The organism is Halorubrum sp., assembly GCF_046498025.1.
GTDB lineage: Archaea > Halobacteriota > Halobacteria > Halobacteriales > Haloferacaceae > Halorubrum.
Genome location: NZ_JAWOBM010000062.1, coordinates 1 through 41244, shown reverse-complemented (window position 1 = coordinate 41244; position 41244 = coordinate 1). Strand labels below are relative to the sequence as shown.

The following is a 41244-nucleotide window of genomic DNA, read 5'->3' as shown; positions in this document are numbered from 1 at the left end:
AGGGCGAAGACGCCGGGATGGACCTCCCGTACGCCTGCCGGCAGGGTCAGTGTGTCTCCTGTGCAGGCCACATCACGAGCGGCGGCAACTCCGAGGACTACGTCCGCCACGACAACCAACAGATGCTCGACGACGGCGAACTCGACGAGGGCTACACGCTCACCTGTGTGGCCTACCCAATTTCCGACTTCACGATCGAGACCGGCGAAGCACCGTAACGCGGCGTTTCTCTTCGTAGCTGCCTGATTTTTGTGGGTTCGTGTGGTGTTTGAGGGTGCGTTTCAGAACGCTTAACAGCGATCGATCGGTACACATCCGCAAGGGCGCGTAGCTCAGTGGACAGAGTCCTTGGTTCCGGACCAAGATGTCGCGGGTTCAAATCCCGTCGCGCCCGTATCGTTCTAATCGCATGACTGCGTCGGGGTAGACGCCGTAATAGTGCGAGGCGCGTGCTTTCGTTCGATAGGTGATCGTCCGCTGGTCCATCGGTGGGGTTCGCGTACATCCAAACTGACGCAGGGAGAGAAAATCAATCGCCGATTGGCTCTTCCTCTTGGGTGATCCGAGAGAATACCCGAATTCTATCAAGATTCGACTATTGAATAGAGAGGGTGATTCTGTTATAATTTTCTTCTTCAGACAGGCTCTGTTGAAATACTCAATTTATGATATGTTCTTTGAGACGTGCTGAATATAGAGTACGTATCTGTTAGCCAGAGTTATTGGATGTCATTGAAACTACTAGATATGAGTGATGTGAATGCTGAAACTGACACAGAAACTGAACTCAGTCGCTGGGACTGGGTCAGTATTCTCATTGGCCTTGCTCTCCTCGTGTTGGGGCCGGCATCGTTCTTCGTCGAAGGAAGTCTGCTCGGGATACTGTTCACCTTTGGGGGTATGATCATCCTGTTTCGGTACGGTCGCTGGCTGGCAGTAGTCAAAAAGTGAGCTCTCTTCTGCAGACACAATACCATACGAAATAGCTGGTCACTGATACTGCGAATTGACCGTCGAGTATTCTGTTAATCTAAAATATTTTGAGTGAAAAATATTCAAATCACGAAGACAACGAGGTTAAATCGACACGACAGACATGCTTTGACTCGATCTTCTCGAATATCGCTCACTGGCATGGAAGAGCACAGGCCGTCTCAGCAACTACTATTCAGGTGGGGAGTCCTCTTCCACTTTCGGCAAATCACGGCGATTAGCGAGATAATAAAACAATACGATGAAGCCGGCGGTCGGCACGATGATCCCAAGTTCGTATTTAACAGGCTGTTTGAGACCGAGACGCTTCGCGTCGTATCGCACAAGTAGCGAGGCGGGTAGCTGTAGGAAGATAACGAGGACCAACAAAAAGACGACGAGGTCAGTCATTCGGCTTTATCTCCCCCGTCGCAAGACCGTGTGTTGAGACCTGGGAGCTTCATGACTGATCCACTTCTCGCCCCATATTAAATCAGGCACCAGTCTCCGGTCATAACAGAACATCTGACCTGCTAGGCACGTCCACTGTATCTCACACGGCATTTTAAACACTGTTAATCGATAACTGAGGGCCCATACTGAAGCACGAGACCGGGAAGAATTACGCCAACGAAGACGAGGACCCCAACCAACACGGGAAACGGGAGCGTAGTGAACGTGCTCAATCCGAAGAAGAGCGCCATAGCGGTGAACACGAAAACCGAAATCACCGCGTTCTCTTGGGAGAAGAGCGGCTCACTCCGTATGATGATGACCATTGAAACAGCGAGTAACACGAAAATCGCCGCCGCTGCAGCGTTGAACACCCGCATCGAATCGACTGCGAGCCCGTAATACAGCCCCACACCAGCGATCACGAATGCGATACCGAGAGCTGAAAGGCCAGCTAATACGATCGGTGACCGGCCGGTCTCGTCGTCGTTAGAGTTGGAGGGCATACACATCGGTTGTCGTCCGAGCGAATATACGCTTTGACCGCTGTGGCAGTTGTGTGGAGATATTCACCGCGTACCATGGCCTTCGGCTCTGTTGAGGTCTCATTCTTCAGATATACTCACCTGAAACGGCTGGCCGCTGAAGAGTGCGTACGTATACCCTTATACGAACTAACGTAGAGGGTTACGGTATGACGAACAATGGCCCAGAGACAGCACTACTGACGGGCCTTGGTCTTCTCTTGCTCATATATGGTGTAGCCCAATGGACGAATGTTTTCACGTACACTCCTCCTGCTATCGTTTACTTCATCGCAGGTGTTGTTCTCCTGCTGTGGGGTGTATCACTTAATCGACGCTCGTGACAGAACTCAGCTGTATTGAGCGATTCGGTCCTGTTGAAACCCCATTCTTCAGACATATTCTCGGTAGAAACAGCCGTTCGATGAGACCTGCCTATCGCTTACGGGCTTAGAAATCTAATACACGGAACTTCTTTCTCGTCACACAGCGACGATTCAGATATGGCCCCCCGTGAAACGGCGGTGAATAGTCGATGAGTTTGCTAACAGTATACAGCGGACTGCTCATCCGCATGGGTCTGTACCTGCTCATCTTCTGGCCTACTGTCGGGTACTATGTATACTCTAATTCTGAGAGGAAGGAATTATCGAATCCACGACTTCGAGGCCTTGTCTTGGGATTCTTGGGAATACTCGGGTTACTCATTCATTTGGGTCTTGTACAGCGGCGAACCTGACACTCACCAATCCTCGAAACCCCCGCTGCTGGTAATTCGCTATCTGCTTCACTGTACTGATCAGAATAGTAGGTGAATGTACCACCTGATCGGGATTTCGGTAGAGCCGGTCACCGATTACGGGCTCTCAAACGTACTCACTCTTTCGGGAGGAACAGCCGGTCGATGGCTAGCATACAGATGAAGAAGGCCATTACAAATACGATGATGACCCCGATCACTCCGGGAAGGCCTCTGAGTCCCACTGTGGGAACGAGTGACGCAGCAGCGCTCGCAAGTGCGAACGATACTACCAAGAAGCCGAGATTCTCGTTCCAAGTCGGTTCTCTGTTCATCATATTTTCGGCTTTGTTGGATCAACAGATTCCTCGGAGTACTCGGCGTGTTCCCCGCAGGTAGTCGCTATTCGCCAACGCTGTTGAGCGCGCTGTTCAGCTCGAAGAGCTCGCGGACGACATCACTGTCCGCGACCCGGTACCGACGCGGTGACGTGTCCGGAACCTCCTCGATGAGTTCGACCTCACACAAGAGGTCGGTGTAGTTCCCGACGGTCTGACGCGTTACGCCAGCGTGTTCTGCGAGTTCGGTTTTGTTGAACCCGCGGTTCGGCGGCAGATCGAGCAACGCGTCTACGAGAATCGGGACCGCGTCGTGTTGCGTGAGGTAGAGCCACCCGCTCGGGTGCTCTTTCCGGAGTTCCTTCTTTGCTCCGCGGTCGTCCGCTTGTTCCATACTACTTGTGTAGACAGAGTCCGCTTGTGTGTATAACTACTCCCACTAGCGTTAACAGCCAGTAACGGTGTTATTCGTCTTCGAGAGCGTCGTAGACGTTCCGATTCGAATTCCGGTCGTCCGCCGCGACCTGTCGAACCAGCTCCCGGCGGATGTCTTCCATCACGTCGTCGAGCGGTGAGGTCGTTTCTACACCTTCTTCGGTAGTCATGCCCGAACAAACGCTTCGAGCGCCGTTATTCGTTTGGGTCCGAAGAATCGCCGGTCGATAGACGATTGTCGGTATTCGGAGTCGCCGAGGGCATCTGCCGAAAGAATATAACCGAAGGTACCGTATCGGCTTGCATGGCTATCGTCAGCGACGACGACGTTCTCGGCGGCGAACCCCGAATTGGCGGGACGAGAGTCGGTGTTCGCCACGTCGCTGCCCGGGTGATCGACGGCGGTCAGTCACCCGCCCACGTCGCAGACCAGTTCGATCTCCCGCTTTCCGACGTGTACGAGGCACTTTCGTACTACTACGCGCACATCGAGGAGATGCGCGATCTCGAACGAGAGAACGAAGCGGCGTTCGATCGCGTTCGAGAGTCGTCGCTGAAGCCGAAAGAGACGGTTCAGTGACGACCGCTCGAATCCTTCTCGACGAACACGTCGGTCGCGTCTTCGAGCGACTGCTCCGGGAGCGCGGACACGAAGTCGAGCAGGCGAAAGATCGGTTCGGCGAGTACACGACTGACGACGCGCTGCTGCAGTGGTGTGCGGACAACAGTGTCGTGCTCGTGACGAACAACGCCAGCGACTTCGAATCACTGCACCGGGAACACGACCACGCAGGGATACTCCTCTACTACGAGCAGGCGCTTCCGGACACTGATCCCGAGGGGCTGGCCAGAACTGTTGACGAGGTCTTCAACCAGTACGGAACGGACGGCGTCGAGAACGAACTGGTCGATCTCGGCGAGTGGTACGAGTGGCTTCACGGGTAGCGCTTACTCCCGCCGCCGAGCGCCGATCTCAGACCCCCTAATTCGGCCGTCTCACGCCTGAAAGGTCAAGTCGTTCGACAGTCGAAGTAGCGCCCGTCGCGCCCGTATCGTTCTAATCGCATGACAGCGTCGGGGTAAATACCGGAATATCCCAAGACGCGTGCTTCCGCAGGCGGGACAGTCCATACAGCGAGTAACCCCTCTAGTAATAAGGGGACTGTGATACGCCGGCATCTCACACGCTCAGCGCACCAATTATATCAGCGTGTGATCAGCCCGTCGCACGGGACGTTACGTGCGCTCTACCGAGCGATTCGATCATCCACCGTGACCCGCCGAACCAATTCCTGTCGGGTGTCTTCTATCACGTCGTCAAGCGGAGAGCCCGTTTCCGCCCTTCGGTGACCATGTGGTCTTGTGCCAGTGTTCGTGATAGACGATCGTACCGCACCCAAAAAACAAACGTGATTGTTTTACAAACACTCTATTTTACAAATTCGCCCCGAAACCGGTCGATAGCGCAAGTAATCGATGAAATAGACAATAACACTTTATTTGTGGCGTCTGAACGTTCGGTAATGGTCGACGCAGCGGACGGCGGATCGCCGGACGTCCTCGAGAACAAGCGGAGCGCGACGCGCTATCAGGTGCTCGTCGAGATCGCCGACCGACAGCCGGCCGTGAGCCAGGGCGAGATCGCGGACACGATCGGCGTGACCTCGCAGGCGGTCAGCGACTACGTCCGCGATCTGGTCGAGTCGGGCTATGTCGAGAAAGGCGGTCGCGGCCGGTACGAGGTGACGAAGGAGGGCGTCGACTGGCTCATCTCCCGGACGGACGACCTCGAGACGTACCTCGAACGGGTGAACTCAGACGTGCTGGGGAGCGTCGAGGTCGACGCCGCGATCGCGCTCGCCGACGTGGCGGAGGGAAGGGAGGTCGGGTTGGTGATGCGAGACGGCGTCCTCCACGCCAACCCCGCGGGCGGGACCGCGACCGCAGTCACCGTCACGAGCGGCAAAAAGGGCGCGGCCGTCGGCGTCGCCGACTTCGAGGGCGTCGTCGACTACGACACCGGGACCGTCTCGGTGCTGCCCGTCCCGACCGTCACCGACGGCGACCCGCCGGACCCGACCGTGGTCACGAGTCACGTCCCGGACGACGGCCTCGTTGCGGTGGCCGGGACGGAGGCGTACGCGGTCGTCTCTCAGAGCGACGTGGCCCCGGACCTCCGGTTCGGCACCGCCGAGGGCGTCGCCGAGGCGGGGACGCTCGGCCTCGACGTGCTCTTGGTCGCGGTGACCGATCTGATTCCCCGACACACCTCCAAACTCCGCGATAAGAACGTGCCCCACCGGGTGCTCGACTCGGACGCGTTCTAGCGGGTCCCGCGGAAGGCACCCGCGAAGGCGGGCCGCTCCGACAGCGAAGACCTGTACTCACGCGGCCTCTCCGGGGATGTATCAATCCCCTATTACAATACACCGTCTGAAAATCGATCTCCGGTGTTAGCACGGAAGACTCTTGTCTCTGTGCAAATGGTTCGCACCCGCGATGTCGAACGACGACCGCACGACGACCGAGGAACCGCCGATCGGAACGTCCACCCGGGTCCCACCGGCCGAGGCGGCCGAAGAACCGGACGCGGCGCCGATCGCGACCGAAACGCGGGCGCCGTGACGGCGGCCTCCCCGCGCGACGCGAGCGCCGTCTCGATTTTTCGTCGACCGAGGACCGCCTCGGAGCGCGCCGATCACTCTTCGACGTCGACGCCGGTGACCTCGAAGCGAGCGCCGCCGTCGGCGCTCTCGGTGACGCTCACCTCCCAGCCGTGAGCGGCGGCCACCTCGCGGACGATGTTGAGCCCGAAGCCGGTGCCCGCGCTGGCGGTTGTATAGCCCACCTCGAAGACGCGGTCGCGTGCCGCCTCGGGGATCCCCGGCCCGTCGTCGGCCACGTAGAATCCGGTCGGGAAGACCTCGGCGCGCGTCGCGGTGTACATCGGACTGCTGACGCCGATCGTGACGGTGACGTCGTCGCCGCCGTGGGCGACCGCGTTGCCGATCAGGTTCTCGAGGAGCTGTTTCAGCCGGCTCGGGTCGGCCAGTACGCGCCCGTCGCCCTCCACGAGCAGCGTCGCGTCGCCGGTCGCGACGGTCGTCCAGCACTCCTCGGCGGTCTCGCGGAGGCCGACGAGCGTTAGCTCGCGCGGCTTCTCCCCCTGCTTGGCGAGGGTGAGCAGGTCCGCGATGAGTTCGAGGGTGCGGTCCACCGCGGTGGCCGCCACGTCGAGGTGCCCGCCCCCGGGGTCGTCCCGGGCCATGTCCAACCGCCCCTGCGCGACGTTGAGCGGACTTCGGAGGTCGTGTGACACCCCGCTCACGAACCGGTCGACCCGGTCGTGCTGGCGGTCCGCCTCGGCCGCGGCCCGCCTGGCGGCGACCGCGTTTCCGATCCGGTTCGCGAGGAGTCGCGACGCGAGTTCGTCCTCGCGACACCGGACGACGTCGGTGACGCCAGCCGCGAGCGCATCCGCGGCGAGCGCGGATGGGTCCGCGACGCGGTCCGCATCGATCGCGAGCAGACGGGGGATCGCGTCTCGGCCGTCTGCGGCGTCGACGCCGAAGCACCCGTCGACGCCGTCTGCCGTGTCCGACGCGTCAGCGGCGTCTCCGGCGCCGGTGCCATCGACGAGCACGTCGATCGCGTCGCCGTCTGCGAACGCTGCCGTGACGACGACGCAGTCGAACCGGTCGGTCGAGAGCAGCGCCGTCGCGGCGTCGCGATCCGTGGCGGGCTCGACCGCGAACCGGTCGTCCCGGCGTTCGAGCGACGTCGCCGTGGGCACCGACGAGGTCGCGTCGGCGGCGTCCGCCGCGAGGAGGACGCGGATCGGATCTGTCGATGGGTCCATGAGGACGCGTTGCCGAACGGAGAGCCGCACCGATGATAAAGATTCGTGCGGGGGACGGACGCGAGAGCGGCGCCCGCCGCGAGGACGACGGGGAGTAATGACGCCGGCGCCCGAGGGGGGACACGAATGTCGTTCGACCCCGAACGCGTCCAGACGGTGACGTTCGACTCGTACAGCACCCTCGTCGACGTCGAGGCGGCCGAGGCCGCGTTGGCCGACCGCGTGGCGGACCCCGAGCCGGTGTCGCGGCTCTGGCGGTCGCGGTCGCTGGCCTACACGTTCGTCGCGAACGCGATCGACGCCTACCAGCCGTTCTACGAGATGAACCGTGACGCGCTGACCTACGCCTTGGCGGCGCACGGCGTCGATCTGTCGGCGGCGGAGCGCGACGAGATCCTCACGGTGTACCACGAGCTGGAGGTGTTCGACGACGTCCGGTCCGGAATCGAGCGCCTTCAGGAGGGCGGGTACGAGACGTACGTGCTCTCGAACGGGAACCCCGAGATGCTCGAGTCGATGGTGACGCACGCCGACATCGGCGACCTCGTCGCCGACGCGATAAGCGCCGACGAGGTGGAGACGTTCAAGCCGGCCGCGGCGCTGTACCGCCACGGCGCCGCCCGGACGGGGACGCCGATCGACGAGATCGTCCACGTCACCGCCGGCTGGTTCGACGTGATGGGGGCCGCACACGCGGGGATGCAGGCGGTCCGCGTCGACCGGAAGGGGACCCCCTGGGAGCCGTTCGACGGCGAACCGGACCGCACGGTCGAGTCGATCCACGAGCTGGCGGACGCGCTGGGCGTCTGAGCCGCTCGCCCGAGGGTGCGAGCGCTCGCGACGCGTCGAGGCGCACGTCGGTGCCGAGCCTCACGCCGGCGACGACCGGTCGTCGACCGCGACGTCGAGCGGGTCCTCGATCTCGCCGACGACGGCTTCGAGCGCGTCCGTCGCCGTGATCAGTCCCGCGGCGCGACCGTCGTCGACGACGAGCGCGAGCTCCTGGTTGTCGTCCTGAAACCGGTCGACGGCCTCGCTGACGTGCACGTCGGCCCCGAGCGTCATCGGCGGGGCGGCCAGGTCCTCGAACGTGGCCGTTCCGTCCTGGAGCGCGTCGATCCTGTCGACGACGGACGGGACGTAGACGATCCCGAGGAAGTCGTCCGGGTCCGCCAGATCGTCGGCGACCAGCGGGAACCGCGTGTGCGGGCTGCCCCCGATCCGGTCGAGGTTCTCCGCGACGCTCTCGGTCGTCGTGAGGGAGACGATCTCCTCGCGGGGCGTCATGGCCTCGTCGACCGTGATCTCGCCGATCGTGAGGGCGTTGAGGACCTCCTCGCGGCGCTCGTCGGAGAGGTCGCTGCGGGAGAGGAGCGAGCCGAGCCGGTTCCGCAGGTCCGCGCGCGACTCGACGCGGTCGGTCTCGGCCTCGAGCCAGGCCCCGGTCATCTCGATCCCGAAGCGGCGGAGCGTCCACTTGGCGACCGCGTCGCCGATGACGATGACGGGATACAGCAGCTTCGCGAACCAGTAGAGCGGGGTCGCGCCGTACCGAGCGACGAACTTCGTGCGCTCGACGCCGAGGTACGTCGGCGTCTGCTCGCCGTGGGTCAGGTGGAGCAGGTTGATGATCACGAACCCGAGGATCGCGCCGGCCCCGATCGACGCGAGCACCGTGTTCGCGAACACCGGCTCGATGAGGGACGCGAGCGCCGGCTCGGCGACGATTCCGACCGCGATGCTCGTCGCCGAGATCCCCACCTGACAGCTCGTGAGGTAGATCTCCAGGTCCTGCGTCATCTTCCACGCCCGCCGGAGCCCCGGCGCGTCGAACTCCGACTCCGGGTACTGCCGGACGCGAGTCAGGGCGAACTCGATCGCGACGAAGAACCCGTTCGCCAGGATGAGCAGTATCCCGGCGGTCAGGCGGAGGGCGACTTCGATGCCGTTCATGCGAGAGCGTTGGCCCCGTGGGACTCAAATAGGTGGCCACGATGCCCGGACGGTCGGAGCGGGGTGGCGTCGTTTTTAAACGGATCGCGACGGCGAGAAATGGGCTCGGGAATTGCTCGCCGCAGGAGATGGGCTCGGGCGGGTTCGAACTCGATGGCGAGACTCGCTACGCTCGTCTCGCGTAGTTCGAACCGCCCCTCAAACACGCACGTCGCTGTCGCTCGCGAACTGCTCGCCGCAGGAGATGGGCTCGGGCGGGTTCGAACCGAAATCGGACGTGCTCGCTCACTGCGTTCGCTGCGCGCGACCGATAGGGCCCGAACCCGCGTCCACGCCTGCGGCTCGCGAACTGCTCGCCGCAGGAGATGGGCTCGGGCGGGTTCGAACCGCCGATCTCAGCCTTGTAAAGGCCGCGTCATAACCAGCTAGACCACGAGCCCTCACCCGTTCGAACCCGCCGGGAGCGGAAAACGGTTTCTTTCTCCGGCGCGAGGAACGACCGTGAACCGCCGTCTCCTCGGGGTCGCCGCGGGTCTCGCGCTGCTGGGTCTCGTCGCCGTCGCCGCCGTCGCAACGAATCCCGCCCTCCTGATCACCGGCTACGAGACGACGACCGTCAAGGCCGTCGACGGCGAGACCGGCGAGTCGCTCGCGACCGTCGAGGTCCGCGTCGCAGACGGATTTATAAAGCGATACGTCGGGCTCTCGGCGACGGACGAGCTCGACGAGGGCGAGGGGATGCTGTTCGTCCACGAGGACGCGGAGGAGCGCGCCTACGTGATGCGGGACATGGCGTTCGGGCTGGACATCGTGTTCGTCGCCCCGGACGGGACGGTCACCGCGATCCACGAGGCGGAGACGGAGTCGGAGCCCCTCACGCGGTACCGCGGCACCGGCCGGTACGTCCTCGAAGTTCCCCGGGGGTGGAGCGAGCGAAACGGCCTCGAGCCGGGCGACCGCATCGTCGTCGACCGCGAGTGAGCGGCGTCCGGGCGCCCTGCGTCCGGCCGGGCGCACGTGACCCCGACGCGCCGTTCTCCTCCGCGACCGACGAAACCGATATCCGCCTCGCAGTCGTCGGCTCGGGTATGACCGGGCTCCCCGCACGGGTCGCGTGGAATCTCCGCCACCGCTGGCGGCGAGTGTTCGCCCTCCTCGTCGTGGGCGGGAGCGTCGTCGCCCCGCTCGTCACCGGGATCTGGTGGACCCTCCCGCTGGTCTTGTTCTTCGGACTGTTCGTCGTCCTCCCCGTGCTCCACACACTGACGCGACCGGTCCCCGAACCGGACGACGGAGACGAAGAGCGCGAGGCAGACCCCGCGCTCCACGCCCTCCGGGAGCGCTACGCGCGCGACGAGATCGACGAGCGGGAGTTCGAGCGGAAGCTCGACCGCCTGCTGGAGACCGAAGACGCCGAGACCGTCGATCGGGCGGGCGACGACGTCGGCGACCGGGTCCGCGAGGGGATCCGGCGCGAGATCGAACGGATCCGGGAGTGATCGGAGTGACCCACGAAGTGGAGCTCGGGGCGGTCTCCGGGTGATCCCGAGCGTCCTGACGTATCCGGTCCGAGGGTCGCCGCGCCTCGACGCGCTCGTTGTGGGCGGCGCGCTCCACCTGCTCGCCGTCTGGCTCCCCATCGCTCCGCTCGTCGCGGTCGCGGGCTATCTCGCCCGAGTGCTCGTCGCGACCGCGACCGCGGAGCCGCACGAGACCGCCGAGCGACCCGGCTGGCGACCGCTCGGCCCCCTGCTCCGGGACGGACTCAGACTGTCCGCGACGACCGTCGGGTACCTGGCGGTCCCGGTCGTCCTCCTGACGGTGACGCTCGGCGGACCGCTGGAGGAGATCGATCCGACCGGCGCGACCGGCGGGCTGTTTTTCATCGTCGGCACGACCGTCTCGACGCTGCTGGCGTTCGCGCTCTGTTACCCGCTCCCTGCCGCGCTCGTCGCCGTCGCCCGCGAGCGCTCGCTCCGCGCGGCGGTCGACGCGACGCTGGTCGGCGCGGCGACCCGCGACGCCGGCTACCTCGTCGCGGTGCTCCTCGCGGCCGGCGGGCTCGGGGTGACGTTCGCGGCGTACGACGCGCTCAACGCCGTCGCTCTGGGGTTCTTCGTCGGCTTCTACGCGGAGGTCGTCGCCGCGGCCGCGGTGGGGACCGCGACCGGCCGAGCGTGGGAGCGGCGGGGGCTCTGAGGAGCGCTACACTCGCGTCTCGTTCAGCTTGGCGGCGTCGAGCGAGCGGCTGTGGAGCGCGTCTCCGGACTCCCCGTCGAACACGTGGATCGCGTTCTCCGGGACGCGGACGACCACGTCAGCGCCGCTCTCGATCTGTCGGAGTCCGTCGACCGTCGCCACCAGCTCCGGTCCGTCCGCCAGCGTGAGGTGGACGACGTTCTCGTCGCCCATCGGCTCGACGACGTCGACCGTGGCGGCGTAGGCGTGCTCGCCCGCAGCCTCCGGGCCGCCGTCTCCGTCGCCGACGCTCGCCTCGACGACGATGTCCTCGGGCCGGATCCCGAGCGTCGCGGTCGCGCTGTCGGCGACCGCGGACGCGCCCTCGTCGGCGAGCGGGTAGCGGAACGCGCCGTCGACGAGCGCGTCGCCGTCGACCGTGCATTCGACGAAGTTCATCGACGGGTCTCCGATGAAGCCGGCGACGAACCGGTTCGCCGGGCGGTGGTACGCCTCCAGCGGGGTCGCCACCTGCTGGAGCTCCCCGGCGTCGAGGATGGCGATCCGGTCGCCCATCGTCATCGCCTCCGTCTGGTCGTGGGTGACGTAGACGGTGGTGGTGTCCAGGTCGGCCTGGAGCTGCTGGAGCTCCGTGCGCATCTGCGAGCGGAGCTTGGCGTCGAGGTTACTGAGCGGCTCGTCCATTAAGAACGCCTTCGGCTCGCGCACGATGGCGCGGCCGAGCGCGACGCGCTGTCGCTGCCCGCCCGAGAGCGCCCCGGGCTTGCGGTCGAGTAACTCGGTGATGTCGAGCAGTGCGGCCGTTTTCTCGACGCGTTCGTCCATCACGTCCTCGTCGAGGTCGGTCGACTCCTCCAGTCCGAACCGCATGTTCTGCCGGACGGTCATGTGCGGGTAGAGCGCGTAGCTCTGGAACACCATCGCGATGTCCCGCTCGGCGGGCGCCTGCTCGTTCATCCGCTCGCCCGCGAGCCTGATCTCCCCGTCAGTGATCGATTCGAGCCCGGCGATCATCCGGAGGGTCGTGGACTTTCCGCAGCCGGAGGGGCCGACGAGGACGAGGAATTCCCCGTCCGCGATGTCGACGTTCACGTCGTCTACGGCGAGGATGGAGCCGTCCCCCTCGCCGAACCGTTTCGTCACCGAGTCGAGTTCGAGTTGTGCCATTATGAGTCACCTGCGACGCCTTTCGCGAACTGTTCTCCGAAGAGGACGTACACGACGAGCGTCGGTAACGCCGCGACGAACGCCCCCGCCATCTGGAGGTTGAACTGCTGGACGAACGACCCTTTGAGCTGGTTCAACGCGACCGTCACGACCTGGTTGGACGGGTCGCTGACAAGGACGATGGCGAACAGGAGGTCGTTCCAGATCTGCGTGAACTGGTAGATGAGCGTCACCGCGAAGATCGGCACCGACAGCGGCAGCACGATGCGGCGGTAGATCGTCGCCGCCGAGGCGCCGTCCAGTCGCGCCGCCTCCAGCATCTCGCCGTCGATCGTCGCGTAGTACGACCGGAAGAGGACGGTGCAGATTGGGATCCCGTACGCGACGTGCGTGATGCTCAGGTTGATCAGCCCCTCGTAGTCGTCGACGCCGCCGAGCGGGATCCGGCCGGCGAGGTCGACGAACGACCAGAACTGCGTCAGCGGCACCAGCACCGCCTGGTACGGGATGAACACGCCGGCGACGAAAAGCATCAGGACGCCGACCTGCCCGCGCCAGCTGAGGTTCGTCAGACCGTAGGCCGCGAGCGACCCGAACAGGGCCGACAGCACCGTCGCCGGCACCGCCATCATCGCGCTGTTCAACAGCCCGGTCGAGAGCCGCTCGAACGCCAGCCCCCACGCGGAGAGGGTGAACTCCCCGATCGGCGGGAGCGCGAACGGCGTCGTCGTCCGGAACCCCTGCGGCGTCTTGAACGCCGTCGTCAGGCCGGACTCGAGCGGCGCGAGGTAGAACGCGACCATCGCCAGCAGCACCGCGTACAACGCGACCCGGGAGCGGCCGAACCCCGCGGCCCTCCCGCGGAGCCGGTCGGCGGCGCTCACAGCTCACCCCGGCGGTACTGGACGAAGAGGTACGGACCGATCACGCCGAGCGCCATGGCGAACAGCACCATCGCGACGGCGGAGCCGTACGCCCACTGGATCCTGTCGAAGGCGACCCGGTACATCATCACCGAGAGGATGTCCGCGGACCGGCCGGGGTTGACGCCGAACAGCACGAACAGGAAGTCGAACGCCTTCAGCGCGAACACGACGAGGACGACCGCCGCCGACATCGTCGAGGCCCGGAGCTGCGGGATGATCACGCGCCAGTAGAGCCGGAGCGTCGAGGCGCCGTCGATGCGTGCCGCCTCGTACTGTGCGTTCGGGATCGCGCGGAGCCCGGCGAGGTAGACGACCATGCAGTAGCCGGAGAACTGCCACATCAGCGCGAAGATGATCGCCGCCAGTTTGAACCGCGGGTCCGAGATCCACGCCTGTGTGAACGCGTCGAGGCCGACACCCCGGAGCGCCACGTTGATCAGCCCGGTGCTCGGGTTGTACACCCACGACCAGAAGATCGCGGTGACGACGAACGAGAGGCTCATCGGCAGCAGGTAGATCGTCCGGAACGTGTTCTCGGCCCGGATGTCCTGGTCGACGAGGATCGCGAGGAGCAGCCCGACGATCAGAGAGAGGATCGTGAACACGAACAGCAGCACGAGGGTGTTCCGGAACGCGGCGTGGAACGACCCGTCCGTGAGCAGTTGGACGTACATGTCGACCGACAGCGACGAGTAGTCGGGGGAGCCGAGCCCCTCCCATCCCGTCAGCGAGATAACAAAGTTCCACCCGATAGCGCCGTACACGAAGAACAACACGAGCAGTCCCGGCGGTCCCCAGAACGGGATCGACTCGAGGAACCGGTTCCGTCGGAGGCGGGTGAGAAGGGACGCGTCTGTCGCGCTCGCCGACGACGCGGCGTCGCCGTCGGCCTCGACGACGGCCCCTCCGTCGGTCCGCACCTGCGGCTCGCGGTCCGTCGCGTCCGTCGTGGCCGTCTCGTCGGAACCCGTCGTCGCTTCCCCGTCGGTGGTCCGCGTCAGCGCGTCGAAAATCCGCGAAGTCATCGCGGTCAGAAGGCGTCGCGGATGCTCTCGTACGCCGCGTCGACGTCGAGGTCGCCGTTGAAGTTGGAGAACGCCTCGTCGAGCGAGGAGTGGATACCCGGCGCGACCGCCGTGCCGTGGGCGATGGTTGGCGGCTGCTCGTCAGACTCCTGGAAGTCCTCGAACTGTCGGGTGAGGAAGTCGCCGAACTCGTCCATCGGCACGTCTGTCCGCGGCGGGATCGACCCCTTGATCGGGTTGAACCGCTCCTGTGCGTCGACGGTGCCCGCGTAGTTGAGGAACTGCTCGGTCGCCTCGGGCGAGGGGTTGTTCGTCGGGTAGACGAACGAGTCGATGACCGAGTGGTACACCCCTTCGGTCCCCGGGAACGGCACCATGTCCCAGTCGTCACCGAACTCGAAGTCGTCGGCTCCGCCGTACTGTCCGGCCGCCCAATCGCCCTGGTGGAGGAACGCGGCGTCGCCGGCGATCAGGTCGTCGTTCCCCTGGTCCCAGCTGATCGAGCCGGCGTCCTCGGGGATGTACTCCAGGTAGTCGGCGAGCAGTTCCAGGGCGGAGCGGATCTCGTCTTCCAGTCCGGAGGCGTCGCCGCCGATGAGGGTCTGGTAGTCGTCGACGCCCTGCTGACCGATGAAGACGTTCTCCCACAGCTGGAGGGACGACCACGGCGTCTGCGTCTGGTGGACGAGCGGCGTCGCGTCCGTCTCCGCGTCGACCGTCTCCAAGGCGTCAAGCAGCCCCGCCGGGTCCTCGATGTCGCTCGGGTCGATTCCCGCCTCCTCGACGACGGAGACGTTGTAAAACAGGTTGTTCAGCCGGTGGATGTTGATCGGGACCGCCACGAGGTTTCCGCCGGGCTGGGCGAGCTCGCGGATGCCGTCCTGGTAGGCGTCGCTCATCTCGTCGTCCCACACGGAGTCGCCGATGTCCTCTAAGAGGCCCTCGTCCGTGTACGGCGTAAGCGCCTGTCCGGGCCAGATCTGGAAGGTACTCGGCGGGTCCCCGTCGATCACGCGGTTCTGGATCACGGTGTCGATCGCGGACCCCGCACCCCCCGGGGCGGGGTTGTCGGTGATCTCGACGTCCGGATGCTCCTCGCGGAAGCCGTCGAGGAGCGCGTTGTACGCCTCCTCTTCGCCGCCCGCGGTCCACCAGTGGACGATCTCGAGCTCGCTCCCGCCGTCAGAACCGTCGTCGCCGTCGCTCCCGTCGTCACCGTCGCTCCCGTCGTCACCGTCGCTCCCGTCGTCACCGTCGCCGCCGCCGGAACAGCCGGCGATTCCCACGGTCGCGAGGGTCCCGGCTCCGGCCACGTAGTGGCGACGGGTGAGTCGGTCGTCGTCGTCGGATCGACTGTCGTGTGACATGTACATTAGTGATGTTCGCTCCCCAGTACTTAATCATTGATGTTCATTTACTCAAAACATTATAAAAAAACAGGCGACGAAGCACGGCAGCGCAGACTCTCTCTCCGCCGGAGAATACGTTGAGATAACGGAAAAGGATATAACATGATCTCGGACGAACGGCGGTGGGAGATGTGGTACATAATCGATACTTCGGGCGCCGTAGCGGATCCGCTCGCGGACGTCCCGCAGGGGTGTCCACGGCGGATCGGTCGAGCACCCGGGGTCCGCTCCCGCTCTCGATGTCGAAGCGAGCTCGTCGGCTCGGCGCACCGACCGACCGATTCTTGAGCGCTCGTCCCGGACGGACACGACATGGACGGACCGCTGTGGATCGACGCGCACGCTCCCGCGCTCGACGAGATCCGACAGGACGAGGCCCGCGAGCGGCTGGAGCGCGCGGTCGACGAACCGATGAACCTCGTCGTGCAGGGGCCGCCGGGGGTCGGAAAGACGGCGGCGACGCGGGCGCTGACTCGGGCCGCCCACGAGAACCCCGAGAGCGACCTGATCGAGATCAACGTCGCCGACTTCTTCGGCCGGACGAAAAAGGAGATCCGGACCGACCCCCGCTTCGAGGGGTTCCTGCAGGGGCGGAGCCGGATGGCGAAACGCGACATGATCAACCGCGTGCTGAAGGAGTCGGCGTCGTACGCGCCGATGTCGGGCGAGTACAAGACGGTCCTGCTCGACAACGCCGAGGCGATCCGCGAGGACTTCCAGCAGGCGCTCCGACGGGTGATGGAACAGCACCACCGCACCACCCAGTTCGTGATCGCCACCCGACAGCCGTCGAAGCTCATCGCGCCGATCCGGTCGCGCTGCTTCCCGGTGCGGGTGCGCGCCCCGACGACCGACGAGACGATCGACGTGCTGGAGACGATCTGTGACCGCGAGGGCGTCGACTACGACGACGACGGCCTGGAGTTCGTCGCCAGCGCGGCCGGCGGCGACCTCCGCGAGGCGATCCTCTCCGCGCAGGCGACCGCGGTCGAGAGCGGCGTGATCACCATGTCGACCGCCTACGAGACGCTCGGCGAGGTGGGCGACGACGACGCGATCCGCGAGGCGCTCGCCGACGCCCGAGCCGGCGACCTGAAGGACGCGCGGTCGACGCTCGACGACCTCCTCGACGAGGGCGGGTACGACGGCGAGGAGCTCCTCCGTGAGGTCCTCCGAGTCGCCCGCGCCGGCTCCGAGTACGGCGGCGACGACCTCGCGCGGCTCCATGTGCTCGCCGGCGAGGCCGACCTCGACCTCACCGACGGCCTGGACGACCGGATCCACCTCACACATCTGCTCGCGGCGTGGGCGGCCGGCCGCACCGAGCTCCGACCCGCCCTCCGCGATCCGGTGGAGGCGTAACGATGGCCCGGAATCCGCCGCTCGCGCGCGTCCTTCCGTTTCCCGTCGTCGACGAGGCGTGGCGCCTCGCGCTCGTCCCCGCTCTCGTCGGCGCCGCGGCGCTGCCGCTCCTCCCGCCGGTCGGCGGGGCCCTGCTCGCGACCGCCCTCGGCGTCCTCTGGTTCCACCGCGATCCGGACCGGGAGCCTCCGGACGCCGACGGGATCGTCGTCGCGCCCGCCGACGGCACCGTGTCGGTCGTGCGCGAGGAGGGGAGTCGGCTGCGGGTGGGCGTGTTCATGAACGTCACCGACGTACACGTGAACCGCGCGCCGATCGCGGGCGAGGTCCGCGAGGTCCGACACCGGCCCGGCGCGAACCGGCCCGCGTTCAGCAAGGAGTCCGACCGCAACGAGCAGGTCGCGATCGACTTCGGCGAGTACGAGCTGCTGATCATCGCCGGCTGGTTCGCCCGACGGATCCACCCGGCGGTGGAGCCCGGCGACGCCGTCGACCGCGGCGAGCGCGTCGGCCACGTCTCGTTCGGCTCCCGCGCAGACGTGATCCTCCCGCCCGACGTCGACGAGGACGACCTCCGCGTGCGCGAGGGCGACGCCGTCCGCGCGGGCGAGACGGTCGTCGCAGAACGGGCGGACGACGACGCCGAGCGGGAGTGAACGTGGCCCTCGGCGACGGCGACTATTATAGATAAACGGCTCCCGGCGACGGCGACGCCGTCGGCCATAGCGTTTTGTGTGGTGCCTGCGAGACGGGACGTGCATGGACGAAGAGACGATTCACGAGTCGAGGGAGTCACGGAGTCGACAGGCACTGGCGACGTACTTCCGTCGCATCGCGCGGGCGCTCGGCCGCGGCGAACCGATCCCGGTCGACGACGCCGGAACGGTGACGATCGACCCCGCCGCCGAGTCGCAGGTCGAGATCGAACTCGAGCGCGCGGACGGGACCGTCCACTTCGAGGTGGAGGTGGAGTTCGACGAGACGGAGGGCGCGGTCGACGCCGACGCCGCCGCGAGCAAGGCGACGTTCGAGCTGTACGCCGACAGCGCCGACCAGTGGCGCTGGCGGCTCGTCCACGACAACGGGAACATCATCGCCGACGGCGGCGAGGGATACGTCGACAAGCGGGACGCGAGGTCGGGGATCGAGAGCGTCCAGCGGAACGCGCCGGGCGCGCACGTGATCGACGCCGGTCGCGACGAGGAGCCGCCGGCGGAGGGCGGGAGCGAGGCCGTCTTCGAGCTGTTTCGAGACAAGGCCGACGCGTACCGCTGGCGGCTCCGCCACGAGAACGGCAACGTCATCGCCGACGGGGGGCAGGGGTACGCCTCGAAACAGAAGGCGAAGCAGGGGCTCAACAGCGTGAAATCGAACGCGCCGGGCGCCCCGGTCGACGAGCTCGACGGCGACGGGGCCGCCGAAGACGACGAGGAGTGACGGCGCGATGGTCCCCGACGACTCCTCCTCCAGCGGCGACACGCGGATCGACGACGCCGGCGACACGCGGATCGACGACGCCGGCGACGCGCGGAACCGACGCGATACGGACGACGGTGCCGCCGCCGACCCGAACGCCGACTCTGACGGGTTCCTCGCCCCCGGAGACGATTCGCCGGCGGACCTGTTCGATGTCCTCGTCTACGGCCTGGTGGGCGGGGTCGTCGGCTCGGTGCTGTCGTTCGTTCCGTTCGCCACCGTCCTCGGCGGCGCGGTCGCCGGCTACCTCTGCGGCGGCACGTCGGCCGACGGGCTCAAGACGGGCACCGTCGCCGGCGCCGTGATGACCCTGCCGTTCCTCGCGTTCGTCGTCTTCCTCCTCTTTTTCCTGGGGGTCGCCGGCGCGCCGGCGGAGTTCGGGCTCTTCGCGCTCTTCGTCGTCGGCCTCGGCGCGGTCTACACCCTCGGGTCGGGCGTGATCGGGGGGTATCTCGGTCACTACCTCCGCGGGGAACTGTAGCCGCGGACCGCACCGCTTATTCGACGCCCGTCGCTACCTCGGGTCGGACATGGACGCGCTCGACGCAAAGTACCCCTTCTTCGCGGCCGCCCGCGAGGCCGTCGCCGACGCCGCGGTGTCGCTCCCGGAGCTCGTCGCGGCCGACGCGCCCGCCGTCGAGCGCGGGCGCGAACGCGTCGAGCGCGCCCTGATGGACGGGACGGTCGCGTCCGAGAGCGGGGCGTTCCCCGGCGAGTCTGCGTACGACGTACAGGCGGAGCTGCTCTCGTATCCCATCGCGCGGATCCTCGTCTCGCTGCTCGACTCCGAGCCCGCCATCGAGAAGTACGCCGCCGCGGAGGCCGCGACGGCGGTCGACCGGATCCGCGAGGACCTCGCGACCGAAGACGAGCTGCGGTCGGTGTCGGTCCCGACCGTCGCCCTCGACGACGTGCTCGCCGAGTTCGGCCTCGGCGACGCGGTGCGCCCGGAATCGCCGGGAGCCGGATCGGCGGCGGCCGGAGCGGGAAACTCCGGATCGGGGACGCCCGACACCGGGTCCCCCGGCCGCGCTCCCGCCCACTACTGGATCGACGTCGGGCCGTACCTCCGGCTCACGTCGCCGTCGTGGGGCGAGTCGTGGCGGCTCGTCAACCGCGCGCTGGCCGGCGGCGCGGTGCGCGTCTCCCGCGAGGAGCTGCTGGACGCGCTGGAGGCCGCGGTGGAGGACCGGGTGCGCGAGGGGCTCCCGTTCGAGCTGGCGGTCGGCGAGGGGGTCGCGGCGGAGCTGGAGGAGGGCGTCGCCGACCTCAAGCGGCTCCTCTCCGAGCGGAGCTACGCGGGCCCGGCTGACGTCGTCGCCCCCGAGCTGTTTCCGCCGTGCATGACGAACCTGATCGAGAAGGCCGAGCGCGACGCCGACCTCACGCCGCCGGAGTCGTTCGCCCTGATGGCGTTCCTCGTCGGGATCGGGATGACGCCGGACGAGGTGGTGGCGTTCTGCGCCGACACGAGCCTCGACGCGGAGGGCATCCGGTACCAGACGGAGTATTTGAAAGACGACCGCGGGACGCAGTACCCGCCGCCGACCTGCGAGACGCTCGCGAACTACGGGATCTGTCACAACGAGGCGGACCACATGCAGGTGGCCGCCGACCCCCTCGCGTACTACGAGAAGCGGGTCGCGGCCGCCGACGAGATCACCGACTGGCGGGACCGCGAGGACGGGGGAGACGAGCGCGGAGCGGACGCGGGCACAAGAGAGGTCGCGGGGGCCGACGACGCCGCGGATTCGGGCGGGACGGAGTAGTCGACTCGCCGAGTCACTCGTCGTCGTTCGCGTGGATGAGGTACGCGCCGACGAGCGCCATCAGCAGGACGAACCCGGTCAACAGCCCGACGAGCGCGATCGCGCCGGACTCCGGGAGCCCGGACGATCCGCCGAACGCGATCCCGATCCCGACCAGCCCGGCGACGAAGACGGCGGCCGCCAGAAGCGAGACCGTGATCTGCCGACGGAGCTCCGCGTCGATTTCCATGCCCGCGAGTTTCCGTCGCCGCATAAAAAGGACTTCGATGAGGGCGGCCGCATCTCGACGGGCGCCGCGGTCACGGTCCGACGTCTCCGGGGATCGAATCCGGAATATCGGTGATGCAGGCCATTTCGTCGGCGAATTTAACTGTTCACGGTGCCTACTTCGACCCCACGCGAGGACTTCCCTCGCGCTCACCCATGACGCATCCCCGAAACTCACCCGCGTCAACAGCCCCGGAACCGGACGCCGGCCGAGCCGCGCCGCCGGCGGAGCGAACCCCGAAACGACGCGTCCCGGACGCGGTCGACGAGGTCGAGAGCGACGGCGGCACCGAGAGCGACGGCGGCACCGAGAGCGACGACGCCGACGACCGGTCGACGCGCGCCGCCACCGAGGAGATGACGGTGCGGCCGCTCCGCGACCGGCGATACGTCGTCGAGACCGACGGCGGCACCTACGTCGTCGCGCTCGACGCCGGTACCTGCACGTGTCCCGACCACGCGATCCGGGGCTTCCGGTGTAAGCACCTCCGGCGCGTGGCCATGGAGGTGACCGCGGGGTCGGTTCCCGCCCCGGACGAGCGCGTGGGCGTCTGCGCGGTCTGCGGGGCGGAGACGTTCGTGCCGCTCGACGCCGGCGGGTCGCACCTCTGTGCGCGCCACGAGTTCGCGCCGGGGGACGTCGTCCGCGACCGCGAGACCGACGAGCGCGTCGTCGTCGTCGCGGTCACGACAGAACGGGCCGACACCTACCGGACCGAGGAGGACCGGCGGGTCGACGAGTACGCCACGAACGCGGCGTACGGCGCCCACGAGCCCGTCGTGGAGGCCGTGTACGTCGACGCCGTCCGCCCGGGACGCAGCGTGTCTGACTGCCGGCGGTACGCCTTCCCCGCCTCGCGGCTCGTCCGCCCGCGTCGGGGGTGAAGCGGTCGCGGCGACTCGCTCGTTCGGGACGGCGCGTCCGGCAGCGTCGGGGCGGGCGAACCCGAACGCGACTCACCGCGCGAGGTGACTGATGTCGCGCCGGAGCGTGTATCCCTTCGGGACGCCGACGGCACCGAGACACGCCTCGCACAGCGCCCGCTCGTAGTCGCGGTTCGTCTCCTTTTCAAGCAGCGAGACGTCCCCGATTGGGAACACCGACTCGCACCGATCGCACTCGACCATGTCGCCGTCGACGATCTTTATGAGACACCGCCAGTTCCGCCGATCGGTATGAAAAGACGCGCCCGGCGTTATCACTCCGGATAGCGACGTCGATAAAGTATCGGCGCGGTCGAAGCGGTGAGCGTCCGAGGTCAGCCGAAGAGCTCGCCGAGGCCCTCGCCGCCGTCCCCGTCGTCGTCCTCTTCCTCTTCATCGTCCGCTTCCTCTTCCTCTTCGTCGTCCGCTTCCTCGGCCTCGTCGCCCTCGCCCGCGGCGGCCGCGGATCCACCGGCGGCGGCGGCGGGCGCCGCAGCGGCCGTGTCGATGGCCTCCTCGATGTCGACGTCCTCCAGCGCGGCGACGAGCGCCTTGACGCGGGATTCCTCGACGTCGACGCCGGCGGCTTCCAGCACGCCGGTGATGTTGTCCTCGTTGATCTCTTCGCCAGTCTCGTTCAGGATGAGCGCAGCGTAAACGTATTCCATTGGTGTGTCCTCGTAGTGTTAGCCGAACATCGCGCCGAGACCCTCGCCGCCGTCGTCGTCGTCGGCGTCATCGTCGGTCGTCTCAGCGTCGTCCGCGTCGTCGTCTTCCTCCGCCTGTTCCTCCTCGTCGGCGTCGTCCGTCGCCGGAGCCGGGGCCGCCTCGACCCCCTGCAGCTCCTCCGGAAGCGCCTCGTCGTCGTCGATCAGGGCCGCGAGCGCGCGGAGCTGGCCGTCGGCCTTCCCGATGAGGTCGGGCACGACGTCCGGGCTCTCGATCTCCGCGAACAGCCCGACCGACTTCGCCTCGCCGGACGCCTTCGCGAGAAGGCTGCCGACCGTGGCGGCCGTCGGGTACTCGGCGTTGATCGAGAGGTTGCGCGCGGCGGCGGCGGCGGACCGGACGTCCGCCGTGTACTCGTCGACATCGATCGCGAGCTCGTCCGGCTCGAACAGGACGCCCTCGGAGTAGACGCCCTTGAGGTCGAGCCCGACTTCCTTCGGCTCGATGCCGAGTTCGACCAGGACGTTCGCGAGGTCCTCGTCAACGACCTCGCCCTCCTCGAGGACGGTAGAGTCCTCGGTGACCATGATCGAGCCGTCCTGGATGCGCGCGGCCGCGCCGATCGTCTGGAGCTCGCCGACGAACGGCCCCGGGTCGACGCCGGTGTCACCCTCGGGGATGACGACGTCGTTGGGGGCGACCTCGCCCGCGTTGATCGGGGCGGGGGTCTTCGAGGCTTCCAGCTGCTTGAAGAGGCCGAACGGGTTGTCGTTCGTGCCGATGAGCGCGACCTGACCCGAGACGTACTGGGTCAGCTCCTCGACGCCGTCGTCGACCTCTTCGAGGGCGCGGACGGTGAGCGTGTTCCGGCTCACGCGGACGTCGGCCGAGCCGTGCAGCTCGCGGCGCATGGCCTGGAGCTGCCGGCTCGGAATGCCGCCGACGCCGACGATCCCGACTGAGTTGAACGAGTCGATGAACTCGACGAGCTCGTCGACTTCGTCCTGCTTCCACTGCGGGATCGTCTCGGTCTTGCGGACCGAGCTCATACGGGCACCTCCCTGGCGGGACCCATCGTGGTCTTCACGTAGATCCCGTCGATGTTGAGCGGGCCCTTCTCGAGGTTCGCTTCGAGTCGCCGGATGATGACGTCGATGTTGTCCGAGATCGCCTCGGCGCCCATGTCTTCGGCGCCGACGCGGGTGTGGAACGTGCGCCGGTCGCGGGACCGGAGCTGCACCGTGTTCTTCATCCGGTTGACGGTCTCGACGACGTCGTCGTCCGGCTGTAGTGGGGTAGGCATCTTCCCGCGCGGACCGAGGACGGTACCGAGGTACCGACCGATGTCCTGCATCAGGTTGGCCTCTGCGACGAAGAAGTCGGTCTCGTCGGCCAGGTCCTTTGCGCGGTCGTCGTCGTCTCCGAGGTCCTCGAGGTCGCCGCTGTCAAGTACTTGATCAGCAACTTCCTGAGCGCGGACGGCGGTTTCGCCCTCCGCGAAGACGACGATCTGTGTCTCCTGCCCCGTTCCAGCCGGCAGCACGACGGACTCGTCGATGCGGTTCGACGGATCGTTGAGGTCGAGGTCTCGCAGGTTGATCGCGATGTCCACGGTCTCGCGGAAGTTCCGCTCGGGCGCATCGTCGAGTGCGAGGGTTACGGCCTCTTGTATTGTGTCTGCCATTTTCACCTCCGTAGTACGCAGGTCGCTCCTACGGGTCAGTGAAACAGGCGAAGCCTGTCTCACCGGAGAGTGGTCCATCGGAGGTTTAAAAGCGTCGAACCGTCCGTCGCCGTGTGAACCGCCGACAGGGCTCGTGCGGGTGGTCGCGAGTGACTCCCGGAGGCGAACGGTCGACAGTCGAGCGGTCTCCGAACCCGGACGGTCGACGGTCGAGCGGCCTCCGCGTTCGACGTGCATCGAAGCCGAAAACGTCGGATAGGGGAACCCTTTTGACGCCGCTCACCGACCCACGAGGTAATGACTCAGGGTGGTCCGGCGTGACGATGGACGACCGTATCGAGGACCTCCGGGAGCGCCGCGAACGGGCGGCGTTGGGAGGCGGCGAGGACCGGATCGAGTCCCAGCACGAGAAGGGGAAGATGACCGCGCGCGAGCGGGTCGAGTACTTCCTCGACGACGGGACGTTTCACGAGTTCGACCGCTTCCGCAGCCACCGGAACCACAAGTTCGGGATGGAGGAACAGCAGATCCCGGGCGACGGCGTCGTCACCGGGTACGGCGAGGTGAACGGCCGGAAGACGTTCGTCTTCGCGCACGACTTCACCGTCTTCGGCGGCTCGCTCGGCGAGGTGTTCGCCGAGAAGGTGTGTAAGGTGATGGACAAGGCGATGGACGTGGGCGCGCCCGTCGTCGGCCTCAACGACTCCGCGGGCGCTCGGATTCAGGAGGGGGTCGCTTCGCTCGGCGGCTTCGCCGAGATATTCCGACGCAACACGGAGGCGTCGGGCGTGATCCCGCAGATCTCGGCGATCATGGGCCCGTGCGCCGGCGGAGCGGTGTACTCGCCCGCCATCACGGACTTCACGTTCATGGTGAAAGACACCTCGCACATGTTCATCACCGGCCCGGACGTCATCGAGACGGTGACGGGCGAGGAGGTGAGCTTCGAGGAGCTCGGCGGCGCCGTCACCCACTCGTCGACCTCGGGCGTCGCCCACTTCGCCGCGGAGAGCGAGGAGGACGCCCTCGACGACATCGCGCGACTGCTCTCGTATCTCCCCGCCAACAACGTGGAGGACCCGCCGCGCGTCGAGCCGTGGGACGATCCCGAGCGCGCCGACGAGGCGCTGGGTAACATCGTTCCGGACGCGCCGCGGAAGCCCTACGACATGAAAGACGTGATCGGCAGCGTCGTCGACGAGGGCTCCTTCTTCGAAGTGCAGGAGAACTTCGCGAAGAACATCGTCGTCGGGTTCGGCCGGCTGGACGGCCGCTCGATCGGGATCGTCGCCAACAACCCCCGCGTGAACGCGGGCACCCTCGACATCGAGTCGAGCCAGAAGGGGGCGCGCTTCGTCCGCTTCTGTGACGCCTTCAATATCCCCATCCTCACCTTCGAGGACGTGCCCGGGTTCATGCCCGGCACCGACCAGGAGCACAACGGGATCATCCGCCACGGCGCGAAGCTGCTGTACGCCTTCTCGGAGGCGACCGTCCCCCTCCTCACCGTGATCACCCGGAAGGCGTACGGCGGCGCCTACTGCGTGATGTCCTCGAAGCACATCGGCGGCGACGTCAACTACGCCTGGCCCACCGCCGAGATCGCGGTGATGGGGCCGAAGGGCGCCGTCAACGTCCTCTACCGCGAGGAGCTGGCCGACGCCGACGACCCGGCCGCCCGCAGGCAGGAGCTCATCGACGAGTACCGCGAGGAGTTCGCCAACCCGTACAGCGCCGCCGACCACGGGTTCGTCGACGACGTCATCGAGCCCGCCGAGACCCGCGCGCGGCTGATCGACGACCTCCAGATGCTCGCGGGAAAGCGCTCGGACCGGCCCGAAAAGAAACACGGCAACATCCCGATCTGATGGCGACTGACTCGCCAGAGCAGAGCGACGGCGCGTCTACCCCGGACGACCCGGACGCGAACGCGAACGACTCGGACGCGGACGACCCGGACGCCGGCGCCTCCGAACAGGAGGGCGAGCCGCGCGGCCCGACGGTCGCCGCCGTGCTCGACGGCCTGACGATCCCAGACGACGCCGACGACGCCGAGGCCGCCGCCATCGCCGCCGCGGTCGCGGCGCACATCCGCGACGGCGAGGCGGCAGCGGCGGCCGCCGCGGCCGCGGCGGACGACGACGCGGACTGGGAGGGCGAGCGCTGGTCGTTCGCCGGTCGAGTCGATCGCCTGCAGAATCGGTCGGTCCGCGTCCCCGTCGGCGCGCCGACCGATCCGTGGACCGCGGCCGGGCGCGCCGACCGGTTCTGAGTCGGGTCGCGCGCATTCCCCCGGCAGTCGACCCCAGCGGGCCCCGATAGCCCCGGTGGGCAGTCTGCCTCGCTACCCCGTCGCAGGGCGCGTCGGAGAATGCCCCCGATTGAGTATATATTTATGGCCAATATCTATAACCGACGCGTCACGCCTCGCGCGACTCGTCGGCGTCGCCGTCTCCGGGATTCTCGATCGACTCGTCGCGCCACCCGTCCGCCGAGCCGCCGCCGAGGAGCCGATTGAGAACCACGGGGACGACGCCGACGAGGAGCACGAGCATTCCGATTCGGACGAGGATCGAGGCGTCCGTCAGCAGCGTCGCGGCGAGGTACGCGCCCGCCGCGATCAGCGTAAACGGCAACACGTAGGGGTTTCCGGGCGAGAGCATGGGCGGAAGTGGCGTTCGGGATCCCCTTAATCGTCTCGGGAGCGGGGAGGGGCGTCGCGGACCCGTTCGGCGTCACAGACCGATAGAATCAGGTGGGTTATGGTGGAACGGTGATGTAAGAATGTTCGACAAGGTTCTCGTCGCGAACCGCGGGGAGATCGCGGTTCGGGTGATGCGCGCCTGTGCGGAACTGGGTGTCGACACCGTGGCCGTGTACAGCGACGCGGACAAACACGGGGGCCACGTCCGGTACGCGGACGAGGCGTACAACGTCGGACCCGCGCGCGCCGCCGACTCCTACCTCGACGGCGAGGCGGTCGTCGAGGCCGCGCGGGCCGCCGGCGCCGACGCGATCCACCCGGGCTACGGCTTCCTCGCCGAGAACGCCGACTTCGCCGCGCGCGTCGAGGCCGCCGACGGGATCACCTGGGTCGGCCCCTCCAGCGGCGCGATGGAGCGGCTCGGCGAGAAGACCCACGCCCGCCGGGTGATGGACGACGCCGACGTCCCCATCGTCCCGGGGACGACCGAGCCCGTCACCGAGGTCGAGGCGGTCACCGAGTTCGGCGACGAGTACGGCTACCCCGTCGCGATCAAGGCGGAGGGGGGCGGCGGCGGCCGCGGGATGAAGGTCGTCGAGAGCGCCGACGAGGCCGAAGAGGCCCTCGAATCGGCCAAGCGCGAGGGCGAGGCGTACTTCTCGAACGACTCCGTCTACCTCGAGCGCTACCTCGAGAACCCCCGTCACGTCGAGGTGCAGATCGTCGCGGACGCCGGCGGGGGCGGCGAGGGACCCGCGGACGAGTCGGACGTCGTCCACCTCGGCGAGCGCGACTGCTCGCTCCAGCGCCGCCACCAGAAGGTGATCGAGGAGGGGCCCTCCCCCGCGCTCTCCGACGAGCTCCGCGAGAAGATCGGCGAGGCCGCCCGTCGCGGCGTCGCCGCCGCCGACTACACCAACGCCGGCACCGTCGAGTTCCTCGTCGAGGAGGACCTCGACCGCGATCCCTCGGAGCCGCTCGGCCCGGACACGCCCTTCTACTTCCTCGAGGTCAACACGCGCATCCAGGTCGAGCACACCGTCACCGAGGAGCTGACCGGGGTCGACATCGTCAAAGAGCAGCTCCGCGTCGCCAGCGGCGAGGGGCTGTCCGTCTCGCAGGGCGACGTGGAACTCGAGGGCCACGCGATCGAGTTCCGGATCAACGCCGAGAACGCCGCGGAGAAGTTCCAGCCCGCCAACGAGGGCCGGCTCGACACGTACGACCCGCCGGGCGGGATCGGCGTGCGCGTCGACGACGCGCTCCGACAGGGCGACGACCTGGTCACCGACTACGACTCGATGATCGCGAAGCTGATCGTGTGGGGCGCCGACCGCGAGGAGTGTCTCGCCCGGTCGAAGCGCGCGCTCGCGGAGTACGACCTGGAGGGCGTCGTCACCATCATTCCGTTCCACCGGCTCATGCTCGACGACGAGCGGTTCGTCGCGGGCACCCACACCACGAAGTACCTCGACGAGGAGCTCGACCGGGACCTGGTCGTCGAGGCCCAAGAGAAGTGGGGCACCGAGTCGGTCGCGAGCGGCGACGACGAGGAGGTGACGGAACGCGAGTTCACCGTGGAGGTGAACGGCAAGCGATTCAGCGTGGATGTCGAGGAGCGCGGCGTGCCCGCGATCCCGACGCCCGCGAGCGGGGGAACGGGCGGCCGCCAGAAGCGCCCGCCGCAGGCGAAGAGCGACGACGGGGACGACGGCGGCGTCGACGTCGCCGAGGGCGGCGAGGCGATCGAGGCGGAGATGCAGGGGACGATCCTCTCGGTCGACGTCGGCGAGGGCGACGAGGTGTCCGCCGGCGACGTCGTCTGCGTCCTCGAGGCGATGAAGATGGAGAACGATGTGGTCGCCGAGCGCGGCGGCGCCGTCGCGAGCGTCCACGTCGGCGAGGGCGACAGCGTCGACATGGGCGACGTGCTGGTCGTGCTGGAGTAGGGAGCGGTCGACCCTCGCACCGGACGTAGTTGTTTATAAGCGAGCGACGACTCCGCGGTGAACCGCTCCGAAGTCCCAGTCGCCAGCGGCTGCACCGCCGTCTCGCTTATTTATATACAACCGTCGGTGTCGCTCACGTCTTTCAAGTGTCGTATCGCTACCGGGAGATGCGATACGCCCCTCCCTCCCGCCCGCGCAGCCCTGACGGTTCTCGCCTCTCGTCCGGGGTCGCCACCGGTCGCCCGAGCTGCTCGGAGATCCGCGCCGAAGCGGCCCCGTCCTGACCGACGCTGTTTAACCGAACGCCCGAGAACGGGGTGCCATGGAGCCGGTCGACGACTGGCGGGCGACGATCGCGGACGCCGGGGAGCTCACCGGTCCGATCGTCGCCGCCATCGTCGGCGATCACGGCGACCGCGGCAAGCGCGCGATCGAGGCGGTCGGCGAGGGGCGGGTGAAGCGCTACCGCGATTTCACCGTCGTCGTCGGCCACGACGACGAGTACGTCGTCGAGGAGGGAGAGTGCACCTGCGCGGACGCGACGTACAACCTCGACGCCGAGGACCCGAGCGAGCGCTGCTGGCACGCGATCGCGGTCGACGTAGCCGACGCCGTGGACGCGGTCGACCACCACGACATGTGGTACTCCGAGGTCCGCGAGTTCCTCTGAGCGGAGTGCGGAGATCCTTTTGAGCCGCCGTTCAGCCGGATAAACCGCTGATACGCCGTATTTTTCGACCGGCCAGTCGAAAACGTTTACAACCGCGGCCGGTCTCCCCTACGGTATGGCGGACTGTCCACTCGCCGACGAATGCCCCAGTTTCGACGAACGAATCGAGGGGATGGGGTGTCAACACTACGGCAACAAGGGCGGCGCGGAGTGGTGCAACCACTACGACATGCCCATCTACGAACTGAAACAGCAGCCGGTCCAGCCCGGAGAGCAGGTCGTCGTCGAGGTCGACGACATCCACGAGAGCGGCGCGGGCGTGGGCCGCACCGACGACGGCTTCATCGTCCTCGTCGACGGGCTCCTCCCGCCGGCGCGCGCGGAGGTCCGGATCCACCGCGTGAAGTCGAGCCACGCGACCGCACAAGACGTCGTCGAGCGCCTCCCCGACGATCCGGAGGCGGACGACGAGGACGGCGATGAGACGGAGACGGACGGGGATAACGAAAAAGAGGGCGACCGCCGCCGCGACCGCCCCGACCGCGAACGACTCGGCAGCCGCGAGAACTTCTGGGGCAAGTGAGCGCGTCCCGGGGTGGCCCCACCCCACGGACAGTCCGGACGCCGCCGATCGGTCGCCTTCGCACCCGCCCCGATGCCGGGCGCCGAAACCACCGTTTTTTGAGCGAGGGTCCCCTCCCGACGAGTATGGTCGCAGACGACGGTCCGTCCGGTGCAGCCGACGACGCCGAGGACGTCGACGCCGCCGAGCTGCTGGAACGGGCCGGGTTCGACGCCGACGAGAGCGTCCTCACCGACCGACAGGCGGAGGTGCTCGCCCTCCGCGAGCGGGGGCTCCGTCAGTCCGACATCGCCGCCCGGCTCGGCACGTCGCGCGCGAACGTCTCCAGCGTCGAGGCCAGCGCCCGCGACAACGTCGAGCGGGCCCGCGAGACGGTCGCGTTCGCGGAGGCGCTTTCCGCGCCGGTCCGCGTGGAGATCGAGGCCGGGACGGACCTGTACGACGCGCCGAAGCGGGTGTACGACGCCTGCGACGAGGCGGGCGTGAAGGTGAACCAGACCGCGCCGGACCTGATGAAGACGATCGGCGACCGCGCCGGCGACGCGGTTCACGGCCGTGAGGTCCGTAGCCGGCTGTTCGTCACCGTCGACGCGAACGGGCAGATACGCGTGCGTCGACCGTGATCGGCATCGGTCCCGGGCGGTGCAAGCAGCGCCGGTCCCGGCCCGTGAGACGGAGTCACTCCAGCCGCTCGGCGACTCCGACCAGCGTCGAGCCCGCCGTGACCGTCGACTCGCGGGCGATCGAGTAGACGATCCCGTCTCGGTCGGCCCTCGCCGTCTGGAGCGCCTCGAACGCCGTCGGGTCGTGAACGACGCCGAGCCGCTCTCCCTCGACCACCTCGTCGCCGACCGTCAGGTCCCGCTCCGGGGTGAACAGCCCCGACTGGGCGGCGTTCACGCGGCCGAGGTGGTTCCGCGCGACCGTCCCGTCCCACGGTTCGGGCTCGCCGGGCAGCAGTCCCTCGTGACGGAGGACGCCGAGCGTCCCGTGTACCCCGGCCTCGACCGCTCCGGGGACGATTTCGCGGCTGTGTGCGAGCTCCGGCGTGATCGTGGGGATCCCCTCTCGGGTGGCGGCGACGCGGAGCTTGCCGGCGAAGCCGCGCTCGCTCCACTCCGCGTCCGCGTCGTCGCCCGCCGCTTCCGCGAGCAGGAGGTCGGTCCCGAACGCCTCCGCGAGCGACCGACAGTTCTCGTCCCCGCGCATGTAGACGGTGTGCGTGAGCATCGCCGGCGATCCGGTGTGAAGGTCGACGATCGCGTCCGCCGCGCTCGCGAACGCCCAGAGCCGGGCCGCCATGCGCTCGTGGAGCGTCCCGTCGTCGTCGCCGGGCCAACACCGGTTCATGTTCGAGTGGGTCGCGTCGAGCGACTCCGGCGTGGTGTACGAGACGTGGTCGAAGGTGAGCGGATCGGCGACGGGGACCGTCACGAGCGCCCCCGCGAGGTCGGCGTCGACCGCCTCCTCGCCCCCGCCGGTCAGTCGTTCGTGGAGCCGCCGAAGGACCGCGGTGCCGTTCACCTCGCGGCCGTGCTGTGCGGCCTGCGAATAGATCACGGGACCGCCGTCGGCCGGTACGTCGAGCTCGGGCCCGTTCGGGCCGTCGACGAGGCTCCCCTCGCCGTAGACGTGAACGGTCGTCCGGATCGGGACGCCCGAGGGAAGCCGCGCGAGGACGAGTTCGCTGGCGTCGTGCATACCTGAGGATCGGTCCTGCGGGGCATATAGTTCGGGGGCGAACGGCTCGACCGAACTCCCCGTCGCGTCTTCCGACCGGACCGGTCGACCACGGACGCTAAGTCGGTGGGTCGCCGAGGGGGATTCGAGATGCGGGTCACGCTCCTCGGCACCGGCGACACGACGGGAACGCCCACCGTCGGCTGCGACTGCGACACCTGCGGCGCGGCGCGCGAGCGCGGGGTGTCGCGCTCGCGGTTCTCCGTCCACGTCGCCAACGAGCGCACCGGCGAGTCCCTCCTCGTCGACTTCAGCCCGGACTTCCGGAGCCAGTTCCTCGACAACGACGTCCCGCTGCCCGACGCCGGCATCGTGACGCACATCCACTTCGACCACCTCGACGGCCTCGGCAACGTCTACCGGCTGGTCGACGGGCTGCCCGTCCACGCGCCGAACGAGACCGACCCCGCCACCGACGAGAGCGTCGCGGGGACGATCCGCGACAAGTACGACTACCTGGAGGACCGGATCGGCGTCCACGCCCGCGCGCCGTTCGAGCCGTTCGAGACGTGCGGGTTCGAGGTCCGCTTCGTCCCCGTCGACCACCCGCCGCTGCTGTGTTACGGCGTCGTGGTCGAGGACCCGGAGACGGGCGCGAAGCTCTCGCTGACGGGCGACACGAGCTACGACGTCCCCGAGCGCTCCCGCGAGGCGCTCGCCGACGCCGACCTCCTGCTGGCCGACGCCATCGTCCCCGCGTCGCTCTGCGAGTACCACCCCATCGGCGGGCGACACGAGGGGCCCGACGGAGTCCCCCGCACGTTCGGCACGAAGCACATGACCCGCGAGGGGGCGCTCGCGCTCGCCGACGAGCTGGACGCCGACCGAACGCGGCTCGTCCACCTCGCGCACTACTACCCGCCCGACGAGGCGTTCGAGGAGCCGCTCGCGGTCGACGGCGAAGCGTACGAGCTATAGCGACCCGGTCGCACCGATCTTCCGCCTCCGAACGACCGCGAGCGCGCCGATCGACAGCAGTCCGAGCAGCGCGCCGGCGGCGAGCGTCGGGAACGCGAGCGGGTATCCCGCCCGGTCGAGGACGAGTCCGAAGACGACGGGCGAGATCACGGTCGTCGTGAACCCGACCAGCGACTGAACGGAGAGGGCCGTCCCGACGTGAGCGTCGTCGACGACCTCCGTCACCATCGTCGAAGTCGGTGCGCTGTCCATCGTTATCACGACGCCGTACGCGAGGACGATCGGGACGAGTGCGGCGATCGGAAGTTCACCGAGTAGGCCGAACACGAGGCTCAACGATGCGCTCGCGGCCAGTCCGATCGCGATCGTCCGTGGGCGTCCGATCCGGTCGCTGAGCCAGCCGCCGGTCAGGTTCCCGACGCTGCCGAGCGCGATCATCGAACCGACGACGAATCCCGGAAGCAGCGCCGACTCGGTGGCTGCGAACGCCGGTGCCGCCACGAGGAACGCCAAGAGCCAGTTTCGCGCACCGAACAGCTCCCAGTTGTGCCAGGCGTACACGCTGACCGTCAACAGGTACTCACGGTTCCACAGCACCGAGGGATCGAAGCCCCCGGCACCCTCGCCCGTCTGATCGGGATGATCGCGGGTCAAAGCGAGCAGGAACGGAGACACGAACAGCGCGCCGACGCTCGTGACCGCGACCGCGATCCGCCAGTTGATCGCATCGGCGATCGCCGTGGAGAACACGAACGAGAGCCCCGAGCCGAGCGAGAAGGCGCCGATGTAGAGCCCGAGCGCGCGGCCGCGCGCCGATTCGGGGAACCAGTCCGTGACGAACCGCATCCCCGGGACGTACACGCCGGCCATGAACAGGCCCGAGAGAAATCGGAGGATCGTCCCGACGAGGAATCCGTCCGCAATACCGGCGAACAGGAGACTCGGGACGCCGGCCCCCGCCGCGCCGACCGCGATTACCCACCGCGGTGAGTATCGGTCCGCCAGCCAGCCGGCGGGGACGATCGCCGCCAGGTAGCCCGCCTGAAACGCCCCGAAGATGATCCCGGCCTCGGTCCCCGAGAGTCCCCACTCGGCGACCACGGACGGCAGAACGGCCGAGTAGTTGAACCAGACGAGCACCGAAAAAAAGAGAGCCACCGCCGTCACGGCGAGCATCTGCTGGCGTTCACGCATCTCCCTGAGCGGTGTGTGACGGAGGTAATGGCTTTTTACATTCCAGCGAGGCCTCGACGCGTCTGCCGCCGCGGCGGGCGCCCGCACCGTTTTGTCTCGCTAGCACGTACCACGGTCGAGATGGGAGCGAGGGCCCGACTCCGTGACGCGCTCGACCGGCTGGAGCCGCCGCCGCGGGCAGTGGACTGGTCGCTGTTCGCGTTCGTGGCCGCGGAGGTCGCCACAGGGCTCGTCTCCTTCACCGTCGGCGTCCCGGAGGGGTGGCCGCTGTTCTGGCTCCACCGCGCGCTCGGGCTCGCGATTATCGCCCTGCTCGCGTGGAAGCTCGCGCGCGTCCGGCATCGGCTAACAGACCTGGGCCGGTGGCGACGGTCGACCGCGCTGTCGGTGTTGACGCTCGTCGCCGCCCTCGGCGCGCTCTCGACCGGGATCGTCTGGGTCCTCGGGCTCGACGTGCGGGTCTCCTACTGGACGCTGCTCTCGGTCCACGTCGGATTCGGACTGGTCCTCCTCCCGCTCGTGGCCGCGCACGCCGCGACCCGGTTCAGGCTCCCGCGGCGGGTCGACTTCGAGCGCCGCCGGACGGCGGTTCGGTACACCGTCCTGTTGACCGCCGGCGCGGCGACGTACCGGGTCCAACAGGGCGTCAGCGACCTCCTGGACACGGCCGGCGCGGACCGACGGTTCACCGGGTCACAGCCGCGCGAGGGCGAGGGGAACGGGGCGTTCCCGATCACCTCGTGGGTCGCCGACGACCCCGACCCGATCGACCGCGACGGCTACCGGCTGCGCGTCGACGGGCTCGTGAGCGACCCGTTCGAGCTCGGCGCCGACGAGCTCGACGCCGGCCATCGGACCGAGGCGCTGCTCGACTGCACCAGCGGCTGGTACACGGTGCAGGAGTGGGCCGGGATCCGCGTCGGCGACCTGCTCGACGCGGCCGGCGGGGTCGACCCCGGCGACGCGGACCGCGACCCCGCCTACGTCCGGTTCACGTCGGTTACGGGGTACCGCTGGAGTCTCCCAATCGAGGAGGCCGAAGACGCCCTCCTCGCGACCCGCGTGGGCGGCGAGCGACTGAGCCACGGGCACGGCGCGCCCGCACGGCTCGTCGCCCCCGATCGACGGGGGTTCCAGTGGGTGAAGTGGGTGACCCGCGTCGAGGTCCGGGCGGAGTACGACCTCGGCCAGTGGGTGGTGACGCTGGTGAGCGGGTTCGAGTAGTCCTCAAACGAGGTCGAGGTCGAGAACGTCACGCAGCCCATCAATATCGAAGTCGGCGTCGGACACGGCGAGTCGTTCGTTTCGGGTGACGGCGGTCCCCGCGATGAATGCGTCACGGGCCGCGAGCGGGTCACCTCGATCGCGGAGCGCGTTCTGAAGCGCCGCCGCCTCGCGAGCGACCACCGCCGACGTGTCGACTGTCCGTAGCCAGTCGAGAGCGTCGTCGACCGCGTCGAGATCCGTTGTCCCCGACCGAAACACCTCGCCTTGGTACACCTCGAACAGCAAGAGCGGCGGTGCGTTCGCCGGCTCGTCGGCGTGATCGTGTACGTACTCGACGGCCGCATCTCGTCCGGCGAGATAATCGATGAGAACGCTGCTGTCGTACACCGTCACTGCGAGTCGACTCCGCGTTTCATTTCCCGGCGTTTCTCTCGGGCACGCTCGGGCGCGTCGCTCCCGGCCCAGAGTCCGGCTCCGGATCGGATATCCTCGCGACGCTCGCGGAGCAGCCGCGTCAGCAGGTCGTCGAAGGTCTCGTCCTCTCCTTTCAGCGACGCAAGCGCAGCGTGCGTGTCCTCGTCGACACGGATGCTCTTGCTCATGTAGGCTCGTATACTATCCAGTATACAATACCGTTTCGCCGATCGGACTCATCGAGGACGCGTTTCGTCGCGAGCGGTTCTCGTCGTCGCGTCGCGGTCACTCGTACTCGCTGCCGACGACCTCGCGGATGCGCTCGGCGGTCACTGGACCGACGCCCTCGACCTCCAGCAGGTCGTCTTCGGGCGCGGTCATCACGGCCTCCACGGCACCGAAGTGTTCGAGGAGGGTCCGGGCCGTGACGGGGCCGATGTCGGCGATGGAGGAGACGACGTACTCCTGCTGTTCCGCGCGGGTCTTCGTCGTCTTCTCGCCGTGGACGCTCACCTCGCGGTCGCGCGTCTCCTGCTCTCGTTTGGCGATCGTCGCGAGCAGTTCCGTGGTGTCCGACTCCCCCTCGGTGCGGAGGACGCTGACGTCGAAGTCGACCGCGAGCGACGCGAGCGCGCCGCGGATCGCGTTGGGATCGATGTCGCGCTGGCCGTAGAGGTTCGTTCCCTCGACAATCATCACGGGACGAGCGTACGCCCGCGAGAGCTCGCCGACCTGCTCGAACATCGACCGGTCGGCGTCGAGCATCGAGTCGACGAAGTCGGCCGCGGACTTGCGCTCGACGGCGACGCGGTCCGAGAGCACGTAGTCGCCGACCGCGAGCGTCTCCAGCCGGGTGACGAGCCCGTCGCGCGTCGAGAGGTCCTTCGCGATGGAGGAGTCGAGCTCCCGCTGGTCGACGACGACCTCGACGCCCTCGTCGACGCCGGCGGTCGCGACGACGCCGGCGTCGCCCTCGCTCGCCTCAGCCTCGTCGTTCTCTTCATCTCCACCCTCTCGCGCCTCCGCGGCGAAGTCGGTGAGCCCGGCGTCGCCGTTCCGGTCTGCGTCGGTCGATTCGGCCTCCGCGTCGGTCGACGCCGCCTCCGTGTCTGTCCCGTCGCCCTCCGCCTCTGTCGATCCGGCGTCCGAGTCTCCGTCCGTGGCCGGGTCGGTCGTCGAAGGCGGTCCCGACGCACCGTCGTCGTCCCCGGAGGCGCCGGCGAACGCGTCGAGCCCGGCCTGTCCGTCGTCGCCGACGGTCTCCTCGATGTCGTCGGTGGCGGCCTTCAGCTCGGCGAGCTGGTCGGTCATCTTCTTCTCGCGCCGGCGAGAGATCCAGAAGAACGCCTCGTCGCGGGTGTCCTCGGCCATCAGGACGACCACCTTCCCCTCGGCCTGCCGGCCGGTTCGGCCCTTGCGCTGGATCGAGCGGATCGCGGTGGGAACGGGCTCGTAGAAGCAGACGAGGTCGACCTCGGGGACGTCGAGCCCCTCCTCGGCGACCGACGTGGAGACGAGCACCTCGAACTCGCCGTCCTTGAACTCCTGTAACGTCTGCTGCTGCTGTTTCTGGCTCATCCCGTCGGAGCCCTCCTTGTCGCCCTGCCCGACGAACTTGCGGACGTCGAAGCTCGTCGAGAGGAACTCCACGAGCGCCTCCGCGGTGTCGCGGGACTCGGTGAAGAGGATGGCGCGTTCGCCCTCGTTGATGCCGAGCGTCTCCGCGAGCAGGATGCGGGCCTTCGAGAACTTCGGGTGGAGCCCGTCGAACGCCTCGGCCTTCCGCATCGCCTCTCTCACCTTGGGGTCGGCCACCATCCGCTGGCTCGCCTTCGAGGCGCCCGACGAGCGCGCGGCCTCGCGCTGGCGCTCGAAGTAGCGCCGGACGGACTCGACCGACTGCGTCTCGACCAGCTCGGTCGCGCGCCGGAGCTTCATCACCTCGGCGTGGGTGGACATCCCCTTGTACCCGTCCGACCGGTCGTTGTCCATCATCTTCTTCAGCTTCCCACGCATCTCGTTGAGGTCGCGCTGGGAGAGGTCCGGGTTCGTCGTGTTGGTCACGCCCAGCGACTTGAGCTTCTCCAGCCGGTCGGTTATCACCTCGTTGAGAGCGTCGCGGATGTCGAGGACCTCGTCCGGGAGCGTGACCCGCTCCCACTGCACGTCGGTGTCGTGGGTGTACTCGTCGACGTCCGCGTCCTCCTCGGTCATCACCTCGACGTTCGCGAGCCCGAGGTTCTCACAGACCGTCTCGATCTCCTCCGTGTCGCCGCCCGGCGAGGCGGACATGCCGGTGACGAGCGGGTCGGCCGCGTCGGCGTGGTACCGCTCCGCGATGTAGACGTACGCGTAGTCGCCGGTCGCGCGGTGACACTCGTCGAAGGTGCAGTGGGTCACGTCGCGAAGCGAGATCCGATTGCCGACCAGGTCGTTCTCGACCACCTGCGGGGTCGCGATCACGATCCGGGCGTCGTTCCAGAGCGCGGCGCGGTCGTCCGGCTTGACGTCGCCGGTGAAGACGACGATCTCGTCGTCCGGGATCGAGAGCGCCTCGCGGTAGAACTCGGCGTGCTGCTGGACGAGGGGTTTGGTGGGGGCTAGAAAGAGGGCCTTCCCGCCGGCCTGGTAGAGGCGCTCGGCGGTGACCAACAGGCTGACGGTCGTCTTGCCGAGCCCGGTCGGGAGGCAGACGAGCGTGTGGTCGGCGGCCGCGGACTCCGCGAGCTGGAGCTGGTAGCGGCGCCGCTGGAGGAAGTCGTCGACGAGCAGGGGTCGGTCGATGCCGGCGGCCTCGGTCGCCATCGGCGGGCCTACGCCTCCTTCGGCCTAAAGGCTTCGCGAAGCGGGGTGAAAGTTATCGCTCTACGGAGCGCTCCTCTCGGAGCTCCTCGGGGACGTCTTCGTCGACCAGCTCCGCCCACTCGACGAGCCGGTCTCCGGATGGTGTTTGCGCGCTCATCAGGGGACGGATCTCAGTGATACGTATTAACAGTTACCCCGATTCTACATGATTTAACATCGATCCGACACCGATCGAAGCGCGGGGCCCACGTGGGTGAGGGGACGCCGCCGCGGGGCGGTCCGACCGCCCGCGACTCGCACCCCTTTTACCGCTCACGCGCCTCCGGCCGGCATGAGCAAACTCGACGAGTTCCTCGCCGGCGAGCGGCTCGACGACGTGGTCTTCTACGTGAGCGACGCGTCCCTCGACGACGACTCCCGACTCCGGAACGTCGGCACCGAGACCGACGGCGGCGTCCGGCTGATCCTCGACGGCGAGACCGGCCGATCGGCGTTCGAGGCCGGCACGGGGATGGGCGCGATGGAGTTCGCGAAGACGGCGATGGGCGCCGAGGGGACGATCGCCCGGGCCCTCGACGACGGAGAGTGCCCGTTCGCCGAGGAGACGCCCGACGACGACCACGACGTCCGGTTCGTGTTCGCGTTCGCGGAGGCGCAGAACGAGGAGGTCGGCGGGCTCTACGCAGAGGGCGACGTGGTCCACGCGTACGCCCACTGCACGTGCGGCGAGAGCTACTCACACAAGTGGATCGTCGGCGACCGCGACGGCGAGTGAGCCGATCGCGAACGGCCCGCTAGCGACCTACTCCTGCTCGGGCGCGTCGCCTTCCGGCACCGACCCCTCGACGAGCGACTGGTCGGCGTACTGCTCGCGAAGGTCTTTCTTCGAGAACTTCCCGGTGGCGGTCTTCGGCACCTCGTCGATGAACTCCACCGCGTCCGGCACCCACCACTTCGGGTACTCCTCGCGGAGTCCGGCCTCGATCTCGTCGACGAGCGCCTCGCGGTCGACGCCGTCGGCCGCGACGACGAACGCGACCGGGCGTTCCTGCCAGCGCTCGTGAGGGACGCCGATGACCGTCGCCTCGCTCACGCCGTCGTACGCCATGATCGCGTTCTCCAGCTCGACGCTGGAGATCCACTCCCCGCCCGACTTGATCACGTCCTTCGTGCGGTCGACGAGCTGGATGTACCCGTCCTCGTCGACGGTGACCACGTCGCCGGTCTTCAGCCACCCGTCGACGAAGTCCTCCTCGCTGGCGTCGGGACGGGCGAAGTACTCCTTCGTGACCCACGGGCCGCGGATCCGGAGCTCGCCGAACGCCTCGCCGTCCCACGGGATCTCTTCGCCGTCCTCGTCGATCACCTCGAACTCGAGTCCGGGGACGACGAGCCCCTGTTTCGACCGCTTGTCGACCTGCGTCTCGTAGTCGGCGTCGCGGAGGTCGTCGGTGAGATGGGAGACGGTGCCGATCGGCGACAGCTCGGTCATCCCCCACGCGTGGAGCACCTCGACCCCTCGGTCGTCGTACCACTCGATCAGCGACTGCGGGGCGGCCGCGCCGCCGACGATCACGGTATCGAGCGTCGAGAGGTCGACCTCGTTCCCCTCGGCGATGTGCTCGCGGAGGCCGAGCCACACCGTCGGCACGCCCGCGGAGATCGTCACGCCCTCCTCCTCGATCAGCGCCGCGAGGTCGGCCGGGTCCGGCGACGGTCCGGGATAGACGTGTTTCGCGCCCGCCGCGGTGGCGGTGAACGGCATCCCCCACGCGTTGACGTGAAACATGGGAACGACGGGCATGACCACGTCGGAGTCCTCCATCGGGATCCCCTGCGGCGTCTGCGAGGCCATCGTGTGGCTCCACAGCATCGACTGGGTGTACTCGACGCCCTTCGGTTTCCCCGTGGTCCCGGAGGTGTAACAGAGGCCGGCGGGCTGGTCGCTGTCGAGTTCGGGCCAGTCGTAGTCGGTGGACTGGTCCGCGATGAACTCCTCGTACGGCGCGGCGTCGAGCTCGTCGATCTCCGCGGAGCCCATCACGACGAAGTCGACGTCGGCGAACTCCTCGGCGCCCTCGGCCGCGGCGGCGAGCTTCCCCGCGAGCGACGGGTCGACGAAGACGATCTCGTCTTCGGCGTCGTCGACGATGTACCGGATGTGTTCGTCCGGCAGTAGGGGGTTGATCGTGTGGAGCTGCGCGCCCGTGTTCGGGACGCCGAAGTACGTCTCGAAGTGACGGGTGTGGTTCCAGCAGAACGTCGCTACCCTGTCGCCGCGCTCGATCCCGTGCTCGTCCAGCGCGTTGGCGAGTCGCGCCGTCCGGTCGGCGTACTCGGCGTACGTGTGTCGCGTCCGCCCCTCGTGGGTTCGAGAAACGATCTCCGTGTCGGGATACAGTCGTTCCGCGCGCCACAGGAACGGTCGAAGCGTCTGTGAGTGTCCACCGGGCATACCTCACACACCACGGAGCCGAGAACTATGAACATTGGCATGATTGATCGTGGGAAACGGGTGGCGCGCCGATCGCAACTCAGGGATAATTAAAGGAGTCCCCTACCCTCGAAACAGGCTCGCGTGGACCGGCGCGTGGTCCGACTCGGGGCGCGCGGACTCGTCCTCCTCGCCGCCGTCGTCGGAGACCGCCCGCCCCTCGACCCCCGCCGCGAGGAAGTCCCGGAGCGGCGGGCCGACGTGTTCGGGCTCGACGAGGAACGCGTCGTGGCCGTGGTCGGAGTCGATCACGTGGTGGGCGACGGGGACGTCGCGGTCGCGGAAGGCGGTCGCCAGCGACGCGGACTGCTCGACGGTGAAGTGCCAGTCGGCGGTGAAGCTCAGCAGGAGCGCCTCGCCCTCGAACGCCGCCACGGCGTCGGCGTCGGTGCCGTG

Annotated in this window: 47 protein-coding genes, 2 tRNA genes and 1 pseudogene; 26 read left to right on the top strand and 24 right to left on the bottom strand. The window is 67.7% G+C overall.

All coding sequences use genetic code 11. The features are described 5' to 3' along the window. From R6U01_RS11945 to R6U01_RS11935, 3 genes are all read left to right on the top strand, one after another. Positions 1-218 (top strand): 2Fe-2S iron-sulfur cluster-binding protein (locus tag R6U01_RS11945; RefSeq protein WP_410286677.1); only part of this gene is annotated, 218 nt, incomplete at its 5' end. Positions 219-321: 103 nt separating this feature from the next. Continuing rightward, positions 322-394: transfer RNA gene (locus tag R6U01_RS11940), tRNA-Arg, on the top strand. A 353-nt stretch (positions 395-747) separates the two neighbouring features. After that, positions 748-951: a hypothetical protein gene (locus R6U01_RS11935; RefSeq protein WP_410286676.1), complete on the top strand. Its 204-nt coding sequence runs from the start codon at positions 748-750 to the stop codon at positions 949-951. Positions 952-1164: 213 nt separating this feature from the next. On the opposite strand, the gene R6U01_RS11930 is transcribed toward R6U01_RS11935, so the two are convergent. The 4 genes from R6U01_RS11930 to R6U01_RS11915 all read right to left on the bottom strand — a co-directional run bounded on the left by R6U01_RS11930 (position 1165) and on the right by R6U01_RS11915 (position 3631). Next, the gene (locus R6U01_RS11930; RefSeq protein WP_410286675.1) at positions 1165-1383 is read right to left on the bottom strand and encodes a hypothetical protein; all 219 of its coding nucleotides are present in this window, start codon (positions 1381-1383) and stop codon (positions 1165-1167) included. 164 nt (positions 1384-1547) lie between these two features. Continuing rightward, positions 1548-1931, bottom strand: a complete 384-nt coding sequence (locus R6U01_RS11925) for a hypothetical protein (protein ID WP_410286674.1) — start codon at positions 1929-1931, stop codon at positions 1548-1550. 1159 nt (positions 1932-3090) lie between these two features. Next, positions 3091-3420, bottom strand: a complete 330-nt coding sequence (locus R6U01_RS11920) for a hypothetical protein (RefSeq protein WP_410286673.1) — start codon at positions 3418-3420, stop codon at positions 3091-3093. 70 nt (positions 3421-3490) lie between these two features. Continuing rightward, the gene (locus R6U01_RS11915; RefSeq protein ID WP_410286672.1) at positions 3491-3631 is read right to left on the bottom strand and encodes a hypothetical protein; all 141 of its coding nucleotides are present in this window, start codon (positions 3629-3631) and stop codon (positions 3491-3493) included. Between the two features lie 134 nt (positions 3632-3765). Here R6U01_RS11915 and R6U01_RS11910 point away from each other — a divergent pair, with 134 nt between their 5' ends. The 4 genes from R6U01_RS11910 (at position 3766) to R6U01_RS11895 (ending at position 6086) form a co-directional block, all read left to right on the top strand. Continuing rightward, complete coding sequence (locus R6U01_RS11910; RefSeq protein WP_410286671.1) at positions 3766-4041, top strand: DUF433 domain-containing protein; 276 nt, start codon at positions 3766-3768, stop codon at positions 4039-4041. Continuing rightward, entirely contained in the window at positions 4038-4406 is a 369-nt protein-coding gene (locus R6U01_RS11905; RefSeq protein ID WP_410286670.1) for a DUF5615 family PIN-like protein, read from the top strand. Before R6U01_RS11910 ends, R6U01_RS11905 begins: the two co-directional genes overlap by 4 nt. A gap of 578 nt (positions 4407-4984) precedes the next feature. Continuing rightward, a complete protein-coding gene (locus R6U01_RS11900) occupies positions 4985-5788 on the top strand; it encodes a MarR family transcriptional regulator (RefSeq protein ID WP_410286669.1) in 804 nt (267 codons plus the stop codon). Between the two features lie 172 nt (positions 5789-5960). Next, a complete protein-coding gene (locus tag R6U01_RS11895; protein WP_410286668.1) occupies positions 5961-6086 on the top strand; it encodes a hypothetical protein in 126 nt (41 codons plus the stop codon). Positions 6087-6159: 73 nt separating this feature from the next. Here the strand turns inward: R6U01_RS11895 and R6U01_RS11890 are convergent, their stop codons facing one another. Then, complete coding sequence (locus R6U01_RS11890; RefSeq protein ID WP_410286667.1) at positions 6160-7320, bottom strand: sensor histidine kinase; 1161 nt, start codon at positions 7318-7320, stop codon at positions 6160-6162. 126 nt (positions 7321-7446) lie between these two features. On the opposite strand from R6U01_RS11890, the gene R6U01_RS11885 reads away from it, so the two are divergent. Next, positions 7447-8130, top strand: a complete 684-nt coding sequence (locus R6U01_RS11885; RefSeq protein ID WP_410286666.1) for a haloacid dehalogenase type II — start codon at positions 7447-7449, stop codon at positions 8128-8130. 60 nt (positions 8131-8190) lie between these two features. Here the strand turns inward: R6U01_RS11885 and R6U01_RS11880 are convergent, their stop codons facing one another. Together R6U01_RS11880 and R6U01_RS11875 are read right to left on the bottom strand one after the other, a co-directional pair. After that, the gene (locus tag R6U01_RS11880; protein WP_410286665.1) at positions 8191-9273 is read right to left on the bottom strand and encodes a CNNM domain-containing protein; all 1083 of its coding nucleotides are present in this window, start codon (positions 9271-9273) and stop codon (positions 8191-8193) included. Positions 9274-9639: 366 nt separating this feature from the next. Then, a tRNA-Val gene (locus tag R6U01_RS11875) sits at positions 9640-9713 on the bottom strand. Positions 9714-9774: 61 nt separating this feature from the next. Here R6U01_RS11875 and R6U01_RS11870 point away from each other — a divergent pair. The 3 genes from R6U01_RS11870 to R6U01_RS11860 all read left to right on the top strand — a co-directional run bounded on the left by R6U01_RS11870 (position 9775) and on the right by R6U01_RS11860 (position 11472). After that, positions 9775-10254, top strand: a complete 480-nt coding sequence (locus R6U01_RS11870; RefSeq protein ID WP_410286664.1) for a DUF192 domain-containing protein — start codon at positions 9775-9777, stop codon at positions 10252-10254. A 107-nt stretch (positions 10255-10361) separates the two neighbouring features. Beyond that, positions 10362-10772, top strand: a complete 411-nt coding sequence (locus R6U01_RS11865; RefSeq protein WP_410286663.1) for an SHOCT domain-containing protein — start codon at positions 10362-10364, stop codon at positions 10770-10772. A 40-nt stretch (positions 10773-10812) separates the two neighbouring features. Further along, positions 10813-11472, top strand: coding sequence for a DUF4013 domain-containing protein (locus R6U01_RS11860; RefSeq protein WP_410286662.1), 660 nt, complete (start codon positions 10813-10815; stop codon positions 11470-11472). Positions 11473-11478: 6 nt separating this feature from the next. Here the strand turns inward: R6U01_RS11860 and R6U01_RS11855 are convergent, their stop codons facing one another. From R6U01_RS11855 to R6U01_RS11840, 4 genes are read right to left on the bottom strand one after another with little or no spacing between them, the layout of a single operon-like run. Then, the gene (locus R6U01_RS11855) at positions 11479-12639 is read right to left on the bottom strand and encodes an ABC transporter ATP-binding protein (RefSeq protein ID WP_410286661.1); all 1161 of its coding nucleotides are present in this window, start codon (positions 12637-12639) and stop codon (positions 11479-11481) included. Further along, positions 12639-13523, bottom strand: a complete 885-nt coding sequence (locus tag R6U01_RS11850; protein WP_410286660.1) for a carbohydrate ABC transporter permease — start codon at positions 13521-13523, stop codon at positions 12639-12641. Before R6U01_RS11850 ends, R6U01_RS11855 begins: the two co-directional genes overlap by 1 nt. After that, positions 13520-14590: a carbohydrate ABC transporter permease gene (locus tag R6U01_RS11845; RefSeq protein WP_410286659.1), complete on the bottom strand. Its 1071-nt coding sequence runs from the start codon at positions 14588-14590 to the stop codon at positions 13520-13522. Before R6U01_RS11845 ends, R6U01_RS11850 begins: the two co-directional genes overlap by 4 nt. 5 nt (positions 14591-14595) lie before the next feature. Beyond that, entirely contained in the window at positions 14596-15957 is a 1362-nt protein-coding gene (locus R6U01_RS11840) for an ABC transporter substrate-binding protein (protein ID WP_410286658.1), read from the bottom strand. 354 nt (positions 15958-16311) lie between these two features. Here R6U01_RS11840 and R6U01_RS11835 point away from each other — a divergent pair, with 354 nt between their 5' ends. The 5 genes from R6U01_RS11835 (at position 16312) to R6U01_RS11815 (ending at position 20606) form a co-directional block, all read left to right on the top strand. Then, a complete protein-coding gene (locus R6U01_RS11835) occupies positions 16312-17361 on the top strand; it encodes an AAA family ATPase (RefSeq protein WP_410286657.1) in 1050 nt (349 codons plus the stop codon). 2 nt (positions 17362-17363) lie between these two features. Then, a complete protein-coding gene (locus tag R6U01_RS11830; RefSeq protein WP_410286656.1) occupies positions 17364-18017 on the top strand; it encodes a protein sorting system archaetidylserine decarboxylase in 654 nt (217 codons plus the stop codon). A gap of 103 nt (positions 18018-18120) precedes the next feature. Continuing rightward, positions 18121-18798: an HVO_2922 family protein gene (locus R6U01_RS11825; protein WP_410286655.1), complete on the top strand. Its 678-nt coding sequence runs from the start codon at positions 18121-18123 to the stop codon at positions 18796-18798. A gap of 7 nt (positions 18799-18805) precedes the next feature. Continuing rightward, positions 18806-19318: a DUF5518 domain-containing protein gene (locus R6U01_RS11820; RefSeq protein WP_410286654.1), complete on the top strand. Its 513-nt coding sequence runs from the start codon at positions 18806-18808 to the stop codon at positions 19316-19318. Between the two features lie 49 nt (positions 19319-19367). Beyond that, positions 19368-20606 (top strand): DNA primase, encoded by a 1239-nt coding sequence (locus R6U01_RS11815; RefSeq protein WP_410286653.1) that lies wholly within the window; start codon positions 19368-19370, stop codon positions 20604-20606. Between the two features lie 13 nt (positions 20607-20619). Here R6U01_RS11815 and R6U01_RS11810 read toward each other — a convergent pair whose 3' ends face one another. Beyond that, complete coding sequence (locus tag R6U01_RS11810; RefSeq protein ID WP_410286652.1) at positions 20620-20835, bottom strand: hypothetical protein; 216 nt, start codon at positions 20833-20835, stop codon at positions 20620-20622. A 194-nt stretch (positions 20836-21029) separates the two neighbouring features. Between R6U01_RS11810 and R6U01_RS11805 the strand changes: the two genes are divergently transcribed. Continuing rightward, a complete protein-coding gene (locus R6U01_RS11805; RefSeq protein WP_410286651.1) occupies positions 21030-21758 on the top strand; it encodes an SWIM zinc finger domain-containing protein in 729 nt (242 codons plus the stop codon). Positions 21759-21830: 72 nt separating this feature from the next. On the opposite strand, the gene R6U01_RS11800 is transcribed toward R6U01_RS11805, so the two are convergent. The 4 genes from R6U01_RS11800 to R6U01_RS11785 form a co-directional block, all read right to left on the bottom strand. Continuing rightward, positions 21831-22022, bottom strand: coding sequence for a hypothetical protein (locus R6U01_RS11800; protein WP_410286678.1), 192 nt, complete (start codon positions 22020-22022; stop codon positions 21831-21833). 110 nt (positions 22023-22132) lie between these two features. Continuing rightward, the gene (gene rpl12p / locus R6U01_RS11795) at positions 22133-22465 is read right to left on the bottom strand and encodes a 50S ribosomal protein P1 (RefSeq protein ID WP_410286650.1); all 333 of its coding nucleotides are present in this window, start codon (positions 22463-22465) and stop codon (positions 22133-22135) included. An 18-nt stretch (positions 22466-22483) separates the two neighbouring features. Then, positions 22484-23515: a 50S ribosomal protein L10 gene (locus tag R6U01_RS11790; RefSeq protein ID WP_410286649.1), complete on the bottom strand. Its 1032-nt coding sequence runs from the start codon at positions 23513-23515 to the stop codon at positions 22484-22486. Further along, positions 23512-24150, bottom strand: coding sequence for a 50S ribosomal protein L1 (locus R6U01_RS11785; protein ID WP_410286648.1), 639 nt, complete (start codon positions 24148-24150; stop codon positions 23512-23514). The genes R6U01_RS11790 and R6U01_RS11785 overlap by 4 nt, the downstream gene beginning before the upstream one ends. A gap of 323 nt (positions 24151-24473) precedes the next feature. Between R6U01_RS11785 and R6U01_RS11780 the strand changes: the two genes are divergently transcribed. Both R6U01_RS11780 and R6U01_RS11775 read left to right on the top strand, forming a co-directional pair. Next, a complete protein-coding gene (locus R6U01_RS11780; protein WP_410286647.1) occupies positions 24474-26018 on the top strand; it encodes an acyl-CoA carboxylase subunit beta in 1545 nt (514 codons plus the stop codon). Next, positions 26018-26422, top strand: a complete 405-nt coding sequence (locus R6U01_RS11775; RefSeq protein WP_410286646.1) for a hypothetical protein — start codon at positions 26018-26020, stop codon at positions 26420-26422. The genes R6U01_RS11780 and R6U01_RS11775 overlap by 1 nt, the downstream gene beginning before the upstream one ends. Positions 26423-26570: 148 nt before the next feature. Here R6U01_RS11775 and R6U01_RS11770 read toward each other — a convergent pair whose 3' ends face one another. Beyond that, positions 26571-26813: a hypothetical protein gene (locus R6U01_RS11770; RefSeq protein ID WP_410286645.1), complete on the bottom strand. Its 243-nt coding sequence runs from the start codon at positions 26811-26813 to the stop codon at positions 26571-26573. 121 nt (positions 26814-26934) lie between these two features. On the opposite strand from R6U01_RS11770, the gene R6U01_RS11765 reads away from it, so the two are divergent. The 4 genes from R6U01_RS11765 (at position 26935) to R6U01_RS11750 (ending at position 30679) form a co-directional block, all read left to right on the top strand. Beyond that, a complete protein-coding gene (locus R6U01_RS11765) occupies positions 26935-28803 on the top strand; it encodes a biotin carboxylase N-terminal domain-containing protein (protein ID WP_410286644.1) in 1869 nt (622 codons plus the stop codon). Positions 28804-29125: 322 nt separating this feature from the next. Next, positions 29126-29473, top strand: coding sequence for a hypothetical protein (locus R6U01_RS11760; protein WP_410286643.1), 348 nt, complete (start codon positions 29126-29128; stop codon positions 29471-29473). A gap of 115 nt (positions 29474-29588) precedes the next feature. After that, on the top strand, positions 29589-30056 hold the full coding sequence (locus R6U01_RS11755) for a TRAM domain-containing protein (protein ID WP_410286642.1): 468 nt from the start codon (positions 29589-29591) through the stop codon (positions 30054-30056). A gap of 125 nt (positions 30057-30181) precedes the next feature. Further along, entirely contained in the window at positions 30182-30679 is a 498-nt protein-coding gene (locus R6U01_RS11750) for a Tfx family DNA-binding protein (protein ID WP_410286641.1), read from the top strand. A gap of 55 nt (positions 30680-30734) precedes the next feature. On the opposite strand, the gene R6U01_RS11745 is transcribed toward R6U01_RS11750, so the two are convergent. Continuing rightward, on the bottom strand, positions 30735-31757 hold the full coding sequence (locus R6U01_RS11745) for a succinylglutamate desuccinylase/aspartoacylase family protein (protein ID WP_410286640.1): 1023 nt from the start codon (positions 31755-31757) through the stop codon (positions 30735-30737). Between the two features lie 129 nt (positions 31758-31886). On the opposite strand from R6U01_RS11745, the gene R6U01_RS11740 reads away from it, so the two are divergent. After that, positions 31887-32714, top strand: a complete 828-nt coding sequence (locus tag R6U01_RS11740) for an MBL fold metallo-hydrolase (protein ID WP_410286639.1) — start codon at positions 31887-31889, stop codon at positions 32712-32714. Here R6U01_RS11740 and R6U01_RS11735 read toward each other — a convergent pair. After that, positions 32709-33908 (bottom strand): MFS transporter, encoded by a 1200-nt coding sequence (locus R6U01_RS11735; protein WP_410286638.1) that lies wholly within the window; start codon positions 33906-33908, stop codon positions 32709-32711. The genes R6U01_RS11740 and R6U01_RS11735 overlap by 6 nt on opposite strands. A gap of 120 nt (positions 33909-34028) precedes the next feature. On the opposite strand from R6U01_RS11735, the gene R6U01_RS11730 reads away from it, so the two are divergent. After that, positions 34029-35132, top strand: a complete 1104-nt coding sequence (locus tag R6U01_RS11730) for a molybdopterin-dependent oxidoreductase (RefSeq protein WP_410286637.1) — start codon at positions 34029-34031, stop codon at positions 35130-35132. Between the two features lie 3 nt (positions 35133-35135). Here R6U01_RS11730 and R6U01_RS11725 read toward each other — a convergent pair whose 3' ends face one another. The 3 genes from R6U01_RS11725 to R6U01_RS11715 form a co-directional block, all read right to left on the bottom strand. Continuing rightward, entirely contained in the window at positions 35136-35528 is a 393-nt protein-coding gene (locus tag R6U01_RS11725; RefSeq protein ID WP_410286636.1) for a PIN domain-containing protein, read from the bottom strand. Continuing rightward, positions 35525-35737 carry an antitoxin VapB family protein gene (locus R6U01_RS11720; protein ID WP_410286635.1) on the bottom strand — a complete coding sequence of 71 codons (213 nt, stop codon included), beginning with the start codon at positions 35735-35737 and terminating at the stop codon, positions 35525-35527. The genes R6U01_RS11725 and R6U01_RS11720 overlap by 4 nt, the downstream gene beginning before the upstream one ends. A 97-nt stretch (positions 35738-35834) precedes the next feature. Then, entirely contained in the window at positions 35835-38354 is a 2520-nt protein-coding gene (locus R6U01_RS11715; protein ID WP_410286634.1) for an ERCC4 domain-containing protein, read from the bottom strand. Between the two features lie 331 nt (positions 38355-38685). On the opposite strand from R6U01_RS11715, the gene R6U01_RS11710 reads away from it, so the two are divergent. Then, positions 38686-39129 (top strand): DUF5807 family protein, encoded by a 444-nt coding sequence (locus R6U01_RS11710; RefSeq protein ID WP_410286633.1) that lies wholly within the window; start codon positions 38686-38688, stop codon positions 39127-39129. Positions 39130-39156: 27 nt separating this feature from the next. Here the strand turns inward: R6U01_RS11710 and R6U01_RS11705 are convergent, their stop codons facing one another. Continuing rightward, on the bottom strand, positions 39157-40809 hold the full coding sequence (locus R6U01_RS11705) for a long-chain fatty acid--CoA ligase (protein WP_410286632.1): 1653 nt from the start codon (positions 40807-40809) through the stop codon (positions 39157-39159). 102 nt (positions 40810-40911) lie between these two features. After that, positions 40912-41244: pseudogene (locus R6U01_RS11700) on the bottom strand (homoserine O-acetyltransferase); the annotation flags it as partial.

Excerpts from the sequence above, each read along its gene's own strand:
- R6U01_RS11805 (WP_410286651.1), top strand. The coding sequence starts at position 21,030 with ATGACGCATCCCCGAAACTCACCCGCGTCAACAGCCCCGGAACCGGAC.
- R6U01_RS11895 (WP_410286668.1), top strand. The coding sequence starts at position 5,961 with ATGTCGAACGACGACCGCACGACGACCGAGGAACCGCCGATCGGAACG.
- R6U01_RS11755 (WP_410286642.1), top strand. The coding sequence starts at position 29,589 with ATGGCGGACTGTCCACTCGCCGACGAATGCCCCAGTTTCGACGAACGA.
- R6U01_RS11780 (WP_410286647.1), top strand. The coding sequence starts at position 24,474 with ATGGACGACCGTATCGAGGACCTCCGGGAGCGCCGCGAACGGGCGGCG.
- R6U01_RS11930 (WP_410286675.1), bottom strand. The coding sequence starts at position 1,383 with ATGACTGACCTCGTCGTCTTTTTGTTGGTCCTCGTTATCTTCCTACAG.
- R6U01_RS11705 (WP_410286632.1), bottom strand. The coding sequence starts at position 40,809 with ATGCCCGGTGGACACTCACAGACGCTTCGACCGTTCCTGTGGCGCGCG.
- R6U01_RS11730 (WP_410286637.1), top strand. The coding sequence starts at position 34,029 with ATGGGAGCGAGGGCCCGACTCCGTGACGCGCTCGACCGGCTGGAGCCG.
- R6U01_RS11710 (WP_410286633.1), top strand. The coding sequence starts at position 38,686 with ATGAGCAAACTCGACGAGTTCCTCGCCGGCGAGCGGCTCGACGACGTG.
- R6U01_RS11775 (WP_410286646.1), top strand. The coding sequence starts at position 26,018 with ATGGCGACTGACTCGCCAGAGCAGAGCGACGGCGCGTCTACCCCGGAC.
- R6U01_RS11920 (WP_410286673.1), bottom strand. The coding sequence starts at position 3,420 with ATGGAACAAGCGGACGACCGCGGAGCAAAGAAGGAACTCCGGAAAGAG.
- R6U01_RS11810 (WP_410286652.1), bottom strand. The coding sequence starts at position 20,835 with ATGGAAATCGACGCGGAGCTCCGTCGGCAGATCACGGTCTCGCTTCTG.
- R6U01_RS11900 (WP_410286669.1), top strand. The coding sequence starts at position 4,985 with ATGGTCGACGCAGCGGACGGCGGATCGCCGGACGTCCTCGAGAACAAG.
- R6U01_RS11910 (WP_410286671.1), top strand. The coding sequence starts at position 3,766 with ATGGCTATCGTCAGCGACGACGACGTTCTCGGCGGCGAACCCCGAATT.
- R6U01_RS11770 (WP_410286645.1), bottom strand. The coding sequence starts at position 26,813 with ATGCTCTCGCCCGGAAACCCCTACGTGTTGCCGTTTACGCTGATCGCG.
- R6U01_RS11815 (WP_410286653.1), top strand. The coding sequence starts at position 19,368 with ATGGACGCGCTCGACGCAAAGTACCCCTTCTTCGCGGCCGCCCGCGAG.
- R6U01_RS11765 (WP_410286644.1), top strand. The coding sequence starts at position 26,935 with ATGTTCGACAAGGTTCTCGTCGCGAACCGCGGGGAGATCGCGGTTCGG.
- R6U01_RS11925 (WP_410286674.1), bottom strand. The coding sequence starts at position 1,931 with ATGCCCTCCAACTCTAACGACGACGAGACCGGCCGGTCACCGATCGTA.
- R6U01_RS11820 (WP_410286654.1), top strand. The coding sequence starts at position 18,806 with ATGGTCCCCGACGACTCCTCCTCCAGCGGCGACACGCGGATCGACGAC.
- R6U01_RS11785 (WP_410286648.1), bottom strand. The coding sequence starts at position 24,150 with ATGGCAGACACAATACAAGAGGCCGTAACCCTCGCACTCGACGATGCG.
- R6U01_RS11835 (WP_410286657.1), top strand. The coding sequence starts at position 16,312 with ATGGACGGACCGCTGTGGATCGACGCGCACGCTCCCGCGCTCGACGAG.
- R6U01_RS11830 (WP_410286656.1), top strand. The coding sequence starts at position 17,364 with ATGGCCCGGAATCCGCCGCTCGCGCGCGTCCTTCCGTTTCCCGTCGTC.
- R6U01_RS11720 (WP_410286635.1), bottom strand. The coding sequence starts at position 35,737 with ATGAGCAAGAGCATCCGTGTCGACGAGGACACGCACGCTGCGCTTGCG.
- R6U01_RS11890 (WP_410286667.1), bottom strand. The coding sequence starts at position 7,320 with ATGGACCCATCGACAGATCCGATCCGCGTCCTCCTCGCGGCGGACGCC.
- R6U01_RS11745 (WP_410286640.1), bottom strand. The coding sequence starts at position 31,757 with ATGCACGACGCCAGCGAACTCGTCCTCGCGCGGCTTCCCTCGGGCGTC.
- R6U01_RS11715 (WP_410286634.1), bottom strand. The coding sequence starts at position 38,354 with ATGGCGACCGAGGCCGCCGGCATCGACCGACCCCTGCTCGTCGACGAC.
- R6U01_RS11855 (WP_410286661.1), bottom strand. The coding sequence starts at position 12,639 with ATGGCACAACTCGAACTCGACTCGGTGACGAAACGGTTCGGCGAGGGG.
- R6U01_RS11790 (WP_410286649.1), bottom strand. The coding sequence starts at position 23,515 with ATGAGCTCGGTCCGCAAGACCGAGACGATCCCGCAGTGGAAGCAGGAC.
- R6U01_RS11750 (WP_410286641.1), top strand. The coding sequence starts at position 30,182 with ATGGTCGCAGACGACGGTCCGTCCGGTGCAGCCGACGACGCCGAGGAC.
- R6U01_RS11865 (WP_410286663.1), top strand. The coding sequence starts at position 10,362 with ATGACCGGGCTCCCCGCACGGGTCGCGTGGAATCTCCGCCACCGCTGG.
- R6U01_RS11885 (WP_410286666.1), top strand. The coding sequence starts at position 7,447 with ATGTCGTTCGACCCCGAACGCGTCCAGACGGTGACGTTCGACTCGTAC.
- R6U01_RS11935 (WP_410286676.1), top strand. The coding sequence starts at position 748 with ATGAGTGATGTGAATGCTGAAACTGACACAGAAACTGAACTCAGTCGC.
- R6U01_RS11840 (WP_410286658.1), bottom strand. The coding sequence starts at position 15,957 with ATGTCACACGACAGTCGATCCGACGACGACGACCGACTCACCCGTCGC.
- R6U01_RS11760 (WP_410286643.1), top strand. The coding sequence starts at position 29,126 with ATGGAGCCGGTCGACGACTGGCGGGCGACGATCGCGGACGCCGGGGAG.
- R6U01_RS11740 (WP_410286639.1), top strand. The coding sequence starts at position 31,887 with ATGCGGGTCACGCTCCTCGGCACCGGCGACACGACGGGAACGCCCACC.
- R6U01_RS11915 (WP_410286672.1), bottom strand. The coding sequence starts at position 3,631 with ATGACTACCGAAGAAGGTGTAGAAACGACCTCACCGCTCGACGACGTG.
- rpl12p (WP_410286650.1), bottom strand. The coding sequence starts at position 22,465 with ATGGAATACGTTTACGCTGCGCTCATCCTGAACGAGACTGGCGAAGAG.
- R6U01_RS11880 (WP_410286665.1), bottom strand. The coding sequence starts at position 9,273 with ATGAACGGCATCGAAGTCGCCCTCCGCCTGACCGCCGGGATACTGCTC.
- R6U01_RS11825 (WP_410286655.1), top strand. The coding sequence starts at position 18,121 with ATGGACGAAGAGACGATTCACGAGTCGAGGGAGTCACGGAGTCGACAG.
- R6U01_RS11735 (WP_410286638.1), bottom strand. The coding sequence starts at position 33,908 with ATGCGTGAACGCCAGCAGATGCTCGCCGTGACGGCGGTGGCTCTCTTT.
- R6U01_RS11845 (WP_410286659.1), bottom strand. The coding sequence starts at position 14,590 with ATGACTTCGCGGATTTTCGACGCGCTGACGCGGACCACCGACGGGGAA.